At 65.1% G+C, this 54274-nt stretch carries 62 protein-coding genes, 1 tRNA gene and 3 pseudogenes (2 of these 66 running past the window's edge); 32 read left to right on the plus strand and 34 right to left on the minus strand.

Annotated features, from left to right (window positions below; all coding sequences use genetic code 11):
* On the plus strand, nt 1-1005 hold the final stretch of the coding sequence (gene helR / locus AB0M82_RS12850; RefSeq protein WP_364720737.1) for an RNA polymerase recycling motor ATPase HelR. Its footprint begins 1200 nt before the window's first position; only the last 1005 of its 2205 coding nucleotides appear in the window; its start codon lies off the left edge, out of view; it ends in the stop codon at nt 1003-1005.
* 46 nt (nt 1006-1051) lie between these two features.
* On the opposite strand, the gene AB0M82_RS12855 is transcribed toward helR, so the two are convergent.
* Both AB0M82_RS12855 and AB0M82_RS12860 read right to left on the minus strand, forming a co-directional pair.
* Nucleotides 1052-1528: an Lrp/AsnC family transcriptional regulator gene (locus AB0M82_RS12855; protein WP_364720739.1), complete on the minus strand. Its 477-nt coding sequence runs from the start codon at nt 1526-1528 to the stop codon at nt 1052-1054.
* 146 nt (nt 1529-1674) lie between these two features.
* Entirely contained in the window at nt 1675-3105 is a 1431-nt protein-coding gene (locus AB0M82_RS12860; protein WP_364720742.1) for an FAD-dependent monooxygenase, read from the minus strand.
* 64 nt (nt 3106-3169) lie between these two features.
* Between AB0M82_RS12860 and AB0M82_RS12865 the strand changes: the two genes are divergently transcribed.
* A complete protein-coding gene (locus AB0M82_RS12865; protein ID WP_364720744.1) occupies nt 3170-3790 on the plus strand; it encodes a TetR/AcrR family transcriptional regulator C-terminal domain-containing protein in 621 nt (206 codons plus the stop codon).
* Nucleotides 3791-3940: 150 nt separating this feature from the next.
* On the opposite strand, the gene AB0M82_RS12870 is transcribed toward AB0M82_RS12865, so the two are convergent.
* The 5 genes from AB0M82_RS12870 to AB0M82_RS12890 all read right to left on the minus strand — a co-directional run bounded on the left by AB0M82_RS12870 (nt 3941) and on the right by AB0M82_RS12890 (nt 7413).
* A complete protein-coding gene (locus tag AB0M82_RS12870) occupies nt 3941-4099 on the minus strand; it encodes a DUF6307 family protein (RefSeq protein WP_364720746.1) in 159 nt (52 codons plus the stop codon).
* Nucleotides 4096-4302, minus strand: a complete 207-nt coding sequence (locus AB0M82_RS12875; RefSeq protein WP_364720747.1) for an RGCVC family protein — start codon at nt 4300-4302, stop codon at nt 4096-4098. The genes AB0M82_RS12870 and AB0M82_RS12875 overlap by 4 nt, the downstream gene beginning before the upstream one ends.
* The gene (locus AB0M82_RS12880; protein ID WP_364720750.1) at nt 4299-5336 is read right to left on the minus strand and encodes an acyl-CoA desaturase; all 1038 of its coding nucleotides are present in this window, start codon (nt 5334-5336) and stop codon (nt 4299-4301) included. Before AB0M82_RS12880 ends, AB0M82_RS12875 begins: the two co-directional genes overlap by 4 nt.
* Nucleotides 5337-5806: 470 nt before the next feature.
* Nucleotides 5807-6712, minus strand: coding sequence for a dihydrodipicolinate synthase family protein (locus AB0M82_RS12885; RefSeq protein WP_364720753.1), 906 nt, complete (start codon nt 6710-6712; stop codon nt 5807-5809).
* Nucleotides 6709-7413 (minus strand): GntR family transcriptional regulator, encoded by a 705-nt coding sequence (locus AB0M82_RS12890; protein ID WP_364721002.1) that lies wholly within the window; start codon nt 7411-7413, stop codon nt 6709-6711. Before AB0M82_RS12890 ends, AB0M82_RS12885 begins: the two co-directional genes overlap by 4 nt.
* A 174-nt stretch (nt 7414-7587) precedes the next feature.
* On the opposite strand from AB0M82_RS12890, the pseudogene AB0M82_RS12895 reads away from it, so the two are divergent.
* Nucleotides 7588-7833, plus strand: a pseudogene (locus AB0M82_RS12895) (spermidine/putrescine ABC transporter ATP-binding protein); the annotation flags it as partial.
* Here AB0M82_RS12895 and AB0M82_RS12900 read toward each other — a convergent pair.
* Nucleotides 7826-8014 carry a hypothetical protein gene (locus AB0M82_RS12900; protein ID WP_364720756.1) on the minus strand — a complete coding sequence of 63 codons (189 nt, stop codon included), beginning with the start codon at nt 8012-8014 and terminating at the stop codon, nt 7826-7828. The pseudogene AB0M82_RS12895 and the gene AB0M82_RS12900 overlap by 8 nt on opposite strands.
* Here AB0M82_RS12900 and AB0M82_RS12905 point away from each other — a divergent pair.
* From AB0M82_RS12905 to AB0M82_RS12920, 4 genes and pseudogenes are all read left to right on the plus strand, one after another.
* Nucleotides 7953-8087 (plus strand): annotated as a pseudogene (locus tag AB0M82_RS12905) (TOBE domain-containing protein); the annotation flags it as partial. The gene AB0M82_RS12900 and the pseudogene AB0M82_RS12905 overlap by 62 nt on opposite strands.
* Before the next feature lie 172 nt (nt 8088-8259).
* Nucleotides 8260-8406 (plus strand): annotated as a pseudogene (locus AB0M82_RS12910) (ABC transporter permease); the annotation flags it as partial.
* Between the two features lie 141 nt (nt 8407-8547).
* A complete protein-coding gene (locus AB0M82_RS12915; RefSeq protein ID WP_364720759.1) occupies nt 8548-9387 on the plus strand; it encodes a Scr1 family TA system antitoxin-like transcriptional regulator in 840 nt (279 codons plus the stop codon).
* Between the two features lie 94 nt (nt 9388-9481).
* Nucleotides 9482-10324 (plus strand): MerR family transcriptional regulator, encoded by an 843-nt coding sequence (locus AB0M82_RS12920; protein WP_364720762.1) that lies wholly within the window; start codon nt 9482-9484, stop codon nt 10322-10324.
* Here the strand turns inward: AB0M82_RS12920 and thrS are convergent.
* Nucleotides 10254-11507 (minus strand): threonine--tRNA ligase, encoded by a 1254-nt coding sequence (gene thrS / locus AB0M82_RS12925; protein ID WP_364721005.1) that lies wholly within the window; start codon nt 11505-11507, stop codon nt 10254-10256. The genes AB0M82_RS12920 and thrS overlap by 71 nt on opposite strands.
* 271 nt (nt 11508-11778) lie before the next feature.
* Here thrS and AB0M82_RS12930 point away from each other — a divergent pair, with 271 nt between their 5' ends.
* Genes AB0M82_RS12930 through AB0M82_RS12950 form a run of 5 tightly spaced genes read left to right on the plus strand, consistent with a single transcriptional unit; the run spans nt 11779 to nt 14234 of the window.
* Complete coding sequence (locus tag AB0M82_RS12930) at nt 11779-12222, plus strand: YbaB/EbfC family nucleoid-associated protein (protein ID WP_364720765.1); 444 nt, start codon at nt 11779-11781, stop codon at nt 12220-12222.
* Nucleotides 12219-12530: a hypothetical protein gene (locus tag AB0M82_RS12935; RefSeq protein ID WP_364720768.1), complete on the plus strand. Its 312-nt coding sequence runs from the start codon at nt 12219-12221 to the stop codon at nt 12528-12530. Before AB0M82_RS12930 ends, AB0M82_RS12935 begins: the two co-directional genes overlap by 4 nt.
* Complete coding sequence (locus AB0M82_RS12940; protein WP_364720771.1) at nt 12527-12883, plus strand: hypothetical protein; 357 nt, start codon at nt 12527-12529, stop codon at nt 12881-12883. The genes AB0M82_RS12935 and AB0M82_RS12940 overlap by 4 nt, the downstream gene beginning before the upstream one ends.
* A gap of 2 nt (nt 12884-12885) precedes the next feature.
* Complete coding sequence (locus tag AB0M82_RS12945; protein ID WP_364720774.1) at nt 12886-13614, plus strand: hypothetical protein; 729 nt, start codon at nt 12886-12888, stop codon at nt 13612-13614.
* 5 nt (nt 13615-13619) lie between these two features.
* Nucleotides 13620-14234 carry a DUF3558 domain-containing protein gene (locus AB0M82_RS12950; RefSeq protein ID WP_364720776.1) on the plus strand — a complete coding sequence of 205 codons (615 nt, stop codon included), beginning with the start codon at nt 13620-13622 and terminating at the stop codon, nt 14232-14234.
* A gap of 123 nt (nt 14235-14357) precedes the next feature.
* Here the strand turns inward: AB0M82_RS12950 and AB0M82_RS12955 are convergent, their stop codons facing one another.
* Entirely contained in the window at nt 14358-14822 is a 465-nt protein-coding gene (locus AB0M82_RS12955; RefSeq protein ID WP_364720779.1) for a heme-degrading domain-containing protein, read from the minus strand.
* A gap of 25 nt (nt 14823-14847) precedes the next feature.
* Nucleotides 14848-15225, minus strand: a complete 378-nt coding sequence (locus AB0M82_RS12960) for a VOC family protein (RefSeq protein ID WP_364721007.1) — start codon at nt 15223-15225, stop codon at nt 14848-14850.
* Nucleotides 15226-15305: 80 nt separating this feature from the next.
* Between AB0M82_RS12960 and AB0M82_RS12965 the strand changes: the two genes are divergently transcribed.
* Nucleotides 15306-17252 (plus strand): phosphocholine-specific phospholipase C, encoded by a 1947-nt coding sequence (locus AB0M82_RS12965; protein ID WP_364720782.1) that lies wholly within the window; start codon nt 15306-15308, stop codon nt 17250-17252.
* Here AB0M82_RS12965 and AB0M82_RS12970 read toward each other — a convergent pair.
* Nucleotides 17249-18478 carry a M20 family metallopeptidase gene (locus AB0M82_RS12970; protein ID WP_364720785.1) on the minus strand — a complete coding sequence of 410 codons (1230 nt, stop codon included), beginning with the start codon at nt 18476-18478 and terminating at the stop codon, nt 17249-17251. The two genes, AB0M82_RS12965 and AB0M82_RS12970, sit on opposite strands and share 4 nt — an antisense overlap.
* Before the next feature lie 77 nt (nt 18479-18555).
* Here AB0M82_RS12970 and AB0M82_RS12975 point away from each other — a divergent pair, with 77 nt between their 5' ends.
* From AB0M82_RS12975 to AB0M82_RS12990, 4 genes are all read left to right on the plus strand, one after another.
* Nucleotides 18556-19038 (plus strand): tRNA adenosine deaminase-associated protein, encoded by a 483-nt coding sequence (locus AB0M82_RS12975; RefSeq protein WP_364720788.1) that lies wholly within the window; start codon nt 18556-18558, stop codon nt 19036-19038.
* Nucleotides 19039-19061: 23 nt separating this feature from the next.
* A complete protein-coding gene (locus AB0M82_RS12980) occupies nt 19062-19490 on the plus strand; it encodes a nucleoside deaminase (protein WP_364720791.1) in 429 nt (142 codons plus the stop codon).
* Between the two features lie 42 nt (nt 19491-19532).
* Entirely contained in the window at nt 19533-19748 is a 216-nt protein-coding gene (locus AB0M82_RS12985; protein ID WP_364720794.1) for a CsbD family protein, read from the plus strand.
* 33 nt (nt 19749-19781) lie between these two features.
* Nucleotides 19782-19872, plus strand: a tRNA-Ser gene (locus AB0M82_RS12990).
* Here the strand turns inward: AB0M82_RS12990 and AB0M82_RS12995 are convergent.
* Together AB0M82_RS12995 and AB0M82_RS13000 are read right to left on the minus strand one after the other, a co-directional pair.
* Nucleotides 19832-21781 (minus strand): recombinase family protein, encoded by a 1950-nt coding sequence (locus AB0M82_RS12995; protein ID WP_364720796.1) that lies wholly within the window; start codon nt 21779-21781, stop codon nt 19832-19834. The genes AB0M82_RS12990 and AB0M82_RS12995 overlap by 41 nt on opposite strands.
* The gene (locus tag AB0M82_RS13000) at nt 21778-22164 is read right to left on the minus strand and encodes a recombinase family protein (protein WP_364720799.1); all 387 of its coding nucleotides are present in this window, start codon (nt 22162-22164) and stop codon (nt 21778-21780) included. Before AB0M82_RS13000 ends, AB0M82_RS12995 begins: the two co-directional genes overlap by 4 nt.
* A gap of 323 nt (nt 22165-22487) precedes the next feature.
* Between AB0M82_RS13000 and AB0M82_RS13005 the strand changes: the two genes are divergently transcribed.
* Nucleotides 22488-23552: a hypothetical protein gene (locus tag AB0M82_RS13005; protein WP_364720801.1), complete on the plus strand. Its 1065-nt coding sequence runs from the start codon at nt 22488-22490 to the stop codon at nt 23550-23552.
* A 494-nt stretch (nt 23553-24046) separates the two neighbouring features.
* A complete protein-coding gene (locus tag AB0M82_RS13010) occupies nt 24047-25396 on the plus strand; it encodes a helix-turn-helix domain-containing protein (RefSeq protein WP_364720803.1) in 1350 nt (449 codons plus the stop codon).
* Between the two features lie 2 nt (nt 25397-25398).
* On the opposite strand, the gene AB0M82_RS13015 is transcribed toward AB0M82_RS13010, so the two are convergent.
* Nucleotides 25399-25908: an NUDIX hydrolase gene (locus tag AB0M82_RS13015; protein ID WP_364720806.1), complete on the minus strand. Its 510-nt coding sequence runs from the start codon at nt 25906-25908 to the stop codon at nt 25399-25401.
* 217 nt (nt 25909-26125) lie between these two features.
* On the opposite strand from AB0M82_RS13015, the gene AB0M82_RS13020 reads away from it, so the two are divergent.
* Entirely contained in the window at nt 26126-26362 is a 237-nt protein-coding gene (locus AB0M82_RS13020) for a hypothetical protein (RefSeq protein WP_364720808.1), read from the plus strand.
* 1223 nt (nt 26363-27585) lie between these two features.
* Nucleotides 27586-28473, plus strand: a complete 888-nt coding sequence (locus tag AB0M82_RS13025; RefSeq protein ID WP_364720810.1) for a hypothetical protein — start codon at nt 27586-27588, stop codon at nt 28471-28473.
* Between the two features lie 33 nt (nt 28474-28506).
* Here the strand turns inward: AB0M82_RS13025 and AB0M82_RS13030 are convergent, their stop codons facing one another.
* From AB0M82_RS13030 to AB0M82_RS13085, 12 genes are all read right to left on the minus strand, one after another.
* Nucleotides 28507-29955, minus strand: coding sequence for a site-specific integrase (locus AB0M82_RS13030; protein WP_364720812.1), 1449 nt, complete (start codon nt 29953-29955; stop codon nt 28507-28509).
* Complete coding sequence (locus tag AB0M82_RS13035; RefSeq protein WP_364720815.1) at nt 29955-30185, minus strand: helix-turn-helix domain-containing protein; 231 nt, start codon at nt 30183-30185, stop codon at nt 29955-29957. The genes AB0M82_RS13030 and AB0M82_RS13035 overlap by 1 nt, the downstream gene beginning before the upstream one ends.
* A gap of 165 nt (nt 30186-30350) precedes the next feature.
* Entirely contained in the window at nt 30351-30692 is a 342-nt protein-coding gene (locus tag AB0M82_RS13040) for a hypothetical protein (RefSeq protein WP_364720818.1), read from the minus strand.
* Between the two features lie 98 nt (nt 30693-30790).
* Nucleotides 30791-31588 carry an antirestriction protein ArdA gene (locus AB0M82_RS13045; RefSeq protein WP_364720820.1) on the minus strand — a complete coding sequence of 266 codons (798 nt, stop codon included), beginning with the start codon at nt 31586-31588 and terminating at the stop codon, nt 30791-30793.
* A gap of 39 nt (nt 31589-31627) precedes the next feature.
* Nucleotides 31628-32233, minus strand: coding sequence for an antirestriction protein ArdA (locus AB0M82_RS13050; RefSeq protein WP_364720823.1), 606 nt, complete (start codon nt 32231-32233; stop codon nt 31628-31630).
* Nucleotides 32205-33308 carry a site-specific DNA-methyltransferase gene (locus AB0M82_RS13055; RefSeq protein ID WP_364720825.1) on the minus strand — a complete coding sequence of 368 codons (1104 nt, stop codon included), beginning with the start codon at nt 33306-33308 and terminating at the stop codon, nt 32205-32207. The genes AB0M82_RS13050 and AB0M82_RS13055 overlap by 29 nt, the downstream gene beginning before the upstream one ends.
* The gene (locus AB0M82_RS13060; RefSeq protein WP_364720827.1) at nt 33305-34117 is read right to left on the minus strand and encodes a replication-relaxation family protein; all 813 of its coding nucleotides are present in this window, start codon (nt 34115-34117) and stop codon (nt 33305-33307) included. Before AB0M82_RS13060 ends, AB0M82_RS13055 begins: the two co-directional genes overlap by 4 nt.
* A gap of 127 nt (nt 34118-34244) precedes the next feature.
* Entirely contained in the window at nt 34245-36407 is a 2163-nt protein-coding gene (locus AB0M82_RS13065; RefSeq protein ID WP_364720829.1) for a type IV secretory system conjugative DNA transfer family protein, read from the minus strand.
* Between the two features lie 674 nt (nt 36408-37081).
* Nucleotides 37082-37282 carry a hypothetical protein gene (locus tag AB0M82_RS13070; protein WP_364720831.1) on the minus strand — a complete coding sequence of 67 codons (201 nt, stop codon included), beginning with the start codon at nt 37280-37282 and terminating at the stop codon, nt 37082-37084.
* Complete coding sequence (locus AB0M82_RS13075) at nt 37282-37521, minus strand: hypothetical protein (RefSeq protein WP_364720833.1); 240 nt, start codon at nt 37519-37521, stop codon at nt 37282-37284. The genes AB0M82_RS13070 and AB0M82_RS13075 overlap by 1 nt, the downstream gene beginning before the upstream one ends.
* A 240-nt stretch (nt 37522-37761) precedes the next feature.
* Entirely contained in the window at nt 37762-38070 is a 309-nt protein-coding gene (locus AB0M82_RS13080) for a hypothetical protein (protein WP_364720836.1), read from the minus strand.
* Between the two features lie 297 nt (nt 38071-38367).
* Complete coding sequence (locus tag AB0M82_RS13085) at nt 38368-39045, minus strand: hypothetical protein (RefSeq protein ID WP_364720838.1); 678 nt, start codon at nt 39043-39045, stop codon at nt 38368-38370.
* A gap of 862 nt (nt 39046-39907) precedes the next feature.
* Between AB0M82_RS13085 and AB0M82_RS13090 the strand changes: the two genes are divergently transcribed.
* The 6 genes from AB0M82_RS13090 to AB0M82_RS13115 all read left to right on the plus strand — a co-directional run bounded on the left by AB0M82_RS13090 (nt 39908) and on the right by AB0M82_RS13115 (nt 44778).
* Nucleotides 39908-40468 carry a hypothetical protein gene (locus AB0M82_RS13090; protein ID WP_364720841.1) on the plus strand — a complete coding sequence of 187 codons (561 nt, stop codon included), beginning with the start codon at nt 39908-39910 and terminating at the stop codon, nt 40466-40468.
* A 72-nt stretch (nt 40469-40540) separates the two neighbouring features.
* Nucleotides 40541-40852, plus strand: coding sequence for a hypothetical protein (locus AB0M82_RS13095; protein WP_364720844.1), 312 nt, complete (start codon nt 40541-40543; stop codon nt 40850-40852).
* Nucleotides 40845-42104 carry an EndoU domain-containing protein gene (locus AB0M82_RS13100; RefSeq protein WP_364720846.1) on the plus strand — a complete coding sequence of 420 codons (1260 nt, stop codon included), beginning with the start codon at nt 40845-40847 and terminating at the stop codon, nt 42102-42104. Before AB0M82_RS13095 ends, AB0M82_RS13100 begins: the two co-directional genes overlap by 8 nt.
* A gap of 10 nt (nt 42105-42114) precedes the next feature.
* Nucleotides 42115-42435 (plus strand): hypothetical protein, encoded by a 321-nt coding sequence (locus AB0M82_RS13105; RefSeq protein ID WP_364720848.1) that lies wholly within the window; start codon nt 42115-42117, stop codon nt 42433-42435.
* A gap of 480 nt (nt 42436-42915) precedes the next feature.
* Nucleotides 42916-43764 (plus strand): hypothetical protein, encoded by an 849-nt coding sequence (locus AB0M82_RS13110; RefSeq protein ID WP_364720851.1) that lies wholly within the window; start codon nt 42916-42918, stop codon nt 43762-43764.
* 633 nt (nt 43765-44397) lie between these two features.
* Complete coding sequence (locus AB0M82_RS13115; RefSeq protein ID WP_364720853.1) at nt 44398-44778, plus strand: hypothetical protein; 381 nt, start codon at nt 44398-44400, stop codon at nt 44776-44778.
* A gap of 149 nt (nt 44779-44927) precedes the next feature.
* On the opposite strand, the gene AB0M82_RS13120 is transcribed toward AB0M82_RS13115, so the two are convergent.
* The 6 genes from AB0M82_RS13120 to AB0M82_RS13145 form a co-directional block, all read right to left on the minus strand.
* Nucleotides 44928-45380: an NUDIX domain-containing protein gene (locus tag AB0M82_RS13120; protein ID WP_364720855.1), complete on the minus strand. Its 453-nt coding sequence runs from the start codon at nt 45378-45380 to the stop codon at nt 44928-44930.
* Nucleotides 45381-45384: 4 nt separating this feature from the next.
* Nucleotides 45385-46644: a DegT/DnrJ/EryC1/StrS family aminotransferase gene (locus tag AB0M82_RS13125; RefSeq protein WP_364720858.1), complete on the minus strand. Its 1260-nt coding sequence runs from the start codon at nt 46642-46644 to the stop codon at nt 45385-45387.
* Nucleotides 46641-47615: a Gfo/Idh/MocA family oxidoreductase gene (locus tag AB0M82_RS13130; protein ID WP_364720860.1), complete on the minus strand. Its 975-nt coding sequence runs from the start codon at nt 47613-47615 to the stop codon at nt 46641-46643. The genes AB0M82_RS13125 and AB0M82_RS13130 overlap by 4 nt, the downstream gene beginning before the upstream one ends.
* A gap of 159 nt (nt 47616-47774) precedes the next feature.
* The gene (locus AB0M82_RS13135; RefSeq protein WP_364720863.1) at nt 47775-48065 is read right to left on the minus strand and encodes a zinc finger protein; all 291 of its coding nucleotides are present in this window, start codon (nt 48063-48065) and stop codon (nt 47775-47777) included.
* Entirely contained in the window at nt 48062-48481 is a 420-nt protein-coding gene (locus AB0M82_RS13140; protein ID WP_364720866.1) for a recombinase family protein, read from the minus strand. The genes AB0M82_RS13135 and AB0M82_RS13140 overlap by 4 nt, the downstream gene beginning before the upstream one ends.
* Entirely contained in the window at nt 48481-48726 is a 246-nt protein-coding gene (locus AB0M82_RS13145) for a hypothetical protein (RefSeq protein WP_364720868.1), read from the minus strand. The genes AB0M82_RS13140 and AB0M82_RS13145 overlap by 1 nt, the downstream gene beginning before the upstream one ends.
* Nucleotides 48727-48991: 265 nt before the next feature.
* On the opposite strand from AB0M82_RS13145, the gene AB0M82_RS13150 reads away from it, so the two are divergent.
* Complete coding sequence (locus AB0M82_RS13150) at nt 48992-50272, plus strand: helix-turn-helix transcriptional regulator (protein WP_364720871.1); 1281 nt, start codon at nt 48992-48994, stop codon at nt 50270-50272.
* Nucleotides 50269-50775, plus strand: a complete 507-nt coding sequence (locus AB0M82_RS13155) for an NUDIX hydrolase (RefSeq protein ID WP_364720874.1) — start codon at nt 50269-50271, stop codon at nt 50773-50775. The genes AB0M82_RS13150 and AB0M82_RS13155 overlap by 4 nt, the downstream gene beginning before the upstream one ends.
* Before the next feature lie 15 nt (nt 50776-50790).
* Here the strand turns inward: AB0M82_RS13155 and AB0M82_RS13160 are convergent, their stop codons facing one another.
* Nucleotides 50791-51030 carry a helix-turn-helix transcriptional regulator gene (locus tag AB0M82_RS13160; RefSeq protein WP_364720877.1) on the minus strand — a complete coding sequence of 80 codons (240 nt, stop codon included), beginning with the start codon at nt 51028-51030 and terminating at the stop codon, nt 50791-50793.
* A gap of 254 nt (nt 51031-51284) precedes the next feature.
* On the opposite strand from AB0M82_RS13160, the gene AB0M82_RS13165 reads away from it, so the two are divergent.
* From AB0M82_RS13165 to AB0M82_RS13175, 3 genes are all read left to right on the plus strand, one after another.
* Nucleotides 51285-52385 carry a hypothetical protein gene (locus AB0M82_RS13165; protein ID WP_364720879.1) on the plus strand — a complete coding sequence of 367 codons (1101 nt, stop codon included), beginning with the start codon at nt 51285-51287 and terminating at the stop codon, nt 52383-52385.
* A gap of 595 nt (nt 52386-52980) precedes the next feature.
* Nucleotides 52981-53565 carry a hypothetical protein gene (locus tag AB0M82_RS13170; RefSeq protein ID WP_364720882.1) on the plus strand — a complete coding sequence of 195 codons (585 nt, stop codon included), beginning with the start codon at nt 52981-52983 and terminating at the stop codon, nt 53563-53565.
* 18 nt (nt 53566-53583) lie between these two features.
* On the plus strand, nt 53584-54274 hold the 5' portion of the coding sequence (locus AB0M82_RS13175) for a class I SAM-dependent methyltransferase (protein ID WP_364720885.1). The gene runs 188 nt beyond the window's last position; 691 of the gene's 879 nt are visible here — the first part of the coding sequence; its start codon is at nt 53584-53586; its stop codon lies beyond the right edge, outside the window.

Here is a 54274-nt window from a genome sequence, read left to right on the forward strand (position 1 = left end):
CTGGCACCGCTGTACGCGTCCCCGCGCCGGCTCGAGGCCGCCGGGGCCGATCCGGCGTTGTTCCGCGCGGACGGCGCGGCCTGGACCGTGTCGGACGTGCCGTTGCTCGACGAGCTCGTCGACCTGCTCGGCCGGGATGACGCCGTCGAAAGCGCCGCCGCGCGCCGGCGGGCGGAAGAGGAGGCCGAGTACGCCTCCGGCGTCCTGGAGCTCATGAAACTGGACCGCGAGGAGCTGGACGAGGACGTCCAGCTGGCCGCCGAGAACCTGCTCCACGGCGAGGACCTGGCCGGCCGGTTCGCCGAGCGCGACACCCGTGACCTCGCCGAGCGCGCGGCCGCCGACCGCGACTGGACGTACGGGCACGTCGTCGTCGACGAGGCGCAGGAACTGTCCGAAATGGACTGGCGGGTGCTGATGCGGCGGTGCCCGAGCCGCTCGTTCACGATCGTCGGCGATCTCGCCCAGCGCCGCTCGGCCGCGGGCGCGACGGCTTGGGCGCCGATGCTCGCGCCGTACGTCGGCGACCGCTGGCAGTACCGGGAGCTGACGGTGAACTACCGGACCCCGGCGGAGATCATGACCGTCGCCGGCGCCCTGCTGGCACGGTTCGCGCCCGGCGCGCGGCCGCCGGAATCCGTGCGCGCGTGCGGGGTCCGCCCGTGGTCCAGACGAATCGTCGAAGGCGAGCTGCGGGACGCCGTCGACGAGTTCGTCCGCGACGAAGCCGGTCGCGAAGGCACCAGCGTCGTGATCGGCCCGGCGGGGGTGCCGGGCACGATCCCGCCGTCGGCGACCAAGGGCCTGGAGTTCGACGCCGTCCTCGTCGTCGACCCGGCGCGGATCCTGGCCGAGGGCCCGCGTGGCGCGGCCGAGCTGTACGTCGCGCTCACCCGCGCCACGCAGCGCCTCGGGGTGGTGCACCGGGAGCCGCTGCCGGCGGCGCTGACCGGGCTCGCCGAAGCCGGCGTGCCCACACCGGCCGGGCACCGGCGGTTCCTGTAGCCGGGCGGGGATGGCGGGCGGGGTGCCGGCCCGTCATCCCCGCCCGCTACGCCGTGAGCCGGCCCCAGGAGTAGTTCTGCTTGGCCAGCTTCAGGTAGACGAACAGCTCGGTCCCGGACACGCCCGGGATCTTCCTGACCTCTTCGCCGAGCACTTCGAGCATGTGGTCGTCGTCTCGGCAGACGAGCTCGGCGAGCAGGTCGTAGCGCCCGGCGCACAACACGACGTAGTGCACGTTCGGCAGTTCGGAGAGTTTGTCCGCGACCTCGCGGGGATCCGCGCCGTCGACGCTGATCCCGACCATCGCCTGCCGCGTCAGATCGACGTTGGCCGGGTCGGTCACCGCCACGATCTGCATCAGGTCGTCGCGCAGCAACCGCTGCACGCGCTGTCGGACGGCTCCCTCCGAGAGGCCGACCGCTTTGGCAAGCGCGGTGAACGAGGCCCGGCCGTCCTCCTGGAGCAGGGCGATCAGCGATCTGTCCGTATTGTCCAGCGTGCGCGCACGTGTTTCGTCACCCATGCCGTCCCTCCCTGTGTTTCGGCATGTGATTTGTCAAGTGCGCAGCGTATCGAGACCAGCGGAGAAAGCGAGCCCCCTGGGCCAGCTTCGCGTGATCCGGCGCGAGGATCGCCGTCAGCCGAGGAATCGGTGGCGGGGGACCAAAATCACGAGGCTTTCCGAGGCGGCGGCGACGTCGTCGAGCCGCTCTGGAACCAGGCGCCGAGGGCGACGTCGAGCGGACCTTCACCAGCCCAGGCGATCACGCCGTCCGGACGGAGCAGCAGCGGGCCGGTGTTCGTCACCGGGACGACGTCGACACGCGGGTCCGCGAGGTGCCGGGTTTCCGGTGTGCGCAGGAGGAGCCCGCGGCCGGTGCGCGTGTGCTCGTGCAGCCGGGAGACGCGGCCGTCGCCAATCAGTTCGAGGTCGGGGCAGTGCTCGCCGACCGGTGCCGGTGCGGGGTAAGGGAAGTCGTAGCGCTCGCGGACCCCGGACAGCAGGTCGGCGAAGTACCGGTTCGCCTCGGGCAGGTCCAGCACTTCCCCGAGGATCTCCCGCAGGGCATCGACATGCGGTCCGGGCGCCAGCAACGCGGATTGAGCACGGGTATTGCGTAGCACCGCTTCGCCCGCCGGATGCCTTTCGCGCGTGTACGTGTCGAGGAACGCTTCGGGCTTGTCGCCACGGATCACGGCGCCGAGCTTCCAGCCGAGATTGGCCGCGTCCAGCAGCCCGAGGTTCAGACCCTGACCGCCGCTCGGCGAATGCACGTGCGCGGCGTCCCCGGCCAGGAACACGCGGCCGAGCCGGTAGGTGGCCGCCTGGCGGGCCTGGTCGCCGAACCGCCGCGCGTCATGGATCTCGCTGACGACGACCTCGGTCCCGGTCACGCGCTGGATGACCTCGGCGAGCTCCGCCGGCGTGACCGGCCCCTCCGGCCCCTCCGGTTCGGGGCCGGTGACGAGCTCCGAGACCCCGGTCATGCTGCCGCCGTGCATGAAGGTGCCGGTGGCGTAGCGCCCGCTCGGCGGGACGGCGCCCGCGAACCGCACCCGGCCGGCGGTCGTGCGCAGCAGCGCCGGAGTGCCGGGGAAGCCGAACCCGGCGAGCTTGCGGACCGCGCTGCGGCCGCCGTCGCAGCCGACGACGTACTTCGCGCGCCATTCGCGCTGCCCCGCCGTGACCGTGACACCGTCCACATCGGACTCGACAGCGACGACCTCGTGGCCGCGCAGCACCCGGACGCCCGCGGCGTGCTTCGCGAGGACCCGTTCCAGCTCGGGCTGCCAGATGTTCGTCCGGGGCCGTTCGGGGTCCGGGACGATCTTGAAGATGTTCGCGAAGTGCCCGCGAGTGCTGCCGTGGTCACGGGCGAGGTCTTTCGTGCCTTCGACGTCGGCTTCGGCGAGTTGGTCGCCGAGACCGCGTCGCCGGAGTGCTTCGGTCGCGAGCGCCCCCAAACCACGCGCTTTCGTCTCCTTCGACGGCGCCAGGAGCCGTTCCAGGACGAGTGGTTCGGCGCCGGCCAGCTCGAGTTCCGCCGCGAGGAACAGGCCCACCGGGCCCGCGCCCACGACGATCACATCGGCATCCATGAGAGCTCCTTAACTAGTTAAGGAGCTAGGATGTCCTTAACTAGTTAAAGCGTCAAGGAGCAGCATGCCACTGGAAGTCGCCGACGCCGTGCGCGTCGCGCTGAACCTGCTGGAAGACGAGGGCCTGGACAAGCTGACCGTGCGGCGCCTGGCCACCGAGCTCGGCGTCAAGGCACCCGCGTTGTACTGGCACTTCCGCGGCAAGCGCGCCCTGCTCGACCACCTGACGGACGCGATCGTGGCGCCGGTGGTCGCCGGGCTGCCCGACGGCGGGCCGTGGCTGAAGTGGCTCGACGACGCCGCGTTCGCGCTGCACACGGCGTTGCTCGCGCACCGCGACGGCGCCCGCGTCGCGCTGGGCGCGAACCTCGTCACGGCCCGCGCGCTCGGCGAGTTCGCGGAGCGCGCGGTCGGGGTGCTGCACGACGCGGGCTTCCCGCTCGGCGAGGCCACCCGCGCGGCCGGGGTGCTGGTGCACTTCGTGCTCGGCCGGGCCGTCGAGGACCAGACGCGGCCGTCGCCGGGCGAAGAGGCCGCGGCGATCGACGCGGAGTCGTTCCCCTTCCCGCTGATGGCCCGTGGCCTGCGCGAACGGGCCGGCTCGACCGTCGAGGACGACTTCCGGTACGCGCTCGGCGTGCTGCTCGCCGGACTCGAAGCCGTCAGCCCAAAAACACGCCGATGAGCGGCGGCCCGCCGGTCTGGTGGTGGTTCGACGCCGGCGAGTGGTGGTACGCGCCGGTGCAGCTCGAGGTGATCGGCGGCTTCGCAGCCAAGGCCTCGGTCACACCTCGGCCGGGCCGTGGCCACGGCCCGCCCGAAGGGCGCCTGAATCTCAGCGCATGCGTTCCGGGACGGTGTCGAGCTCGTGCACCATGTGCACGGCCAGCGCGAGCGCCTTGGCGTCGTTGAGCTTGGTGTGCTCCATGACGATGTGCTTCACGCGGTCGACGCGCATTCGGTAGCGGGTGGTGGGTTCGGTGGCACTGGTCATCGGTATGTCCTTTGCTTTTCGGGAGGCTTGATGTGGTCCTGCACGGTGCCGCACACGCAGCCGCGGTCGGCTGCCTGGCCGGCCGTCGTCGCGGCGCAGTAACGGCGCGCGATGGCGTCGTGCATGCCGAGCGGGTGGGCGCAGCTCGGGCACTCCGTGTCGGAGCGGGGAACGTCGGGTGCGTCGGGAACCGGGGCTGTCATGTCGTCACCTTCGACGCTCGCAGGGGTGCGCTGGCCGAGTGGAGGTGTTGCAGCACATAGCCGTACGAGCGGGCCCAGCCGCACTGGGCGTAGGAGATGTCGTGCCGGGCGCAGAAGTCCCGGACGATCACCTGCGCGTGCTTGAGGTTCGGCCGCGCCATGCTCGGGAACAGGTGGTGCTCGATCTGATAGTTCAGCCCGCCGAGGGCGAAGTCGACCACCGGGCCGCCGCGGACGTTGCGCGAGGTCAGCACCTGCTTGCGCAGGAAGTCCAGTTTGTGCCCGGCCGACAGCATCTCCATGCCCTTGTGGTTGGGCGCGAACGAGCAGCCCATGTAGAGGCCCCACAGGAACTGGTGCACCAGGACGAAGATGATCCCGGTCAGCGGCGAAAGCACGATGAACACCGCGGCGAGGTAGGCGACGAGGTGCGCGATCAGCAGCGCGGACTCCAGCTTGTGCTGGCGGACGTCCTTGCGCCACACGGCCTTCACGCTCGACACGTGCAGGTTGAGGCCTTCGAGCAGCAGCAGCGGGAAGAACAGGAACGCCTGGTACTTCGCCACCCAGCGCAGGAATCCGCGTTTGCGCGAGCTCTGCGCCTTGCTGAACGCGAGCGCGGAGATGTCGACGTCCGGGTCCTCGTCCTCGTTGTTGGGGTTGGCGTGGTGGCGCGCGTGCGTGCCGATCCACCAGCCGTAGCTCAGCCCCGTCAGCCCACCGTGGACGAGTCCGGTCGCGTCGTTGGCCTTGCGGCTTTGGAAGATCTGCTTGTGTCCGGCGTCGTGCCCGATGAACGACAGCTGCGCGAACACCATCGCGAAGAACGCGGCGAGGAACAGTTGCCACCAGGAGTCGCCGAGGAAGACGAAGGCGACCCAACCGCCGCCGAAGGCGACGAGGTTGAGCCCGATCCGGGCGGCGTAGTACCGCCGGCGCCGCTGCATCAGGCCGGCGGCCTTGACCAGCCGCGACAGCTCGGCGAAATCACTGCCGGGCATCGTGGGAGTGTCCGGAATTTGCGTGGAAGACATCAACGCACCGCTCTGGGTAAGTCGTAAAGGCTTGTCCAGCAACGGTTTCCAGCCCTGACGGGGTCTGGGTCCGGTTCGGGAAAGGGCACTGGAGCCTGGTCACGGTGGGTACCGCGTCCTTGCTCAAGCCTCCCACCCCGTCGCCGGATTGGCAATTCCCCGGAGAGGGGGCGAAAGGGTGTACAGTCGGCAACGCAGGGATGACCGGTCCGAAGCCGGTCCAGCCCCGCCACCGACGGGCCGGGTTAACCCCCGACCGGACAGGAGTCCAGTCCGAGCGCCCATTTCGAACCACAGCCAGGTCGGCCGAGTAGCCGGCGAGCAGCCGCCCGCAGTCACGCAGAGTGACAGCCCGGGGCGCCCATCAGGGCTGTGCCAAGTGGCCGTCCGATCAGGTTTCTGTTATCGGACGATCCGTTGGCGAGTTGCGGTCCGGTATCACCGTGCCGCAGCCCGCCGATGGATCGCCGTCAGGACAACCCCCACGACGAGAGCAGCCCGAAGAGGCGCTCCCGTTCGGCGGCCGTCAGCAGCCGGCTCGGCGGCCGGACGTCGGGGCGGCACAGGCCGAGCTGACCGAGCGCGTCCTTGACGACGCTGACGTTGTTGGCGTTCCCGTTCGCGGCCCGAAGTTCTTCGAATGGCCGGATCCGCTCCCAGACCGTCATCGCCGCCGGATAGTCCCCTGTGGACAGTGCGCGGAACATCTCCAGCGAGATCGCCGGGTCGACGTTCACCAGCCCGGACGTGAAGCCCGTGGCGCCGACGGCGAAGTAGCCGGGTGCCGAAAGCTCCGCCAGCCCGGCGATCCACACGAACCGATCGAAGCCGGCGTCCCGGGCGACCGAGCCGAACCGCACCGGGTCCGGTACCGCGTACTTCACGCCGATGACGTTCGGCGCCGCCGCACCCAGGGCGTGCAGCTGCTCACCGGCGATCGCCGGGTTGCGGACGTAGAGCACGACGCCGAGTTCCGGCACCGCGGCGGCGATCGCGGCGTGGTAGTCGACCCAGCCGTCACCGGAGATGTACGGGTGCACCGGCTGGTGGATCATGATCATGTCGGCGCCCGCGTCCCGCGCGTACTCGGCGGCCCGCGTCGCCGACGCGACGTCGTGGCCGATCCCGGCCAGCACGCTCGCCCGGCCGGCCACGGCCTCGACGGTGACCTTCAGGCACTGCCGGGCTTCCCGCGCGTCGAGCGCGTAGAACTCTCCGGTGTTGCCGTTCGGCGTCACGACCTCGATGCCACTCGTGACCAGCCGGTCCACGAGCTTCGCGTACGTCTGGCTGTCGACGGCGCCCTCGGCGTCGAACGGCGTGACCGGAATGGCCACCACTCCGGAAAGCCGCCGCTTCTCCTGCTCGAACGTCATCGGGCTCCCTCTGGATCGCCGGTCTCGGTGGTGCGTTCGCCCGGGAGCCCGAAGGCGACCCGGTCGATGAAATCGGTGATGTGCTTGCGCAGCAGGTGTTCGGTCTGCCGGGCGTTCCCGCTTTCGGCCGCGTTCAGGATCGCCCGGTGTTCGCCCGCTTCGCCCTGCCAGGTCGGGCTGATGCCCCAGCCGGTGACGGTGATCAGCGCCGCCTGGTCCCGCAGGCCGTCCAGGACCTCGACCAGCAACGGGTTGCCGCACCCGGCGTAGAGCGCGCGGTGGAACAGCCGGTTGGTCAGGCTGGCCCGGGCGCGGTCGGTGGCCGCCGTGCCGGTCTCGACGTCGGCCAGCACCTGCCGCGCCTCGCTGAAGTTCGCGCCCCGCTCGACCGCGCGCCGGACGGCCTCGGGTTCGAGCAGCGCGCGCAGGTCGTACACCGCGTACGCGTTCTCGGCGTCCATGACGCGGACTGCCGCCCCCTTGTACGTGCTCATCGTGACCAAACCGGAACCGGCGAGGATCCGCAGCGCCTCCCGCACCGGCGTCTTCGACACCCCGAGCATCGCCCCGACCTCGGCTTCGACGAGCGTCGCGCCCGGCGCGAACTCCCCGCTCAAGATCGCTTCCTTGATCGCGTGGCGGACGAAATCCGTGCGCGAGACGGGCGGCGGCGGCCTCCTGGCCGAAGACGTGCTCGCCACTGGCATGTCCGATCTGATATACGATGCGACATCAACATTATCACGAACCGAGGGAGCAGCCGCTGAACTGCCTGGCCGGCCTGCTGCCGCTGGCCGGCGGCAGCATCCGGCTCGACGACGCCCGCATCGACGCGGCCTCCAGATGCGCAAGGTCGGCCGCGCCTGGAGCCGCCGGTCGACCTGATGGACGAGCCGCTGTCCAATTTGGACGCCAAGCTCCGGCTCGAGATGCGGATGGAGATCCGCCGTCTCCACCAGACGCTCGGGCTGACCACGGTGTACGTCACCCACGATCAGGAGAAGGCCCTGTCGCCGGCCGACCGCCTGGTGGTGCTGCGCGAGGGCGAGGTCCAGCAGGTCGGCACGCCCGAGGAGGTCTACGCCCAGCCGGTGAACGGCTACGTCGCGTCCTTCATGGGCTCCGCAACCTCCTCGACCTGACGGTCACCGGCACCGCGGGCACCTCGGCCACCGTCGAGGGCGCCGGCGTCCGGCTGACCGGCGCGAACCGCGGCTCGCTCACCGAGGGCCCGGCGAGGGTGGCGATCCGCCCCGAGGACTTCGTCGTCGGCGACGGCACGGAGAACGCCCTCGACGTCACGGTCGAGATCGTCGAGTACCACGGCCGCGAGCTGTCGGTCTCGACCCGGCTGGCGAGCGGGCTGCCCGTCTACTTCCGGACGGACAAGCGCCTCACCCCCGGCGACACCGTGAAGATCGGCGTCCCGCCGAGCGGGTCCTGGTGTTCGCGCCATGACCGCCGTCGCGAGCGCCCGCCCGGCGTTGCGGCACCCCTTCCTCTACGGCCTCCAGTTGTCGTTCGCCCTGCGCCGAGGCGGCGTCTTCGCGGTGTTCGCGGCGGGCATCCGCGCGAACCAGTCGGTCGACGCCATGGCGACCATCTACACGGCTTCCATGCTCGTCCTCCTTATTGCCGCGATGCGGTTCGTGAACCCGACCCAGCTGGTCACGAGGATTCGCGAAGAAACCTGACGTGTTCCGGGTTGCCGACGGCTGAGTCCTTTGCGGTGAAAGGAAGGTGTCGTGGCTGCGCGGGATCGCGGTGAGCTTCTAGCTTGATTCCCATGGGCATCAAGCGGGCGGCGCAGCCGTACACGGTACCGGGCGCGCGAAATGGGTGCGGAGCTCATCGAGCACCGCGAAGCGGCGGGGATGAGCCTGCGGGCGGTGAGCCGGAAGCTGGGCTGGTCGGCGCCGCACGTGTCCCAGATGGAGACGGGCGGGCGGCCCCCGTCGCCGGCGGACGTCTCGGCCTACCTGGCGGCGTGCGGGCCCCATCGGCGGGCCGAGTACGACCGGCTGGTGGCGTTGGCCGCCGAGTCGGACACGAGGTACCTGGTCCGCCCGCACGGCCCGGAACTGCCGGACGAGCTGCGCTCGCTCATCGTCCAGGAGAGCATCGCCGCCGAGATCATCGAGTTCGAACCGCTGGTCGTGCCCGGGTTGCTGCAGTCCGAGGGCTATGTGCGGGCTTTGCTTCGCTGGGGCGGGATGCTGAAGCCCGAGAGCCTCGAGATGCGGGTTCAGGCCCGCTTGGCCCGGCAGGGATTGCTGCATCGCGCTTGGCCTCCGAAGTACGAGCGCTTTCCGCCGCTGGTCTACACGGAAGGGCTGACCGTCGGCACGTTCATGGACGGTCCTGCTGATGTGGCGAATCACCGCGAGTTCCTTTCCAAGCTCGATGCGGTGGCCCTGAATGAGGGAGAATCGCGCGCATGGGTTGCCGACTTGGGCAGCCGCCCACGATCGAGCGGAGGTCACACCCTGATGCCCATCCCCGAGCGAACCGGGCTGACCTGGCGGAAGAGCAGATACAGCAACGCCAGTGGCAACAACTGCGTCGAAGTTGCCCGGCTGGCCTCGTCCGTAGCGGTCCGCGACTCCAAGGCGCCCACTTCCGGTCATCTCTCCCTTACCCCCTCTGCTTGGCGTGCCTTCCTCGCCGGCACGTGATCGACATTACCGCGAATCATCGAACATGTGATCGACACGATCTGGTGAAACCAGGCTTGCTGCTCCCCCAAGGGGAGCTGTCAGGCTGTCCGGCATGCGGTATTCGATCGGCGAGCTGGCCCGCCGCACCGGGCTGACGATCAAGGCCGTCCGGTTCTACTCCGACCGCGGTCTCGTGCCGCCGTCGGGGCGCAACACCGCAGGTCACCGCCGGTACGACGACGCCGCGTTCGCCCGGCTGGACCTCATCCGCACCCTCCGCGACCTGGGCGTCGACCTCGCCACGATCCGGCGGATCGTCGACGGCGAAACCACCGTCGCCGACGTCGCGGCGAGGCACGCCCAGATGCTGGAACTGGAGATCCGCGTGCTGCGGTTGCGTCGCGCGGTGCTGACGGCGGTGGCCCGGCGCGGTTCGAACCCCGAGGAGACGAGTCTCATGCACAAGCTGGCCCGACTGTCCGAAGTGGAACGCCGTCGCCTGGTCGATGACTTCCTCGCCGACGCGTTGGGTGACCGCGCGGACCTCGCCGGGCTTGCCCGCACACTGACCCCGGAGCTGCCCGAGAACCCCAGCCCCGAACAGCTCGACGCCTGGATCGAACTGGCCGAGCTGACGCAGGACGCCGAATTCCGAGCTAGCCTGCGTCGCCTCGCGGAGCAGCTCGAAGGCGGCTTGCGCCGTGACTTGGCCGCCGAGGTGCGCGACGCCGTCACGCCGGCCCTCGAAGCCGGAATCGCGCCGGACTCCGCGCAGGCCGCGGCGATCGTCGACGGCCTCGGTCGTCACCCCGCCGAACTGCGGGAATGGCTCGGGACCGTCAACGACCCACGCCGTGAGCGCTACCTGGAACTGCTCGCCGTGATCAACGGCTGGGCGGCTCCGGAAAGCCTGACACCGGCGCTCGACTGGCTGACCGCGGCCACGGCACCCTGACCGCCGCCTGGATCCGCGCCAAGGCTTCGTCCGCGGGCTCGGCGTCGAGACGGCGTCCGTCGCGCAGCCGCAGGGAAAGCTGTTCTGCGGCAGCCTCCTGCGGGCCGATCACGGCTTGGTACGGCACCAGCCGTCCCTCGCGGATCCGCGCGCCGAGGCTGCCCTGCGAAGCGATCTCCGCCCGCAGGTCTCCGCACCGGTCCAGGATGCCCTGCGCGTAAGGCAATTCCGCCTCGGACACCGGCAGCAGCCGCAGCTGCACCGGCGCGAGCCAGCCCGGGAACGCGCCGCCGTGGACCTCGATCAGCTGGGCCATCGCGCGTTCGACACTGCCGATGATGCTGCGGTGCACCATGACCGGCCGATGTTTCGCCGCGTCCGGCCCGACGTATTCGAGGCCGAACTGTTCGGGCTGGTGGAAATCGACCTGGACGGTGGACAGGCTCGATTCGCGGCCCGCGCTGTCGGTGATCTGGACGTCGATCTTCGGTCCGTAGAAGGCCGCTTCGCCCTCGGCCGCGTCGTAGTCGAGTCCGCTGTCGTCGAGGACCGAACGCAGGATGCCGGCGGCGCGGTCCCAGTCCCCGGCCACGTACTTCCCACCGGCACCGGGCAGGGAAAGCCGGTAACGCGCCACGCTGATGCCGAGCGCGTCATAGGCCTGCCGGATCAGGGAAAGCGCGGCGGCCGCCTCGGCTTCGATCTGGCCGGGGGTGCAGAAGATGTGCGCGTCGTTGAGCTGGATCGCGCGCACCCGGCTCAGCCCGCCGAGCACGCCCGACAGCTCGGCCCGGTACATCCCGCCGAGCTCGGCGATCCGTAGCGGCAGTTCGCGATAGCTGTGGCCGCGCGAACGGTAGATCAGCGCGTGGTGCGGGCACAGGCTCGGCCGCAGCACGAGCTGTTCGCCGCCGACGTTCATGGGCGGGTACATGTCGTCGCGGTAGTGCGACCAGTGCCCGGAAATCTCGTACAGCTCGCGTTTGCCGAGCACCGGCGAATGGACGTGCCGGTACCCCGCCCGGCGTTCGAGGCCGCGGACGTACTCCTCCAGGCTGTGCCGGACGATCGCGCCGTCGGGCAGCCAATAGGGCAGGCCCGCGCCGATCAGCGGGTCGGTGTCGAACAGGCCGAGCTCGCGGCCGAGCTTGCGGTGATCGTGCATTGTGGACTCCTCGGGGATGGCGAGGCGATCGACCACAAGACGAAGCCCGGGGCGACCGCCCCGGGCTTTCGTGAGAATGGCTCAGCGCGCCGGGACACTTTCCGGCGTCGTCGTGTTCGCAGCGCGCTTCATGGAATCGACGGTAGCAGGAAGTGTGATCCCGGCCAGTTCTTTTCCGGGGGCGGTTGCTTTGTCGGTGGGCCGCAGTAAGGTGCAGCCCGGGCACGTTCCGTCATGGCGATGGGACCTGGAGTAGGGGAGTGGGGATGCTGGACGTCGTGATGCGGTCATGACCGCACCGCACCGGGATTTGAGGCTTCTGCAGCAGCAGGCGGGTGAACTGGACGCGCGGCTCGCGGCCGCCCGGCACACCGCGAAATCAGCGGACCAACTGGTCACCGCGGTCGTGACCGGCCAAGGCAAACTGCTTGACCTGCGGATCGACGATCGAGCGTTGGCCGGGCCGCACGCGCAGAAGCTGGGGCTCGGCATCGCCGAGGCGGTCCGGAACGCGCGGAACGCCGCACGCGCGTCGTCACTGCCCCAGTTGAACGCGTTGTTCGGCAAGCAACCGCCGCCTCCGTCTCCTCCGGCCGCCGAACCAGTGCCGCGGCACCAACCAGCCGCGCCGGGACCCACCCGCCGCCCGGTCGAGGCGGACGACGACGAGAGCTTCGAGGAGTTCGACTTCCTGACGGACGAAGAGCCGCAGTCCGGGGGTGATCGCTGGTGAACAGCGAAGAGAAGCTCTACAACCTCGCGAAGGAAATCGACGCGCGGGTCGCCGCCGTGGAGCAGGCGGCGAAGACCGGGGACAGCCTGCCGCTGGTCCAGAACGTCGGCGCGGGCCTGGGCACCGTGACGGTGGACGGTTCGGGCGGCCTGGTCTCCGTCGATCTCACGCGCGACGCGGTCGCTGGGCAGACGGGCGCCAGCCTGGCGGCTCATGTCCTGCGCGCGATCACCGACGCGGAATCGGCGGCGTCGGCTCGACGCAAGACCATGATCGACGCGGCCGCGCGGGAGGTGGGGAGTCGATGAGCAGCGGTGGGTTCGACCCGATTGGCGGTGACTCGGGCTTCGAGGTTTACCCGCAAAGCCTCCGAGCGGCGACGAACGAGGTCTTCGCGGCACGTGAGAAGGTCACCAAGTTCGCGGTGGGGGACCTCGCGCCGATGACCCTCCACGACGAGGACGTCGGCATGCTCGGTGTGAGGTCGGGCATCGTGCAGGTGTTCAACTCGGTGATCGAAAGCATGCGCCAAAAGAGCGAACGCGGCGCCGAACGGTTGGCCACGTTGGCCGAAGCGCTGGACAAGGCGGCCGACTACTACGAGACCCAGGACGAAGAGGACTACCGGCGGCTGCGTGCGAAGGAAGAAGGTCTCGGCTGATCATGGTCAATGCAACTGTCCCCGCGGCGCGACCGCGGCAGGCGCCGGCGCCCTATCCTGAAGATGCCGACGCCAAGGTCCGCGAAATCGCCGACATCTTCGGGCGGAACGACATTCTCCGGCTGCTCGACGACATGCGAAACAAGCTGCTGGGAAATGCGGTCGGTGTGCAGGAACTGGCGGAGCGGTTCGCGGCCGTCGGCACCCTCGTGGACGCGAAAGCCGACATCGGCGGCGCTGTTCAGGCCGTCAGTGGTACGTGGTCGGGACGTGGCGCCGGCCAATTCGGCGCTTATACGACCAGGGTGAGCGAAGCACTGGACAAGCAGAACTCCGCTGTCGGCGCGGTGTCCTCAATTCTCACGGACATGACGAACCTCGTGGTCGACACCTACGCGTCGGCGATCCAGTTCCTTGGCACGTGCGCCGCCGAGCTGGCCAAGATCGACGCCAAGGTCCTCATCGCCCTGCTGACCGCGGTGATCCCGATCGTGGACGTCTTCACCGCGAAGGATGTCATCGACACGGTGATCGAAGCCTTCGGAGCCCTGGTCAAGGATTTCGTGGACCTGCTGGCCGAGGCGGGCAAGAAGATGGGCGAGTTCCGGGCCAAGGCGGACGCCCTGGTCCGCAGCGACATCGATTTCCCGGAGATCCCGGAGCTCGCCTCGGGATCGGGAATCGACAACCAGAAGCAGTGGCGGGTCGACCCGTCCGCGTGGCCGGAGTGAACACGATGCGAGTGCGCGTTTTGCGGTTGGTTCTCGGAGCCGCGATCTTCGGTTCATTCGTCACGGCCTGTGGGCCTTCCGAGCCGAAGCGGGTCCTTTCCGGACCGCCGGCCCCGGCGGTCACCGGATCGGCGGTGCCGTTCACGCCGGTCCCACAGCCGGTCGATCTGGCGAAGTTCGATGACGATCCGTGCGGTCTGCTCACCGGGGAACAGGTGGCCGCGGTCGTCACCGATCCGCCGGACGACGTGAAGCCGCGCAGGCTGTCCAACACCGTGTCGGTGGGGTGTGCTTGGAACACGTGGCGGTCCCCGCTCGTCACCGTGGAGAAACCGATCCACGATCCGCTCACGCTCACCGAGCTCAAGAACACCGGGCGACGTAAATCCGGGGCCTTCGATCCGTGGACCGAGGTGTCGGTGGCGGGGTTGCCTGCTGTGGTCTTCCACGAGATGCGGGGGCCGGACAACTGCGATGTCGCCGTCGGCGTCACCGACGACGCCATGCTCATCTTCAGCTTCCACGGAAATGGCTCAACCTCGACGTACTGGGACAAGGATCGTTGCGGCGGGGTCCTCAAGACCGCCGAGTTCGTGATCGGCAACCTGCGCAACCGCTGAGCTGGTGGGGCACCGGGACACCCGGTGCCCCACCTCGCCGTCGCTCCTCGACGAGCCTGTCACCCAGCCGCCGACGTCGAAGCCACCGGACCCGTCGTCCGAGGCGGAGCCGAATCGACGAACTCAAGCCAGGAAGATCTCCAGCTGCTCGACGACGAAGGCGTGGTCCTCGGCCTGCGGCAATCCGGACACGCCGACCGTGCCGACCGGCCCCACCTCGCGCACCAGCACCGGGAACACGCCGCCGTGGGCCGCGTACTCATCCGGGTCCAGGCGGGAATGCTCCTCGAACGAACCGCCGTTCGCGCGGAACTGCGTGCCGACCAGGAAGGAGCTGTGCCCGTAGCGGTCGACGACGCGGCTCTTGCGGTCGATCCAGGCGTCGTTGTCGGCGGACGTGCCGGGCAGCGCCGCGTGGAAGAGCCGCTGGCCGTTGCGCCGGACGGAGATCGTCACCGGCAGCCTCCGCTCCTGGGCGGCGGCCAGCAGCTGCTGACCGAGAGCGAGCGCGGTCTCGTTGTCGAACTTCGTGAACTGGAGGCGGTCCTCCTGCTCGGCGAGCTGGGCGAGGCGATCGGCGTCGGTCATGCGGCCATTAAATCAACACTGTTGTTTAATTGCCAGTGAACTCGGTCAGTGACAGCACGTTGCCATCCGGATCGTGAAACCACGCGATCCGCCCGTCCGGCGTGGTCCAGATTTTGTCGGTGTCCTGTGGCAGCGTGTCGAACGTGAGGAACTCCACGCCACGGCCGCGCAGCTCGGCCACCGCCGCCCGGATGTCGGCCACTTCCCAGCCGAGCACCGTGAACGGCTGCGGCGTGAACCCGGCCACGGCGGTGACGCGCACCATCGTCCGGCCGCTCCGGAACACGCACGCGAAGGGGGTCTGCTCGATGAACTCGAGCCCGGCGACATCCGTGTAGAAGGCACGTGAGCGCTCCAGGTCGGTCGACGGTGCGAAGGCGACCAGTTCCGCTGAGCCGAGCATGGGCTTCACCTCATCTCGGTGGGAAAGGTACTCCTTGTCCCGGCCGTTGACGTGGGGAAAGCTCGCCCGAGGAGGTGGGCATGGGCCGGATCCGGCGGCGCACGGTGCTCGGCGGCGCGGCCGCGGTCACCGTCGGCGGCGCGCTGTCCGCCGCGTGCGCCCCGGCGCCGCGGAAGGGCACGATCGACGACGTCCGCCACGTCGTGGTGCTGATGCAGGAGAACCGGTCGTTCGACCACTACTACGGCACCATGGCGGGGGTACGCGGCTTCGGCGACCGCGCGGCGCTGCGTGACGTCTTCGGCCAGCGCGGCCGCGGCGGGCCGGTGCTGCCGTTCCGGATCGACACGTCCGTTGTGGACGGTCAGGACCTCGGCGAGCTGCCGCACGACTGGAACAGCACCCACCGCGCGTGGAACGGCGGCGCGTACGACAGCTGGGTCGCGGCGAAGAGCCCGATGACGATGGGGTACTTCGCCCGCGACGACGTCCCGTTCCAGCACGCGCTGGCGAGCGCCTTCACGCTGTGCGACCACTACTTCTGCTCGATGCAGGGCCCGACACAGCCGAACCGGCTGTTCCACTGGACCGGCACGATCGACCCCGACGGCGTCGCCGGCGGTCCGGTCACGCACAACTTCCCGGACTACGAGCCGTCGTTCCACTGGACGACCTACCCGGAACGGCTGGAGGCGGCGGGGATCTCGTGGCGGATCTACGCGAACGACGAGGAGCGCGGCGTCCCCGAGCACTTCGTCGGCGACTACGGCGACAACCCGCTGTGGCTGTTCCGGAACTACCACGACTCGCTGTACTCGATGAACCCGGCGAAGCGGCGGCTGGCCGAGCGCGCGAACCTGCGCACGAAGCTCCTGCCCGACTCGGGTAAGGGCAAGGACCTCGACCACGTGCTGGCCGAGTTCCTCGCCGACTGCGCGGCCGGGACGCTGCCTTCGGTGTCGTGGGTCGTGGCCCCGTACGGCTACTGCGAGCACCCGGCGGCCCGGCCGGTCGACGGCGCCGCGTACATCCAACGGATGCTGAAAGCGTTGTGGGACAAGCCGGAACTGTGGGAATCGACCGTCGTCTTCATCAACTACGACGAGAACGACGGCTTCTTCGACCACGTCGTCCCGCCGACGCCGCCGCCCGGCACGCCGGGTGAGTACCTGCCGGGAAACCGGCCGGAGAAGGGCGAGCCGTCCGGGCCGCCCCTCCCCATCGGGCTGGGGCCGCGCGTGCCGATGACCGTCGTCTCGCCGTGGAGCCGCGGCGGCTGGGTGAACTCGCAGGTCTTCGACCACACGTCGGTGCTGCGCTTCCTCGAGACGTGGACCGGGGTCCGGGAGCCGAACATCTCGGCGTGGCGCCGCGCGATCTGCGGCGACCTGACCAGCTGTTTCGACTTCCGGACGCACGACACCACGATCCCGCTGCTGCCGGACGCCGACGCGCTGCGCGCCGAAGCCGACCGGACCCAGGCACGCCTGCCGAAGCCCGGGCTGGGGCCGGGTGCGCTGGTGCAGGAGCCCGGCACGGCGAAGGCGCGCCCGCTGCCGTACCAGCCGGTCGCGTGGGTGACGGCGGAGCCGGATGTCCTGAACCTGCACCTGGCCAACCACGGGACGCAGGCGCTGCAGCTGGCCGCGTACGCCTACCACGCGGGTGGGACGTCGCAGCGCTTCGACGTCGGTCCCGGCGTCTCCACGACAGGCGAAATCGCCTTCAGCGGGTCGTACGACGTCGCCGTCCACGGCCCGAACGGCTTCGTCGTCGAGGCTTCGGGCGGCGCGGGCCTCGACGCCGCCGTCACCTTCGTGAACACGCCCGCACTGCGGATCACGGTGACCAACAGCGGACCGTCGCCGGTCGTTCTGCAGGGCGTCACCATCCCGCCCGGTGGCTCGCACGACTTCCCGGTGCCGGCGAAGAACGGCTGGTACGACGCCCTGTTCGAGGCGCCGGGGTGGCGCCGCCGCTTCGCCGGGCACCTGGAGGACGGCCGCCCGTCACGCACCGGGCCCTAGCGCAGGGCGTCCAGCGCGAACGCGGCGAGCATCGCGACACCACTCGGCATCGCGTCCTCGTCGAAGATCACGCGGTTGGAGTGGTTCGCGGCCGCCTCGGCGGGGTCGACGCCGGGCGGGCACGCGCCGAGGAACGCGTACGCGCCGGGAACGCGCTGCAGGACGTAGGAGAAATCCTCGGCGCCCATCAGCGGGTCGGCGAGCAGTTCGACGTTCTCCGGCCCCAGCACGGCCGCGCCCAGCCGCAGCACCTCGGCGGCGACGCGGTCGTCGTTGACGGTCACCGGGTAGCCGGGCTCGACGTCGGCGAGCACCCGGCAGCCGTGCGCCGCGCCGACCGCCTCGCACACCTTGGGCAGCTCGGTGCGGACCAGCGTGCGCGTCTGCTCGGACAGCGTGCGGATCGTGCCCGCGAGCTCCGCGGTCTCCGGGATGATGTTGGTCGTCGTGCCGGCCTGGATCTTCGTCACCGAGAGCACGGCGGGGTCGAACACGCTGACCCGGCGCGTGATCATCGTGTGCAGCGCCCCGACCATCGCCGCGGCCGCGGGCACCGGGTCGATCGTGTGCTGCGGCGCGGACCCGTGGCCGCCCTTGCCGGTGACACGCACGCTGAACGAGTCCGCCGACGCCATCAGCGGGCCGGGCCGCAGCTGCAGCAGCCCGCTGCGCGCGTTGGCCAGGATGTGCACGCCGAACGCGCGCTCGACGCGGGTCCCGGCGGCGTCGAGCACGCCCTCGTGGATCATGAACCGGGCGCCGTGGTGGCCCTCCTCGCCCGGCTGGAACATGAACACGACCGAGCCGGCCAGCTGGTCCTTGCGCTGCGCCAGCAGCCTGGCCGCGGAGGCGAGCATCGCCACGTGCGTGTCGTGCCCGCACGCGTGCATCGACTCCGGATCCTCGGACGCGAAGTCCAGGCCGGTCTCCTCGGTCAGCGGCAGCGCGTCCATGTCGCCGCGCAGCAGCACGGCCGGGCCGGGGCGCGAGCCGCGCAGGACGGCCGTCAGCGACGTCGTGGCCCGGCCTTCGGTGATCTCCAGCGGCAGGTCGGCGAGGGCCTCGCGGATCGCCGCCTGGGTGCGCGGCAGCTGGAGGCCCTGCTCCGGCCGGCGGTGCACGGCGCGCCGGAGCGCGACGGTGCGGTCCTGCAGCGCCCGCGCGTCGTCGAGGAGTCCGGTGAACGGCGTTCCCGGCAAGGTGGGCAGGTCAGTGGGTCCGGTCATGCTCCCGATAGTGGCGCATGCGGCGCTTCGGGTGCACCGTGCGTGCGCTCCATCGAGCAGCGGAATACGGTGTGCGCATGGCGGTGGATGAGCCGGTCACGGGCTTCGCGGTGGCCGTGGTCCGGGAAGAGGGCCGGTGGCGGTGCAGTGTGCTCGACCCGGGAGCGCTGACCGAGCTGGACGCGGCGATCACTGAACTGGGCAAACTACGTTCCACCGGTGCGGCCTTCGGGCTACTGGCGGTCGACGACGAGTTCTTCGTCATCGTCCGGCCGAGCCCGCGCGGGCCGTCGTTGCTCCTTTCGGACGCGGCGGCGGCACTGGACTACGACATCGCGGCGGACGTCCTCGACGTCCTGCGCGTGGATCCACCGGACGAAGAGGACGACTCCGTCTGGCCCGAGGGCGACCTGGAGATCCTGACGGATCTCGGACTGCCCGGGCCGGAGCTGGAGGTCATCGTCGGCGAGGTCGACCTCTACCCCGACGAGCAGCTGCAGATGATCGCGCAGCGCTGCGGGTTCGGCAGCGAGTTCGCCAAGCTCCTGGACGAGCTCTGAGACGCCCGTCCGACACCGAGGCCGTGGAGGCCGCGCTGGAAGCCGCGCGCGCCCCCGGCGCGGACGTGCCGATCGGGGCGGTCGTGTTCGGCCCCGACGGCGTCCCGCTGGCCGCGGCCCGCAACGCCCGCATCGAGCTGACGGACCCGACGGCCCACGCGGAGGTGCTCGCGCTGCGCGCGGCCGCCCAGGTGGTCGGCGACGGCTGGCGGCTCGAAGGCTGCACGCTCGCGGTGACGCTGGAGCCGTGCACGATGTGCGCGGGCGCGCTGGTGCTGGCCCGGATCGCCCGGCTGGTGTTCGGCGCGTGGGAGCCCAAGACGGGGGCGGTGGGCTCGCTCTGGGACGTCGTGCGTGACCGCCGTCTCAACCACCGGCCCGAGGTCCACGGCGGAGTCTTGGCGACGGAGTGTGCGTCGCTGCTCGAGACGTACTTCGCGACGCGTCGCTGACCCTCGCGGTGGGTACCCCTCCGGTGGGAAAGGAGGTACGTCATGACGATGAAGGACAAGGTCCAGAAGGCGGTCGGCGGCGCTCGCGAGAAGCTCGGCGAGGTGACCGGAAACCGCCGTCTCACGGCAGACGGCCGAGCCCAGCGCCGGACGGCTCAGGTCCGCGAAGTAGCCCACGACCTGCGCTCGAAGGCGCGTGGTCTGGTGCGCGACACCCAGGCCAAGCGGCGAAGCAGGCGTCCGGCCGACCCCTTGTGAGGGTGCGGCAGGCCCTCCGGTATTGTTCTCGGCGGTGGCGTGTCCGAGCGGCCGAAGGAGCACGACTCGAAATCGTGTGACGGCTAATCCCCGTCCGTGGGTTCAAATCCCACCGCCACCGCCATAGGGGCAACGTTCAAACCCCCGGTCGAGACCATGCGACCGGGGGTTTGGTCGTCTTCGGGGGCATCTGACCGGCCCGGAACGCCCGCCGACAGGAACACCGTCTCGCCACCGTCTTGATCATCGTTCAGGGGGTCTGCCGTGGTCGAGGTGATCATCTTGGGCTTATCCAAACTGATTGCCAGTGAGAGCACGCGCAGGCTTGCGAACGGCTCGGTGACCTCGGCTCGCACGATCGCGCCGCGCTCGTTGACGTAGAGCTTCTCGAAGAAACCCTGGTTGAGCTGTCGACGAACGGCAGGCTTCGCCGCTGCGTAGAGCTTGGTGGAATGGCTGGCGACGTACAAGGCGCGGTCGAGCTGCTCATCCAGCTCCTCTAGGCTGGTCTCGTTCTCCTTAAGCTGCGCCTCCGCGTTGCCGAGCTCGACCGTCAAGCGTTGCATCTCCTGCTTGAGCAGATCTTCCGGGATGGCGTCGTTGTACAGCGCCGTCAGCAGCTTTTGGCGCTGCGTTTCGGCCTCCTGAATTCGACGGCGCGCTCGGCGCTTCTCCGTATCAGCGACGGCCTGAAGGCGCGCGAACTCGGCACTGACGCCGGTTCGGATCCACTCCGTTTGCTCGGCTTTCAGCTGGAAGCGGAGGTAGACATCCTCGACACCTTCTTCAACGGCGCTGACCGGGACGGCCTTGCGCTTGCAGTCGTTGCGCTTGCGATGCCGCCCGAGGCACATGAAGTAGTCGTAGGTGCCACCACGGCCGCGGTTGCGGCTGAAGAGCAGCCGAGAACCGCAGTCGCTGCAGTAGATCGAGCCCTTCAGGTAGTGGGCGTGCACCGTGGACTTCTCCCCGGCGAAGTTGTGCGCCTTGAGCACGTCCTGGACGCGGAGCCACGTCTGCAGGTCGGTCAGGGGTTCGTGTGTGCCTTCGTAGTAGGCGCCCTGGAACGGCACGATGCCGGTGTAGTACGGGTTGGTCAGGATGGTGTAAAGGCCGTTGTTGCTAAGCGGCCGTCCGTTGCTGTTCGTCATGCCCTTCGCACCCAGCGCTTCCAGCAGCCTGATGACGGACCACTCGCCACCGGCGTACTCCTTGAAGGCCCAACTCACGAGCGGCCCGCGGACCGGGTCGACTTCGACCCAGCGAATGTCAGCAACCCCCTCGAAGCGCCGCTTGTTGAGGTATCCGACCGGCGCCCGGTACGGCGTCCCGCCGGACTTCGCCTTCTCGCTGAGGCCCTTGATGACCTCCTGGGCCAGGTTGTCCGAATAGAGCTGGGCGAGGCCGGCCTGGATGGTGTAGTTGAACCGGCCTTGCGGTGAGTCGTCGATGAGGTCGACCACCGAAATGAGCCGAGCGCCCGCCGCTGCGATCTGGTCGTTGATCTTGTGGTCGTCGCGGGTGTTGCGCGCCAGCCGGTCGATCTTGTGGATGATCACGAAGCTGGCGCCGAGCGTAGGGAGTTCCCGAAGCATTCGCTGCAACTCAGGCCGCCTCGTCGACTTGGCGGAGTGCCCGGCGTCGACGTACTCCCCGACTACTGTCAGGCCCAGCTCGGCGGCCTTCTTGCGGCACCAGGTGCGCTGGTAGGGGATGGAATACCCCTCGGCGGTGCCGCCAACCTTGGCCTGCTCCTCGGTGCTGACTCGCAGGTAAATGACGGCCAGATTCGATGGGGCCGCAAGCTCGGAGCCTTCGCGTTGCTCGCAGGCGAGCAGCTCACGCAGCTGCTCCGGAGTCAGCTCCTCGAATCGGTCTCGCTGCCGAGCGTGCTGTCGGCTGCTGTACCGGCGCTGGCGGGCTTGGCGCTCCTTCGTGGTGTACGGAACTTCGCGCAGGTCGTCAGCAAGTCCCTGCTCTACGGGGTCATAGTTTGGCTGGCCGTCGTGCCGGCTGCCCGGCTCGATGCTCATCGCCGACCGTCGTCGTCGATACGGCCCTGGATGAAACGGGCGGCCGCCTCAACGCCTGTGATCGTCATGATTTCGGCATCGCAGGCATGCAGTCGGGCCGAAACGTCGTTGATCTGCGCGAGGTCGTGACCGATCCGGGGGTAGTTCCATACGATCACGTACCGGGCGTCACGAAGCTGAGCGAGGTCGTCCAGGAGACTCTGTAGGTCAGTCTGCCGCTCAAGCCGCGCGGGAGTCCCGATGTCGCGGTAAACCCGAAGAACCGTGAGGTTAGACCGCTCAGCGATGCGCAGACACTCGGAGTGTTGGCGTGGATCAAGCTCATTGCCGCAACTGCGAAGATAGATGACAGCGCTGCCTTCACGTGGAATTGCAGTTCCCATGGTATGCCCGTCTTCGACGTAGAATCCTCGATTCCTTGTGGTCAATTTTCCCGTTTGGCCAGTGGTGTGCCAAGGCAGGACAGGCTGTCCTGCCACTGGTGCACAGGACATCGATCAGGAAGATAACGATCGACGGGGGCTGACCAGTTCCCATCCTGGAGTGCCATGGAGAGCTTGGTGCGGCGATTCTGCTCAAGTCAGCAACAACCGGATCTCCGTCAGAAAATCACCACGCCCCGATTTGTGACACGATCAGATTAACGAGTGGCCGCCCCTGAAAACCTGACGTACCGTCGATGGCCCTCGACCGATTGAGGAGTGCCATGAAGCTCAGACAGAGGCTTGGCCAGGTGGGCGCGGTCGTCATCATCACGGCAGCCGGTGTCGTTGGAGCAGCCAGTGCGGCCGATTCTGCCAACCTGCCGGTTTTCCCCGTGATGAATACCAGCGAACAGCCGCCTGACGGCGTGTGGTTCCGCTACGGCCCCGACCCGAGCCAGACCACCCGGACCACCGGTGTCGGCGTCTACCGGGGCGAGCACGTCCGCGTGAAGTGCTACACCATCGGGACGGCGCTCGGCCCGTACAGCAACAAGATCTGGTACTACGCCTACGACGTCGAGCGTCCCACCGCGGCCGGCCGCTCCAACGAGGGTTGGATCAACACGCATTACGTGGACGACGGCATGACGGCGAACCACGCCCACCCAAGCGTGCCGTCGTGCAGCGGTGGTGGCAGCACTCCAGCGCCGATTGTGAAGGCAGTGTACTTTTCGCCGTTCAACGTGAGGGACTCGACGCGGGAGACCTGGTCGTCCGACCCGGCGGTGCACAGCGTCCAGAAAGACGATTGGAAGTCGCCGAAGCAGTGTGTTGACGACTTGGCGCTTGGAAACGTCCCGTCAACGGCCACGGTGCTCACTGGATGGAGCCTTGGTCGCCTCGGCCCCGTTTACGCCATCGCTAGAGCGAGCGGTGCCCAGCGGCAGCAGATCGATGGAATAACCATGATCGATCCCGGCAACCTCACAACCCTGTCAGGATGCGACAACTCGAACATTCTCGTGAAGCCGCCGCTCACCTTCCGGCGGCCGAGCCTCATCCTGGCCGACTGGCTGAAGGCCAACCCGTCCGCCCGGCTGACCATCTTGTCGGGGAACATCACGGCAGAGAACTCGCACGCCGGTATCCAGAAGGTCTACTTCAACGACATGCGGGCTGCGGGCATCGATCGGTCGCGGGTGCTGGTCTGCAACTACTGGGGACCCGGCTCCGCCGAGCACGACCACTGGGAAATGTACCGTGCGGCTATGCCCTACTTGAACAGGATCCTCACGACGTGCCCCGCATTGACGGGGCTGAAGCAGGGCGTCAGCTGGCACCCGTGATCTAAGAGTGGGAACGAAGAACCCCGGCATCATTCGGTGCCGGGTTCTTCGTGCATTCCTACAGCCATAGAGGTTGCCCGTCACGGCGAACCGCCAGATCGATAGCCGTGCGGGGATGGCTAGCAGGCGTGCCACGTGAACGATACCCTTTGCTACGAGCGGAGTAGCCGAAGGCGATCCGGTGCGGTAGGCAGAGTCTGTGGAACTCTGACGAGGCGACCCGACTAGACGTTGTCGCCTGTCTTTTAATTGATCTTGAAATAATCGGCCGGTCTTGCCCGATGTTAGTATAAGCCTAGGTAGTGGACCTGAGGACCACCGGGCCTCCGTGCGTTACCTCAGGTGGTCGTCCGCGGGGAGAGCCGCGCATTGGGAAAGGTATGCCCGTGCCGTCGATAGGGCTAAGCGACTACGAGTCTCGACTGAAGATGGCCGCGCGAACGCTGCTGGCGTGTCAGGGGTACGATGGAGGATGGGGTCTGACCCTGACGTCGGTGTCCTCCATCGTGAATACTTCGGAAGTGCTGAAAATACTTCATGCAGCTGGCGAAAAGGGTGCTCCAGTCGTCGAAGCTACCAGGTATTTAGCGACGTCTATTCGAGTCCATGCCCTTCCTCGACATGAAGGGGGACGCGGAGAGCATACGCGATTCGTCTGTTTTGGTCTTCGTGGTTTGGTGGAATTCCCTCACTTTGTGCTTCGGCAGGATGTACTCGAAGCTATTCTGTGGTGTCTTGGTTGGCTGGAAGAACATCAGACTGAGGGCGGCTGGCCGGAGGTTGCCGGCATTAACGACGCTTCAATCCACCAAACAACCCTTGCGATTATTGCTTTGTCTCGCCTTCGCGACGTCCTACTTGAGTATGGTAGTGGGTACGAGTTAGTGGGAGATGCGGTCACGGTAGACACCGTGTTGAATCGCATTGGGCCTCTGATACTTCACGGTCTGCATGGATTTCTGTATCATCGCCGGACGAGCGGCGCTTGGGGCTGGCGGACGTACGTTGATACTGCGCCGAGTCCCAGCAAGACTGCGCTCTGCCTCTTGGCCACATCGGCTGCCATCGGTAGGGCTGAGGAAGATAATCAATGGTCTATTGACGCTAGTGCGCAATTCGATGTTGGTGGCGCGACGGACGATCTGGCTCAGATGTCGTTGCAAGATGTAGTTGCGCAGGCGACGCAGTGGCTATTGCGAAGTCATGAGCGTTGGGAATATCTGATCGAAGATGATAAGGACGTGCAAGGAACGGCATGGAACCATATGGCGTACGGCCTGTGTGTGCATGCGGCGCTTGAGGGCGGCGCAAATCCCTATGATGAACGGCTCGTTAAGGCCTGGAAATATATGGCATCACTGTGGGATGCTGAATCGAAAATGTGGGCAGAGCCAGGTGCGTCGGCGACGATCCCGACGGTCAGGGCCGCTTACTATACGGTCTGCGCCTATGAGCAAGCGAGGCTCCGACTTGGCGACATTGGCATGTCAGAGCAGCTTGCGTCAATCAGGGCGGCTGGCCGCGGTGGCGAATCGGATGATGTGGCAGTGAGCGCCGTCCGACTCGAAGCTAACGGAACGATCGTGATTGAGACGGAGAGTGGTAGCTATAAGTGCGCAGTAAGCGAAAATCTGCTCAAGCTGGTCCAGGTATTGATCTCTGAGCCGAGCAAACCGCGATCTCGGCAAGAGCTCGCGGTCGAAATGCGGATCTCTGAAAACTCCGTGTCGCAATATGTTAAACGCCTGAACGAGAAAATAGAGAAAGCTTCAGATGGTAGGATTGTCCGGCTTGTCAGATCTCAGAGCGCCGCTGGCGGGCGGGGCTATCAACTTCCGACCTAGGCCTATTGCTCGCCGGAATCTGGATGGTTTACGATCGCGTATCGCGCAAGGGATCGAACTTGATCGAACGTCTTAATGTGATCGAGTTCGTCTAGTGAGAACCATCTTGCGTCATGAACCTCCGTCAACTGTGGATGTATCGACGCACTACGGTCTGCTCGGCGCATAAAGAAGAACTGGACTAGTGCTGGCAGCTTGAATCCCTCGCGCTCGACATCCACGTAGAAGGGCGCAGGTTCCGGTGTGGCGTTGTCATCAGCAGGATGTATTTCAGGGCTCGCGGACAAAGTTGTCACCGAGAGGCCGGTTTCTTCACAGAATTCGCGAGCAGCGGTTTCTGCGAAGGTTTCGCCCGCCTCGACGTGTCCGCCAGGGGGGACCCATTTGTCAAACCCGTTGTGGTGCACAAGAAGTACCTTGGCGTCCTCTACTAGATACCCTGCGCAGATGAGGAAATAGCCGTAGTCCTTGCTGGCTCCGTACCGGTGTATTTGGATAGGCCCTGTCGTCACAATCTGATCATAACAAGTTTAATAATGTTCGTCTATTCCGCACCGTGACGTCTCTATGACATGTCACGGTGCGGAGACTGTCATGTCAGTGTCTGTGACACTCAGACTGTCACAGAACCATCCGCAAAAGGTCAACTTTGATCGTCACGAGCCCAACGGCTCGGCAGACGAGCTGAACCCATGCGTGTGGGCAGCTCCGTAGACGAGGAGCTACAGGATGGACGTAACGAGCTGGCTGGCTGTGGAGCACTGGGTGGTCGCCGTCAGCGACCAGTTGTGGGTGCGTCTGCTCGCGATCCTGGGTGCAGTGATCCTGCTGATCCAGATCTTCAAGCAGGCTGCGCGGTTCGTGCGCTGGGTGGGCCGGGTCGTGCGGCGGGTTCGTCGACTCGTCCGGGTTGGGGTGCGCGCCCTTTCGAGGTGGATCGAGCGTCATGAGCAGGACTGCGAGTAGCGAACGTGCGAAGGCTTCCCGCCTGCCGGCGCGAGCTGCGGGACGGTGAGTTCAGAGCTGACTTGCCGTCGTGGGCCTTGGGGGATGTCGCGGTTGGCTGGGCGGACGCGCAAGGCCAGGAATCTCGAGCACAGGGCCGCGGTGGGATTACCGGGGTTGTGCGGGAGCCGTGACGCCAGGTCACCATCTTCCCGGTCTTCCGTCCGGTGGTCATGACCAGGGTTGCAGGTTGGCGGGCTGGTCGCGGTAGCGCGGGACCGGGCTCCGGCCGACACCGGGGGTGTAGGGCAAGGTCTGCGGAACCGTGGCGGCGTTCCGGCGGAAACATTCAACGATGACAGGGCGGCGGTCAGCTCGCCGCCAGTGGCCAAGAGGGTGGCGGCTGGCGGGGTGTCGATCGTCATGGATGGACTGTGCTAGTCGGTGGTGTAACACGCGAAGCGTCAAGGGCGACCTAGTGCACCAGGAGACTCACCGCTCGATGGTGCGAGGTGAAGCATGGCCAATATGTATTCTGTACGTAACTGCCCAACAAGCCACGAGGTCAGGCGGTAGCGATGGGAGCATCGCGTCGGGCGCAGTACGATCAGAGTCAGATTGACTGGGAGCGGCTTCAGCAGTTTGCGGTTAGAGTTGCTCGCGAAACCAAGGCGCCTCGACATTCGGGAACTAACGTTCGGCAGGAGTCGCGCACTCGCGAGGTTCGGGGTGGCTTGTTCGGTCTTTCGAAGCGGATCGAGCGGTATACGGTCCCCGTCTCCTCAAGAGTGTGTCCAGACTACTGGGTTCTGGATCAACGCCTCTATAAGAAGGTGACCCGCGGTCGAATCGAGAACACAATCGTAACTAGGGTTTTGTATTGCCTAGGGGTAGACGGGGAGCTGTTCGTTCGCCACGAGAGTTACGAAGGTATCTTAGAGGATATCAATTATCAGGAGATTCCCGAGGAGCCGACTGTTTACCCAATGGCCGAAGGGAATGCTCAGCTGTTTGACTTTGAACCAGGTCACGCCAGTCATGCGGACGGACCCGTACTGATAAGCAACAGTAATATTCCTGACCGACGGCGCTTGAAATTTGACGCGAAAGGTGTCGGCCTTTCCGTGGCACTCAAAAAGCTGCTGGCCAGCTCCTAAAAGAGCGCCGGATTAGATTGACTCGGCGGAGCCTGGAGCGCTAACGCTGGATCGAATGATGGTTGATCACCTTTCTGAAGGACGCCAATGAATAGCTCGCCGGAAGACCAAGAAACTGACGATCGAAGTCGACAGCGCTGGTGGCGGCTGACCGGCTCCGAGAAGAAGCTTTTCCGCCGGTATGCGGCACCGCTTCTCGCAGTGGTCGGCGTGGCTTCGGGGATTGCGCAATACTTCGCGCAGCACGCCAATAGTGGTTGGCAACTATTGGCGATATCCTTAGCTATAGTGGGCGCTGGCGGGCTCGCAGTCCTCGTCGTTGTCGTAGTCCGCGAACGTGGAGGACGTCGGGTGGCGCTGCGGTGGTATACGATCGTTATCGCATCGGTCCTACTACTTGCCACTGGTGTGCTGGGTGGAGTGGTCGGTAGCAGCATCGCTGATTTGAAGAACCGCAACGCAGGTCAGTCGACCGCCTCGTCTTCTACCCCGCCGAGCGCGCCAGCTTCGCCGGCCAGCGTGTCTACGCCGTCGAGTGGTTCCGGCCCTTCTGTCGTCTTCCGAGTTTATTCCGATGTGTACTCGCCGCCTCCAGTGCCAGGAATCAGTATCGAAAAGGGGCAAACCGTACACGTTACGCAGAACAATCCAAGTGAGAAGTGGGCCTGCGCGCAGCAGGAGACACCTTTTACGGGGATTGAAGGCGCGGAACACGCAGGCGACTCTGAAACCTTCGAGGTTCCCGGTCAGAATATTTGCCTCCTTTTGGGCAAGGTGGGAAACGAGAAGAAGTGGCGACCAATCGGGCCGAAGTTTGAATTTGTGGCGGAAGAGTCTGGCGCCCTTAGGCTCATGGTGAATGAGATCCCTCCTGACAAGTGTCCTTATGCCGACAAGCTCCCTGCTACGTTCCCGAACCCGCACTGCTACGCGGACAACCAAGGGTCCATTGAAGTGACGGTTAGCGTCAGCTAGGCGACTGCTGCTGGATATAAATTTATCGTGGTGCTAATTGACATATGGGCCACCTGTGTCCATAATATCTGATGAAACTCCCGCTGATTCGATATTGACCTGACGGCTGTGGTAGACGGCAGCGCATCCAATTAACCACCGTCTTCTGTGGCTGTCGACGGCCGAACTTACCACTGCGAGACGGTTGGATAACCTGGACTCTGTGCAACTTCGGAACCAGGTGTCGTTGGTTCGAATCCAACCGGGTGTACCAAATATAACAGATAAGACAACTTCTATGTCGAGCTTGAAATTTAAGGTTTGACGGCAACGTGCGACAAGTTGACGGCAACGCTCCCGAGCGTTGCCGTCTTTGTTTTGCTCGCTTTCCTCGCCGAATAAGGCAGCTTCGACTTGTGAGAGCGACGCTCGTCGACTGACCGGCGTGTCGTGCTGGTAGATCTGCTGTGTGATCGAGATGTCCGAGTGTCCGAGGATGAGCTGGACGTCTCGAACCGGCACGCGTAGATCCTTCAGGAGGGTCGCCGTGGTGTGGCGGATCTGGTGGATGGTGATGAGTCGGATGCCATGATCGTGGCAGATCTGCTGGAACGACCGCACGAGGTTGCGCGGCTCGATCGGGGTGCCGTTACGGCTGGCTAGGACCGTGCCAGTGGAATCCAGATCAGCTGCTTGTCGATCTCGGAGTGATTCTAGGAGTCGGCGCACGGCGCCGAGCATCGGCAGGTCGCGGCGGCCGGCCGCCGTCTTGACCGGACCGATATGCAGCCCTGTCGTGACACGTTGGACCTGCTGCCGGATCCGGATCACCGAAGCGGCGAAGTCGACGTCGCACCACCGGAGCCCGAGCACTTCGCCGCGTCGCAGCCCGTACAAGACGAGGAGGACAAAAGCTGGGTACAGCGTGTCGGCTTGGGCGGCAGCGAGGAACGCCTTGGCCTCGGCCATCGTCCATGGTCGAACGTCTTTCTGCTCCCACTTCGGCAACTCGACGAGCTGAGCGACGTTCCGGTAGACGAGCTCTTCGCGGCGGGCGCGACTGAGAGCGGAGCGCAAGGTCTCTCGTAGGATCTGGACGCTGCGTACGGACTTGCCTGCGGCGAGCTGCTGATTGAGGAACGTCTGTACCGCTTGTACGGACAGCCGAGCGATCTGCCGCTGACCGAGCCCAGGCTTGAGGTAGAGACGTACGGCTGCTTCGTAGCGATCGTATGTCGCAGGTCGGCGGTTTGGCTTGATGATGTTTTCAAGCCAGTAGTCGAGGAAGTCTCCAAGCCGCCACGTTTTGTCGGGAACCGGGACGCCGCGTTGCTCCTGCGCCCTTGAGTTCACGAGCTTGGCGTGGACGTCGGCGCGAGTCTTCCCGTAAAGGCGGATTCGCTTCCGGATCCCGCTCGCCGTCGTGACGTACAGCGCAGCCTCGTACCGGCCGTCCTTGCGCCGGTAAATGGTCCCTTCCCCGTTGGCATTGCGGCCAGCCATCAGCCAACCGCCTCCGAGCGAAGTCGGTCGACGAGTTCGTCGATGGTTGCGCTAGGAATGAGATGGCGGCGGCCGATGTGGATGGTCTTGAGCTTGCCCCGCTGAACAAGCCGGTAGAACGTCCAGCGACTGACCCGAAGCCGACGGCAAGCTTCGTCGACGGTCAGCAGGATCGGCGGTCCGTTGGCTGGTTCATTGAATGATGGTCCTGGTGTGATTTCTTTTTTCATAAAGCCTCTCTTCTTGTTATACCTCATTTCCTGTCTTGTGCTAAGAGCAAGCTATTCGGTGGCCCGCGATAAGGGTTAGTTTTGAGCATCGTTACGTCTCCCGTTGTTGGTTGTAAGAGGTCACAGGTAACGCGGGGAAGTGCGCTACCTGTGACCCTGACGCCGCTACTCCGATTCGGGAGTGCGGCGGCTCCGAGTGGCGGCCTTGGCGGGCGGGTCTGCGGCCGGCGCCGCCTTGGCATCCGGCTGCGGCCCCTTCTCACCGAACAGTCCTTCGATCGCCGCCTTGCGCGCGGCGGCTTCCTTCTCGATCTCCGCCAGGGCCTCGGCGGCCCGCTTGGCGAAGTCGGGTTCGGACTGCTTGTTGGCCACGTACTGCTCGACGGCACGAAGCACGGCGACGTTCAGGCTGATGTCGTCGAGCTGCGCGACCAGCGAAAACTGGGCGTGCAGGCCCGGCGGCAGCTTGACGCCGAGTGTCTTGGTGCCGTTGGTCGGATCAGTCACCTGATCACCTCCTCGGTGTGGTGCGACCGCCCATGCCCGCGAATACGGGCAGTGGTGGGCAGCCGCAGGCCACCGAGGAGCGGCAGGAAGCGCGCGGCTCAGCGCATGAAGATGTGCGTCTTGCCGTCGGCGCCCTCGACGATGTCCCAGTGCTGGCGGGCCTCGCGGACGAACTTCTCATAATCGATGCGGACGAACCGCCGCAGTCCCTTGTCCACGACGCGGTCAAGGTGCAGATTCCACTGCATGTCGTCGCCGAAAGCGCGCGCCCACGCTTCTGGCGAGTCGAACGTGCCGACGTACAGGTCATCGAAGCGCTCGAGTGCGTCTTCGTCCCGAATGTCGATCAACGTGAGGTAGGCGCTGTAAGCCGGACCGTAGCGATAGACGTTGTGAGCGACCTTCGCGATGATGGCGAGCGGTGTGTCCTTCTGGATCTTGTCGGTATCGAAGCCGGTGTGGGCGTCGATGGCGAACCGGTCGGCGTTCGGAACCGGCGAGGCCATGAGCAGCGCCACGATCTGCTCTTGCAGCTCGGGCAGTGGGTCGGTGGCATCGAGCCAGCGGCCATGGACCCGGCCGGCCTCGTGCGCGGCCACGTCGGCGACGTAGATGCGGGGCGGCTGGTCGGGTAGCAGCTCGGGCCCTTCGACCGGCTGTTCGCCAGAGCTGAGATCAGGATGCGCCTGTTCGTACTCGATGACGGCTTCGGCGTCGTCCGGCGACAGGCCAGCCTCGACGAGTTCCTCGAGCTGCGCGCGGTTCCGTCGCCGCTGCTCGCTGGCTGCGGCGCGGGCCTGCTCGATGTTGTCCTGAAGGGCAAGGTCGTCGGTCCCGTAGCTGTTGACGGCGGGGCGTTCACCTCCTTCCTGTGGTGTCTGGGGTTGTCGTTCCATGGTTCCTCCTTTCAAGTTATGTACGTGGGTGTGGTGCGCCTACGGCCGGAAGACGTGGATGCCCTCGCTGCCATGGGCGACGTAGACATCACGGCTGGCATCCTTGGCCCATGCGCCGTAGTCGAGACGGACGTAGGGGGTCATCTCAGGATCGAGGCGCTGCCTGATTTGCTCTGGCCACTGCAGCTCGTTCAACGCAGCGCGTCCCCAAGCGTCGAGATTCGCGTAGGTGCCGAGGTAGTGGTCGCTGAACTGGTTGAGCTGCTGCGCCTCGGTGCCACGCCAGTCGACATAGGCCGCGAAGGCTTCGCCGTGGTGCACGACCCCGCGGGCGAGGCACGAGATGAGCGCGGTGTCTTGCTGTCCGGACAGCGCCATGCCAGCGAAGTCCTGCGTGTCGTGGATCGCCCACGCATCAGCGCCAACGGTCGGGGAACTGTCCAGCATGGCCGCGATGTCAGCGTCCAGATCATCGGGATCCTGGTCTGCGTCGATCCATAGTCCGTGCCGAATGCCGCGCTCCAGACTGGCGAGGTCGGCAGCGTAGAGGTGGGGCACGTAGCGACGAAGTCGTTCGGTTGCATCGTCCCCGGACGGAGAAGGCTTACGCTCGTCGCTACCGCCCGGCTGTTGTTCCATCGCCATAGTGGTTCCTCCTTTCGTTGCTGGGCTGTTTGGTCTGCTCTTGCTCCGGCCCTGCCCGTGCCCGCCACTCAGCGAGTCGCTTCTCAGCCATGCGGGCGTAGTCGGGGTTGAGCTCGATGCCGATCCAGTCCCGCTCGTACGTCTCGGCGGCGATGGCGGTCGTGCCGGAGCCGAGGAAAGGGTCGAGCACGATGCCCCGACGAGGGGGCGCGTGGCAGTCACAGACAGCTCTGAGGGGGCCGGTCGCAAGCCGCCGACCGTCGATCACCCGGGCGGCTCGGCGCCACGGTTGTCCACAGGCTGTGCACACTTTGGCTGGACATGTGGACAAGATCGGGCGACGGAGGAGCTCCAACGGGAACGTCGCGAAGTGCGCCCCGCGGAAGCTGGCCGAGGCGATGCGCCAGACATCGCCGGGGTTCTTGCCGAGCGGGTGGCTGTTGATCCCGGCCGCACGCAGTTCAGCCAGGCCGCGGTTCAGGTCGATGCGGGGCGTCGTCCCTGCTCCCAGGCTGGGCACGGCGTATCGCGGCAGCGACGAGGCGTCGCGCCCACGCGTCGCAGTTGTGGGGTCGGCTGGTTCGCGAATGGCGTCCAGGTCGAAGAAGTACGTCGGCCTGCGTGTGAAGAGGTAGACGAACTCGTGGGTGTTGGTCAGCCGGTCGCCGACGCTTTGCGGCATTGGGTTGGTCTTGGCCCAGACGATCTGGTTCCGCAGCAGCCAGCCAGAGCGTGTCAGCCGCAGCGCAACGCGTGGCGGCCCGAGCAGCAAGCTCTTCTTACTGGCCCCTTCCCGAGGTGCGCGGCTGTAGCCGTCACCGAGATTGAGCCACAAGCTGCCGGTCGACGTCAGCACCCGGGCCAACTCGTCGCACACGGCCGCGACGGCATTCGCCCAGTCGTCGACGGTGCCTTCGGCGCCGAGCTGGGCTACCTCGCCGTAGTCGCGCATGGCGAAGTACGGCGGGCTCGTGACGATGCAGTCCACCGACTCGTCCGGTAGCTCGGCCAGCCGCGCCAGGGCGTCACCGACGAGGACGCGCCCCAGCGGGAGTGCGCTGCCCGCCGCCCTCATACGACACCTCCCGTCGGCGGGAGCTGCATCAGCTGGTCGGCCGCGCTGCTGGTGAGGGCAATGATGAACAGTGCTTGTGCGTCGCCCGGGAGACGCCGGACCACTTCCTTGATCGTGTCCAGGCGGCGTCGATCTGGCACCAGCCACCAGACCTGCGGAAAGACGTCGTGGTCGCGCTGTTCCTGGCCGCTGCGGTAGTAGTCGACGTAGACCCGGCACTGGCGCGCGATCGTCGAGCGGCTTTCGGTGGCCATGTCCATCTCGACGAAGTGGCTCAGCTCGTAGTCGCCGACAGTGACGCGGACGAAGACGTCTGGCTTCAAGATGCGGCGGTCGCCGCCGAGGCCGGCGAAGCGTCGCCAGCTGGCGGGTTCGGCCCGCAACTCGTCGACATGTCCCCGGCCGACGCGAGCACGCTCGTACAGCTCGATCGCCAACTCGCCGATCGCAAGGGTGTGATCTTGGAAGGCTGGCTTGGTCTCGATGACCCGGCGATGCTTGGTGGTCGTACCGGTGAGGACATCGAGCACGGCTTGGCCCCAGCCGCTGAGGCCGTAGACGAACCCATCGGAGCCGGCGTGCACCCCGCCGACCTGCCGAGCTAGTCGGACGACGAGCCGACGTCCGGCCAAGCGGTTCAAAGCGGCGCGGGCCTTACGCGCCTGGGTCGTGAACTGACCACCACCGAAGTGCAGCCGGCGAAGCTGTTCTCCGGACATGAGCCTGAATTCACGGAGACTGAGAAGGATCGCTGCGTCGCGTTCGCCGAGCCGGGCAGCCAGCCGCCCCGCGTGGCCTGGCCGGTTCATTGGAAACCTCCGTGAACGGCCAAGTGTCGATGTCGCCAACTCGACCTTTCCCCTGGTAAGCGGCGTGTTGATCTGAGGCGATCGGTAGGGCGAGCGGTAGGGCCGGTGCGAGTAGAAAAGCCGTCGTTCATGGGCGCTTCCTCCGCGCCCCGATCGGGCCGTCTGCCGAGTCGCTTCGACCGTCCCAGCGGGCGAAGACAGCCGCGTCGAGCTCGTCAGCTGCTACGCCGTAGCGCCGAGCGCTGGCCAGGGCCACTTCGGCTGGGTTGGCCTGAGGAGGTGGCAACGGCGGCGTGGCGACTTCGAACGCGGCGCTCGGGGCGCCGTCGACCAGTACACGGGCGGCAGCATGGAAGGCGGCCAGCTGCTCAAGGTCGGCAGCGACTACCGAGTCGCTGAGGACTTGGACCAGGGCGGCAGCGTCGCCTTGGGCCGGTCGGAACACCACGCGCGAGCGGGCATTCGCCAGGACTGCGGCCTTGAGGTCGGTGCTCAGCTGGGCGAGGTGCTGGTGCGCCACGGTAAACGACGTCTTGGCGCCGCGAGCCCGCGTCAAGACGTCGGCGAAGTCAACTCCAGCCGTGAACTGCTGCCACTCGTCGACGATCACAGCGACCTCGCGGCGCCCGTCCGCCGGCTTGGTGGTTTGGCGTTGGATCGCCTCCCAGAGCTGCGAGAACACCAGGCTGCCGATGAGCTCGCTCGTCTGCTTGCCGATGCTGCCTGCGTTCAGATTGATCAGCACGACCTTTGGCGAGCTGAACAGATCGTCGAGTTGAAAGCGCGGCTTAGGTTGGGCCAACAGCTGCCGCACGCTCGGGCGAGAGACCACCGCTCTCAACTTGTTGAGGACTGGCGCGACGACCTGGGCGCGTTCCGCCTCGCTGATGCCGTCGAACCACGCTGCCCAAGGCGCGAGCGTGAGCGGGTCAGTGACCTTGGCAAGTACCCGTAGGCGGAAGCGAGGATTGGTGAGGAAGGCCGGTACGTCCGGCAATGTGCCATCCTCCAGGCGACAGATGGCGATGAGGCCGTGGAGCAAGACGTCGGCCGACCGCGGCCCGATGGCCGTGCCGAAGAGCTCGCGGAACAACTGCAGCAGCGACTCGGCGCGGCGCTCGGCATCCTGCCGGGAGCCTTGCAGCGGGTTGATACCGACGACGGGGCCGTTCGTACCCGGGTCGATCACCACGACGTCGTCGCGCCTCGAAGCGGGGATGCGGGCCAGGACATCGGCGACGAGATCGCCTTTCGGCTCGATGACCAGGACTGATCGGCCGACGTCTGCTTCGGCGAGCGCCCAGTTAGCGAGCAATGTCGACTTGCCGACACCGGATGGGCCGACCACGTGCAGGTGTGCCGCATAGCCTGACCAGGGCAACCGGACAGTGACGTCGTAGGTAGATGAGTGCTGGCTGGCGCCGAGAAGCCGGCCAGCCCGTGTCGTCTTCAAGGCAAGCAGCGACGCGGGCGGTGGCGCGAAGTTGCCAGGCAGCGCGGGGTCGTCCAGGCCGTCGATGCACCAACCGATGAGCGCGGCCAGTTCGGACGCGTTGAGGATGCCGGACCAGGTCCGCCGTCTGCCCATGATTTGGAAGAGCTGCGTCGCTGTCGAGGACGACTGCTGCGACGCGGTCAGGCGAGCGTGGGCGCCGCTGGCGAGTGATAAGGCCGACGCGACCGGGCGGAGCAAGCCGCCAGCCCATCGGGGTTCCCGAGCAACGGCGCCGATTCGTCCGCGGACGCCAAGCAGCGGTTCGCTTTGCTTCTGGCGGAAGGCCGATCGCGCGGTGCTATCAGGTGTGCGTGGTGTCGTGATCCCCAGGGCATCCAGCGGCGTATACGGCACGGGGACCTGGTTGAAGTAGTGACTCGGGCCGACGACGAACTGGATGCAGACGGCTTCGCCGCGCTGGAGTTCGCGACGGGCGGCCAGGAACGCTGCCGTCACGGCCGTCGCCGTGTCGAGGCGGATGGGATAGGCAAGGCTGGAAAACCGCACTTCGCGGGCAGTCGTCGGACGGGGACGATCCGGCTGCTTCGTCGCTGTGAGGACCAGGCCTGGCAGTTGGGCTTCGAGCAGCCCGGGGAGCCCTCGGTCCATCGGCGGTTCAGCGCCGACCAGCCAGTGGACACCGTCTGGGCGCAGCCACAGCTCGAAGACGACCATCGGCTGCAGCCGGCGCAGCCCCTGGTGCGGTCGATCGGCAAGCGCCCGCACCACAGCCGTGGCGTCGGCGTGCGACGTCGTCGGTGGCAAGGCCGCTTCAAACCAGCGGAACTCAGGCATCGGCCTGCTCCCGCGGTGCTGGTGAGGCGTCCGCTGATTGGTGTTGTGGCGAGTCAAGGCGCAGCTGCCGAGCCAGCTCGATGCAGGCCCTGGCCAGTTTGCGAATAGCCGGATGCTGGCGCACGGCTGCTGTAATTTTCACAGGTCGATCCGATGGCTCGGACATAGTGGTATCTCCTCCTTTCGAGACAGCTCGAAGGCAGGAGGATGCGAATCATTAACACATCCTTAAATACTGCACGCCTTGACTTGTATCTGCATGCGGTGTGTAATGACTAATTAGGCATCCTCGCTGAATTTCGAGGGTGTCGTTTCACATAGCGGGCCGCGTGTGGTGCTCGAACGCTTCGTATCTCGTAGTCCTGATCCGACTTGGGATGCTGTTCGTGGCGCCAGCGCGGCTCGCTTCTTACTATGACGACTGACGCTCTACATTGTCTAGCTATTTCCGAATTTATACAACACCGATCGGGAGGCCATGACCTCTGTTAATGGAGCATCGGAATGTCGGCTGCTCCACTGTCGATGCAGTGCCACTTCAAGCCGCCGGTAGCCTTCTTCGCGGCAGTACCGTTCGTAGTCCTCATCGACAAGCACCAGTTGCTTCCGGCGTCGTCTGGGCATGGGTATCCCGTCAGATAAATAGCACAAGAAATTGAAATAATTCTTAGAAACTACTTATGGTGCTTGCCGCGCATTATCATGTAGATGCCGATAAGCACGACAAGCGGCACCACGAGGGGGATAAGCACTTTCACAACGCCCGCCGCCACGTACACGGCACCAGAGAGTACGAACATCCCGACCGCCAAGCCGATCAGACGACCGGCCAGCGGCGGCCGGGATGCATCGCCGTCACGTTGAAGCCAGCGCACTAGGACGCCTCCTCCAACTCATTCCCGTGGAACCGGTAGTCGTGCATGATCTGCTGACGGCTCTTGCCGGACTGCCAGACGACAAGCCGGATCCCATGCTCCGCCGCCGCGGCCTTGTCCCTAGTTCGGGCGATGTCCGAGTACAGCTTGCGCGAGCGCAGCGCCATGCCGAAGACGAGGCCGGCGGTGAATGCCGCGGACAGGCCGACCAAGGCTACGGCCGCGAAGAACGCCAGCATCACGACCACCGGCCTGGGCGACGTTCGTTCTGTTCACTGGCGTCGCGCAGGGCCTGTCGAGCCCGATAGAAGACGTCGTGAACTCGGCGAGCGCCCTCGAGTGCTCGCCACTCAGCGTCGAGCTGCTGACGTTCGCTAGCGAACTGATCGGCTTCATCGACCCTGCCAGCGCGGTAACACAGCCAGGCAATAACTGCGAGCGCGACTGTGACGAGCAGGAGGATCACGAGGACTCCCATGTCAGCGTCCTGTCTCGGCGACGATGTGTGCCATCACGCCCGCCGCAGTGTCGACGATGGCCCGGTAGCGGGCCTCGCCGAGGGGGCTGCGTTGGAGTGCCAGTTCCTCCATGTTCGTCAGGTCCTCGACGGCCCGGAGGGCAGACGCGGCGACATAGCCGACAGCTTGAGTTCGGGTCGATTGGACGAGTGCTGCCGCCTGCGTCTGGTCGATCTCGTTGTGAGTTGCTCGCACGAGGCGGGCGGAGACGCGGTGTTGTTCCGCTGACCAGGTAGGAGCGGCCGTACGTCGGCTGATGGGACTGTTCACTGTTCACCTCCAATAAGGAGGAAGGCGCATCGGCGAGGTGGTCATCATCAACAGCAGGTAGCCTGGTCACGTCGCCACCGCCCAGTTGAGTTGGGCGGTGGCGACGCAACGTGAAGTTGCTAGGAGCTACCCGATATCAGGCGAGCCCCAGCAGCTGGAGCACCAGCTTGACGATGTACGACTCCATCGCCGACCTCCTCCCTGTTCCGTACTTCGTGGACAGGAAGGACTCAATCAGGCGGATGGCGCACTTATGGCGCACTCAAGACGTGCGCCATCGACGTGTAACGGGCTAGCTCACCAAGCCCACTTGAAGCCCAGCACGGTCTGCTCGGCAAAAGATACGAAGCGGTGCGCAGAGCCGTCGTCGTTGACGGTCAGTTGCTCGGTCAGCACCGGCTCGCCGTCGTAGTGGTCCGGCCACGCGCAAAAGCTCACCACGTTCGGTCGGCGCTCAGGCGCGAAATGTATTGCAAAGTCCAAGTTCTCAACACGTGCGCGCACTGCTCGGCGAACTTCAGACGGGTAATGGGCGCCGTGAGCGAAGTGCGTCTCATATTCAATCGGTATTCGCTGCCCGATCTGAAGAGTGCGGCCGAGCATGATCTCGTCGCTGACGAGGCCGCCTCCGTACTCATAATGTTGTCCAACTGCGCCACCGTAGGCGACCGAGATTCTGTCGGCGTATGGCTCATGGTTGAAGAGGTAGCTATCGACCCCATCTTCGATCGCTTCAATCACTTGCAGTGTGTGACGACGCTCGTACGATCCGTCACCGGCGAAATGATACTTCTCGAAGAGGGTGCGGGTGCGGTGCCACTGCCGCTTGCCGAGAGGTCGAGGTAGCGTCACAGTGTCCCGGATACCGTCCTGCGGGCCGACCGCATCTCCAGCGAAGGCTGCCCACAGCCTCTGAGCGTCCTCGTCGGTCATCTCAAAGGCTCCAATGACCCAGGTCAGGGTCTCGCCGGTCATGTATGAGCCTATCAAGGCTCGCCTCATCCTATCGCGGAGCTTGCGTGGAAGATCAGGTTCCGCTTCGTCGGAGTACTCCCCGACGTCCCAGAGGTACTCGGCAACGACCTGCGCAGCTGCCGCTGGGGAGATTTGATCACCACGAAACCGCTTGCCCGCGCGTCGCCACCGACGTACGTACGCCGGGTTACTGGCGAGTTGAGAAGTGAGCAACTCGGAGGTTGCCTTTACAGCTCGGCGTCGTCTGGCGTCCACAGGCAGCTCGTTTCTGCAGGCAGCAGCGATGTTGATCTGAGCAACTAGTTGTCATGTTTTTGTCAGCTAGGCGGGGGCTGATCAATCACGTAGGTTTGCGCTGTCCTGCATCTGTGGCGCGCGTGGCGGCGCGTCATATGAACGACGGTTTCTGACTGGAGTGAGAGTTTCCTTGACGAACAGGCAGATGTGAAGGGCGGTCGGCAAGTTGGCAGTCGAGGAGACTGTGGAAGAGCTGAAACAGCTCAGGCGGGGCCATGGTGTTAGGTCGCATGACGTACTCGAGCGCGTCGGCCCGAGTCTGCGTCGTGCGTGCGGGATTTCCGTCGCTGATGGGCCAGGCGAGACGCGTGAAAAGCTGATCTTGCGCCTAACCCATGAATGCGGCCAGCTGCCGGCGCCGCTACGGCAGGCGGCTCTCATAGCACTAGCGCTCGACGAAGGATTCGATCGGGAAGAGTTTCGGTTTCTTCACCGGCGAATCCGGCACCTCTCAATGATCCTTGATAGGGATCCGCGGACCGCGGCGCGACGGGTCGATAGGTCCTTCGAGTTGCTGGCACGCCTACTCACTGAGACGCCTGACGACTTGCCACCGCGTCCGCCCATGTCTGATAGCTGGTACACCGAGAAGTTGCAGTCGACACTCCGCCTCGACCTTGACGTCCCGACGCTCACAGAGGAGCGGACGATTGTCGCTGTAGCCCACGAGCTAGATGAGATCGTCATAGCGTTCAGCGGCTCGCGCACGACCGACGCCGATCCTTCGCGCAGCATCGCGGCTCAGATGGTCTACGGCGGCGAGATCGTCGATGAGCGGCGGATCAGTCGCTCTCACGCCGAGTTCATCGTGCGATTGCCTGAGCCGCTTGCGATGGGGGAACGCCATACCTACCAGGTTGCTGTCGAGAATTCCGGGCCACAGGAGACGATGAAGCCGTTCTACGTCCTTACTCCACGCGGCGTCTGTGCAAGTTTCGGAGCACGCGTGAAGTTCCCGGTCGGGGCTTACCCTAAGCAGGTCTGGCGGATCGACGGACTTGTGGCTGCGGCAGTCAATGATCTGGAGCCGCAATCAGAGTCGATCGCGATCAATAACGTCGGAGAAGCGTACGCAGAATTCCACTCTCTTGAGCTTGGACGAAGCTATGGGATCGGGTGGTCGTAGCGTTATAGGCCGTGCATCTGCAAGGTAATGTCGACGGAGTAGAGGCCGCTCATATGGTAGGTGTCGCTAACTGTGGCTGATGGATATGAAGTCAATCTCGATGCTCTCTACGAAGCGTGCATGGGCATCCGGAGGTTGGTCGATGAGATCGAGGAGAAGCCGGTTCGCGAACTTGCGAACGAGGTTGGAAGCTTCGGCGATGATCGGGTCGCCGGTGCCGTCGAGGAGTTCGCTCGCCGGTGGCACCACGGTGTGAAGCACCTGACGACAGACTTGAAGGAGATCGACGGCCGGCTGCAGCAGACGATCCGCGCGTACGCGGGTAACGAGCAGCGAGTCATAGACATGCTGAGCGAAATCAACCAGGAGAAGCTCGATGACTGAGCTCGGCTTCACTGACGACCCGAAGATGCTCGTGTCAGGCACGCCACGCGACATCCACGGCCTGATCGTCACGATGCAGACGTACAGCCACGCATTCGAGGCGGTCGGTGACGGGCTGCGTAAGATCGATGATGGCAACTGGAAGGGTAAGGCGGCTGACAAGTTCCGCGAACGGTTTGAGCAGCAGCCGGTGAACTGGATCCAGGCGGCCGACGCCTTCCGAGACGGCGCCAATGCGCTCGTGCCTTACGTATCGACGTTGGAGTGGGCACAGACACAGGCCGTCGAGGCCGTGGTGCTGTGGAAGTCAGGACAAGCAAAGACCAATGCTGCGGGTCCAAGCTTGTTCGCTGGGTCCTCGGCCGGCATGGCGCTGCTCATGAGTCCGGATCGGCCGCCGACTGTCCTGCCGAACGATCCTGGTGGTGCCGAGAAGCGGCAGGCTGTAGAGCTGCTCCATGAAGCCCGGCGGCAGCTCTCCGAGGTCGCATCCGACACGGCGCGCAAGTTCCACGATGCCTGTGCTCACGCGCCGACGGATCCGTCGTTCCTGGACAACGTCGGAAGCTTCTTCCAAGGTTTTGGCGAAGGCCTGGTAGACCTGCTTGGCATCGTAAATCCGGCTAATTGGAAGGGTATGGCCGAGGGAAGCGCTGAGCTTGTCAGGCTCGCTGCTGCCGACCCGGACGCTGCTTTCAAGCAGTTCATCGACTACGACGGCGAGCGCGATAACCCTGCGAAGTGGGCTGGCGGGCTGATTCCTAGCTTTTTGGGCAGCAAAGGCCTTGGTAAACTCGGACGTTTAGAGAAAGTAGCAAAGCTCACCGAGCACCTTGACGAGCACCTCTTCCGCGGACATGTCCGCATTGACAGGATATCCGGCTATCACTTCAGGCCTGGCGGCGAAGACCTTGGCGACTTCCGATTGAAAGAGGTGACGTTGCCGCCCGATAAGAATGGAGTCTACCAAGCTGTAGTCGAGGGAACGCTGGAGGATGGATCAATTGCCAAGAAGACAAGTACGTTCTTCCCAGATAACTGGTCGAAGGCAGAGGTTAAGGATGCGGTCCTGCAAGCTTTTGAACATCGCGAGCCGGTGCTGAATAAGCTTGGTGAGGTCCTGCCGAATAAATGGCAGGGTGTGTATAATGGAGTTACTGTTGAAGGTCTGTTCAAGCAAGGGAGCGGTGCAACGTTCTCGTCGGCAACCCTTGACGACGTCGGTACAGCGTACCCGAAGTATGGTAAATGAAGGAGGTAAAATGAAGCTAATTGATAAGGTTCAGTTCGTGCAGGTCGACGAGGGGGTTGGAATCGGTGCTCCTGAGGAGTACCTGCCAATGACTCAGCTTATGGAGGACCTTACATACCCGAAGACTTGGACTGAAATTATAGAGCACCTTCGTGCCGGGCAAGACTTTGGGACAGGTGGCGATGGTTATTGGATTTCCATTAAGGGCGATAAAGTCCGGTTCGAAAACCAGGTCGACGAGTCAGATATGGTCGAGGTCGGTCGAACGGAGTTCTTACCGGTAGCGGAAGCCTATTTACGTGAGTTGACAGCTGTTGGCAGAAAAAAGTAAATGCGTCGCTCGTTGCCTTAACTGATGCGCGTACTTGTATAATGTCGCGCGCAGGTGGTGTGCTCTTCGCTGAAGGTGATCAAGTCGCGAATCGGATCATCAAGTTCTGTTTCAACTTTGCCGAGATGACCTTTTGCTGGCGTGACTCGCAAATACGATGTTAGTCAACACTGGCTTTGTGACTCTCATGGGTGATTGCTGTACCTCGATGGGAGACCGACCTCCTCGGTCATATTTGGTATCGGTCTGGTTACGAGCACGTTGTGCCGTAACGTCATGCCGCGGTGAAGCGACACTGCTGTCAACATAGGTGTGTCGGTCATGCAAGATGGAGGCGTAGTGCTCCCTGGATGGCTCACAACGGCGCTCTTGATAGTCGCTATTGCCGTAACGGTAGTGCGGCTTTACTCGTTGATTCGAAGTGTCGTTTGGATCGCGCAGAGTGGCACCGAGTTCGTCGCAAGGAGTAGTCATCTGTCAGTGGACGAGCGCGCCAACCTGGCTTCGTTCATGGACTTTTACGACGAGACCGGAGCGAATTTCTTCCCATTCGGAGTAAAGTCGTATCGGCTTCATCGCGCCTACCTGCAGGCAAAACTTCGACGTCGACGATTACTGGCATACTTCCTGTTCTTCGTGCGCCGACTTTGGGTTCTATATGCGTTTGCCCCCTTGGCTGCTCTCGGTCTCGGACTGCTGGCCAGTTCTACGGTCGTTCCGATGGAGAGTTGGCAGAAGTGGCTAGCTTTCGTTCTTGGTGCGCTGCTGTCAGTTTGTATGATCTCTGTCGCAGCCGAAGGTGCTTACTCGGCGACGGTATTTAAAACGTGGGCCGGACCGCATCACCAGTTCAGGAAGGCCCTAATGGCTGACCTGAAGGTTATGGTAGGGGCGGGTCTGACGACGTGGTGCGTCGCATCTGGCTATTACTACTTCGTAGTCGGCCAGTTCGGTGGTATGAAGAAGATCCCGGGCAATGCAGACTGGTTTGACCGTCTCATTCTGTCCTTAAGGAATTCCTGGACGACGCTGATCGCGCAGAGCGACGCGGACCCGGAGACGTCTGCCGCGAACGCAGCAACGCTCATCGTTCAGATCACCGGCGCTGGCTACGTGGTCATCCTTATCGGGCTATTCGGCGGGATGCTCATGTCAGCCGGCCAGCAAGACTTCGAGGCCGAGACTGCGGCCGCTCGCACGAGCGGCGAACGCCAGGGGGCTGACGGGGCAAAGAGGCGTCTGTCTCGGCTCGAAGAACGTCGCGTTCGTGGTGGGATCGGTCTCGCTGCTGTTGCTTATATCGTCTGGAAGATCTGGCACGTAGTTTAGGCGGGGTGCCGATTGGGGCCTCTGCCATCTCGGCGGCCTGAGGCGGTCAGGCGCTTCTGTGAGTCTACTGAACGTCATCCTCGTGACGTCGAGCGCGAACTCCGGTAGCTCGCATCCTGGGTGCGCTCCAAGGCAAAAGCCCCGTCATGTGGCAGACCGTGCACTCGCACGCCTCACTCTCCACTGCACCTGCACGGGCGTCTGCACCCCCTGATTGCCGCCGGAGGTGCTCACTTCTCGATCTCTCTAGCGCATTCACTCGAAAGAGTCGCGAGCGCCATGTATCTGTCCCAGGATTCCCAAATATGCGTAGTGATGTCACTCGAATGAGTGACATCGAATGACGCTAAACGGTGTCTGACCAGCACTTAGTCACGCACAATCACTTTGCCGACCGCTCGTCGTGCCGTAAATACCGGTCGTCGACTGGGGGGCCGGAATGGCGTTGTTACCGGGCCGTAGGTACGTGGTTTTCCGCCAAGATGACCTCAGCACCGCCTGGGGTAACCCAGACATGCAGACGCGGCCCCCAGCTGGAACTGGGAGCCGCGTCGGTGTTCGCACCGCCCGTCCAACACGCAAATATTGAGAGAGGCAACGAACATGTCGACGTTACCGCCGCTAGGTGGCGACATGCCAGAGCGACGATCCCCCGATCGGATCACACTTGACAACGATCCGAACTACGTCGGCCTTGAGGAACTTTTCGAGGCGGCCGCCGAGTCGGCCATCGTGACCAACTCGCCTGGCACGGTGCTCGAGCCGCCTTGCCGGAGGTTGCAGCGTGACCACGTCTCGCCGCATCCAGTGTGGGAGCTGCTGCGGCAGATCCTGTTCGGCGATCCGGCGCACATCTGGCGTTCGGCGCTGCTCCTGGTCGTGCTCGGCGCCGTGGTCTGCGGCATCTTGCTCGCAGGATCGGTTGTGCTGACGGCGGCCGGCGCCGCACTGGTGGGCTTGGTCGGACTGCTGCGGCTGAGCCGCTGGCAGGCCAACCGGGTGCGTCTCGGCTGATAGCCGCGGCGTAAGAAGGACCTGGCCCGGCTTGAGGGTTCCCCTGTACCTGCTATCCAACCGCTGGTGTACCCATCTGGGCACCGCCGTCAGCGTCGCGGCAGTGCCCAGATGGGTACGTCTGTTACTTCGCTGCGTGAAACCGCCAGCTAGTTGCCCTGGCGGGTTTCGGCGTAGGCCTTGAGGACCGTCTTGACGGCATCCGTCACTGGCAGCTCGCCATCGAGCTTGGCCCACTGGTAGACGTCGTGCTCCTGGAGTACGACCGGTTTCGTTGCGGCAACGTCGACGGCGAAGTTGAACTGCCTGCTCGCCTTGCCGCTGCCGGAGGTGTAGTCGAAGCTGCCGAGGTAGTACCCAATGACCGAGACGTCGAGCCCGGTTTCTTCCTTGACCTCGCGGACGAGCGCCGCGTCGAGCGCTTCGCCCGGTTCGACCTTGCCACTGGGCAGTTCCCAGAGCCCGCCCATGAAGTCATCGGCGGGTCGGCGGAGCAGCAGAACTTCATCCTGCGACTGCACTACCGCGCCGACGACGAATTGTTGGATGCCCGCCGCCGTGGCTTCCGAGGCGAGCTGCGTCAGGAATGTGGAGTCGACCAATGCCCTATCCCTTAAGTTCGTGGTGGAGGCCGACAACCTTACGGAAGCCGGCGGCGTACTGACGGGCGAGTGCGATGTCCTGCTGCCTGTGCCAGACCGGCATCTTGAGCGTCCGGGCGTGCAGCCGCTCGGCGACCGGGAACTGGCCCGGTTCGTAGCGGATCTGGTTGGCGTTCGGATGCCACGGAAACAGCGGCCGCGGATCCTGGAAGAGCGGTAGCAGGTTGATCGGGCAGGTGGAGCCGGGCCGGTCGACTTCGACCAGCCCTTCGGCGTGGAGCGCCTCGTAGAAGCGCTCGACAGGCAGGCCGTCGAGCCCGTCGGGGTCGTAGATGACCGGGTAGCCGTACCAGGCGGAACGGACATCATCGGCGAGCTTCGGTACGGAAATGCCCTCCGCATCACTGAGCTCGTCGCCGAGCACTTGGGCGAGCTCGGCGCGTCCCACGAGGTAGTCGTCGAGATCGAGGAGCTGCACCAGCGCGATCGCCGCGGCCAGCGGATGGATTCGGAACTTGAGCCCCAGGCCAGTGACGGCGAAGCGGTGCAGCGGATGGTCCGGCGGGATTTCGGTCTTGCAGCGCTTGTTGTAGTGGCCGAAGAGCAGGAGCCGGTAGTAGGTTTCGTCGTCGTCGGTCAGGACGAAGCCGCCTTCGCCTGCCGAGAGCGGCTTCGGACCGTTCATGGAGAAGGCCGCGATGTTCCCGACGCTGCCGACCTTCTGGCCGGCGACCGCGGCGCCGTGCGCGTGGGAGCCGTCCTCGAGCAGCAGCAGATTGTGCTCGTCGGCCAGGGCACGCAGTCCCGTCAGGTCGGCCGGGATGCCCCAGAGGTGCGTCGCCATGAGCGCCGTCGTCTTCGGCGTAATTCTGGCGGCGACGTCGCTCACCGACAAGTTGCCCGTCTCGTCGCAATCAGCCAGTACGGGGATGGCGTCCAGGTGAAGCAATGGCGTCACCGTGGCGAGGAACGTGTAGGCGGGCACGATGACCTCGTCGCCGGGCCCGATGCCAGCCGCCGCGTACGCCGAGTGCAGCGCGGCCGTCCCCGAGCTGGTCAGCACGGCGTGCCGGACGCCGAAATAGTCCTGGAGCGCCGTCTCCAGCTCGGCTATGACGCCGGAGCGGTCGTAGATCGAGATGCTCCGCTGCAGCTGCGCCAGGACGCGCAGGTCGGTCCGGTCGTCGAGCGGCGGCCAGTTGAAGTGCGGACCCGGCGCTGAGATCGTCGGCGGGCCGCCGAGCAGGGCCAGCTTGCTCGTCACATGAGCTCCTTCGGGTTGACGTGACGCCCCGCCCGAGCGGACTCGTAGCAGGCGGCAATGAACGCGAGGTGCGCGATGTTGTCCCGCGGGCTGCTCAAGTTCAGCCGATCACCCCGGATGACGTGGCAGAAGTGGTTGATCTGCGAGGTCGCGGCCGAGGGCCAGGCCTGTTCCCGGGCCAGCGACTCGATCATCTCGCCGTCGTTGGTCATCCGCTGGATCCGCCCGCGCTCCAGCCGCACGATGCCGCGGCTGCCGACCAGCCGGATCTTCTCGCTCTTGGGCCCGATGAATCGCGACAGCAGCAGCGACCCGTACAGGCCGCTGTCATAGCTGAAGTGGATGAGCGCCGTGTCCTCGGCGTCGTAGCTGCGGTCCGGCCGGGCGCTCGCCGACGTGTCCGCGAGGATCCGGTCGGGGAGGCCGAAGTACCAGAGCAGCAGATCGACGAGGTGGTAGCCCATGTCGATGATGCAGCCGCCGCCCGCCACCGCGTTCTTCCCGCGCCAGCCGTCGGACGGATCGTCGACGTGCAGCGTGTAGGCCGCGTCGACCACGATCGGCGTGCCGATCTGGTCGGCCAGCTGCGTGAAGCTGGTGTAGATCGGGTTGAAGCGCCGCTGCAGCGTGACCATGAGCTCGACGCTCGACCGCTCGCAGAGCGCCGCCAGCTCCTTGGCTTCGGCGAGCGAGGTGGCGAACGGCTTCTCCTTGAGGATGTGCACGCCGCGGGAGGCCGCCACCTCGATGACCGCGCGGCCGGCGCTGTGCGGCACGCAGACCACCACGAAGTCCAGCTGCTCACCGGTCAGCATGGCCTCGACGTCGATGTACCCGTTGACCGCCAGCTCGGATTCTTGCTCGCGCACGACGCCGGCGTTCTCGTCGCAGACGGCGACCAGCTCGGCGTCGTCGGCGGCAAGCAGCCCGGGTAGGTGGTCCTCGAGCGCTTGCTTGCCGAGTCCGACCACGCCAGCTCGGAGCCGGGTCCCGGGTCGAATCGGCGGCGGGACGGGCCCGGCCAGCGGCTGGACCGGAGGCAATACCTCCTGCATACAGAACTCTCCTTCCTTGAAGGGTGAACTCCGAGAGGCGGTGCGCTCTCAAACGCACGCCACCTGTTGGGCGGGTCAGGACTCGCTCGTGTACCGCCGCTTGCGCGGAGTGCGCCTGCCGGACGAGAAGCCGGGATGGGTCGGCGGAATCGGGAAGCCGAGACCGCGCCGGTAGTGCACGTCGCAGGTCCAGCAGGTCGCGACCGCCTTCTCGGCTTCGGTCGTGTACTCGACGACCTCGACCAAGCCGCAGAGCATGGTGACTTGGTCGCCGGGGTTGGGAACGCGAGCCAGCCGAGCGCGGTGGCGTTGTCCGCGGGCAACCAGGTGAAGCTTGTCGAGGTCGAGGTAGATGCGGACCGTCATGACGGGGGTTCGAGCTCGTCGGCGAGGATGCGAAGACTGGAACCGGTCTGCCGGATTGCTGCTCGGAGCCGCTTGACGCCGTCGGGCTTGCGGGAGAGGTGACGCTTCTCCACCACGATTGCCATGGCGGCGTCCGGCAGGCGGAGAGCGTCGAGAAGGCCAGTGAAGCCGGGGCGCGTCAGCTGGCTTGAGCCAACGCCGACGTCGCGAAACACCGCGCCGAGTTCCCACCCCGCCGCTGTCGCCCACCAGTCGAGTACCTGGGCGCACGCGTTGGCGTACGCGGGCTCCGGTTCCGGCGAGCGGACGTAGCCGTAGACCAGCAGCGGCTTCCCGGCCGGCGACGCGACGAGCCCGCGCTCCCTGAGGTGATGCACGAACCGCTGCAGCTGCGGGAAAACAGCGTCCGCCACCATCAGAAGCCTTCGCGCAGCCGGTAGGCCTGACGAACGATCTCGCAGGGCCACACCGCCTCGCAGCAGGCGCAGTCGCCGCTCGCCGGGTCCGGCTCGTGCAACACGAACGTCAGGGTGATCAGGCTGTAGAGCTGCGCGGGTTCGGGGATCCGCTCGTTGACCGTCGCCGACAGCCGGTTCAGCCGTCGCTGCCAGGCGCAGGACACTCGTGGGCCATTGCGCAGGTCGATCGTTCGTACGGCCATGATGACCGCTCCGTCCGTCTCGTCGTCGATCTTGGACGGCATCCGACGCCGAGGGCTTCGCCCAGCCGTCGGGGGAAGAACGGCCGGTGGCGCCCGCGGGGTATGGCGCCCACCTCGGCGCCGGATGCCGCTTTTGACCTTGGTTGGCCGCCGAGCCGGATCCCAGGGAAGAGATCGGGAAAATTGGCGAAGAAGAACCCCAACCACAGGGGCTGACCTGCGGTAATGTGGCCGGGCGGCACGGACCGTATACGGAGGGGCGCGTATGGTCGCCAAGCGCGACGAACTGGCACGGGCACGGCGGGCAGCTGGCTACACGCAGGAACGGCTCGCTGAGGCTCTTGCGGTCGACGTCAAGACGGTCGGCAACTGGGAATCCGGGAAGACCGAACCATTGCCGTACAAGCGACCCAAGTTGGCCGCTGTGCTGAACGTCAGCGCAGACCGCCTCGAGGAACTGCTGCGCGAGGGCCAGACGCACGCAGGGGCCGATCCTCGCAGCGAGCAGCCCGGCGAAGTCGTGGTCGCTCGCGTCGAAGAGCAGCGACGTCCGCCACAGGCGGTGCCCGACGTACAACTCCTTCGCCCCGCCCAACCGACTCGGCCAGATCGGCAAGCTGACCTCGCCGCCATCCAGGCCATGGCCACGGCATTCCAGGTTGCAGACCGGAAGGTCGGCGGCGGCCAGATCTACTCGACCGTGGTCCACTACCTGCAGACCGAGATCAGTCCGCGCCTCTTCGACCCAGGCAGCGACATCCTGGGCGAGCGTTTGTTCGAGGCAGCCGCCTCGCTGACTGAGATCGCCGGATGGATGGCTCACGACAGCGGCCGCGACCAGCACGCGCAGCGCCACTTCAGCCAGTCGTACCGGCTCGCCAAAGCCGCAGATCACCCAGCGCTTCTCGCCAACATCTGCGCCAGCATGAGCCACCTCGCCGGCCAGCTCCACCAGGCGGCGGACGCCGTCCGGATCGCTCAGGTCGGCTTGACGCATGCTGAACGCGGTCCCGCGCGGCAGCGGCTGTCGGCGCGGCTACACGCCATGAGCGCACGCGGTTTCGCCATGCAAGGCGACGCTGAAGCCAGCCGCAGAGCCCTCATCGACGCCGAACGCGTGCTGGAGCGTCTCCACGAGGACACACAAGCGGAGTGGATCAGTCAGTTCGACGAAGCCTCTCTCGCTGGCGAGGCAGCTCTCTGCTACGACGCGCTCGGCGACCGACGTCAGGCCGAACGCCAAGCTCGCCGCGTACTTGAGCTACGCGTCGGCGACCGGGTGCGAAGCCGGGCGTTCGGGCAGCTGACGCTCGCTGAAGTACTCGCTGGTGGCGGTGAGATCGACGAGGCTGCCTCGCTGGGGCGCGAGATCTGTGCGGCGGCTGGGTCGTTGACGTCGAACCGTGTGCGTAGTCGGCTCGCCGACCTCCAAGTGCTGCTGCGGCCGCACCGCTCAGTTCCCGCGGTCCAGCTGTTCCTGGCAGACTGCTCTCATGTCTTGCAACCCGCGGCTGCGCCGGAATCTGACACGTCGTGGCCGGTGTGACTGAGAACGATGCGGCCCGCTTCGCGTACCTGGCCGAGGGCAACGCCAAGCAGGCGCGCAAGCGGGTCGCCGCCGACGTTCTGATCACCGACCGGGCCGGCCGCGTCCTACTCGTGGATCCCACCTACAAAGAGGGGTGGGACCTCCCCGGCGGGATGGTCGAGGCGAACGAGCCGCCGCGGGACGCCGCCGAGCGGGAGCTACGCGAGGAACTCGGGCTGACGTTGACGGTCGGTAGGTTGCTGCTGGTCGAGTGGGTACCGCCGCACGGACCGTGGGACGACCAGCTGGTGTTCCTCTTCGACGGCGGCGAGCTCGACGACGCGGCGGTGGCGAACCTGCGTCTGACCGACGAGGAACTCGCTGGCCTGCAGTTCGTGACACTGACCGAGGCGGAGCCACTGCTCAAGCCGCGGCTCTGGTCGCAGCTCGACAAGTCCCTCGCTGCGCGGAGGTCGGGCGGCTTCGCCTACGCGGAACTTGATCCAGACACCGAACGCTGAGGTCAGGCCGAAGGGTCAGTTCTCGGGCCAGAGGCGTTGGAGGATCGCGACGACGGTGGTCCCGAGTGCTTTTGCCACCTGGTTCAGCTCGACGACATCGAGCCGCCGCTCGCCGGCCTCGTACTTGCTCACAAAGGACTGCGGCTCGTCGAGCCGCTCGGCGACCTGTACCTGCGTCAACCCGGCTTCGTGGCGCAGCTCCCGGAGGAGCGCGCAGAGGCGCTGGTACTCCGCGGAGTAGATCGACTTGTCCACGAGGGGTAGCGGACCGTAATCCTTGCCAATATCCCAAAATCGGATATTGTCGGCCGCGATCCGGCCGAAAAGGCCGCGGCCGGCGATCCGAAGGAGGTGAACCAATGCGCCAGTATCCGATGGGTGGCGGTGGTGGTGGCGACACCTGAGCCAGGTAGGCACACCTGAACGCGAGAACCCTGGGCGCCGTACTCGCCCAGGGTTCTCGTTTTGCTATTCAACACGAATACAAAGCTTGCTATAATTAGTGGCAGATGAATCACCTGCTCGACCAGCTCTACAAGACCAAGCTCCGGCTCGCCGGGCTTGTGACAGCACTCCTCGGTATTGCCCTGATTGTCGTGTCGCACCGGGTCGACGCGATTCCCGTCCTGAGCTGGCTCGTCGGCTGGCCTACTGGCGAAGTCGGCAGTGCGCTGCTCAGCGCCGGTGTCATTGCGGTCATCTTCGAGTACTACGCGCGCAAGGAGACCGCAGCCCGGACGAACGAGCAGCTTCGGTATGCGATCCGGCAGGAGGCGCCTGCGATCCGCAGCGCTGTGCTGGACAGCTTCGCGTTCGAGCCAGAGACGATGCGGAGCATCGCGTCGGACGAGACGCTCGACAAGATCGCCACGAATGCGATCGGGCTGCGCCTCGGCGACGCCGAGCTTGCTCGCGATGCCTACGCTGACCTGCGCGAACAAGTCATCCGCTCGCCGGAGCGGTGGCGTGACGTCGATATATCAGTCTCACTTAGCCCGTGGACCGCAGGCCCCGCGACCGGCGGCGGTTCGATGTTCGTGGCCACGATTCGGTGGGAGTATCGCGTCCGGCCCGCCAGCCCGACGATGCGTTTCGCCTGTGTATCCGACCGGGCGGAGTACCAGGACTTGCTGCGCGACCCGACGGTGGCTGGCCAGTGGTACTTCGGCAAGACGTCGCCGGTCGATCCTGCGAGTACTGAGGCGTTCGAGCTCGTCCAGTTCAGCATCGACGGGGCGGAGCGCTCCATCCGGCGGACAGCCCGGAACGGTGCCCAGGTCTATACCGTTGCGCTGGGCAAGGCTGCGATCAGCGGCGATGAGGCCACGATCTCGTACACGTACCGTGTGCTGGTCCAGCGCCACGGGCATCTGTTGTTTCTCGACCTGCCACGGCCGACGAAGGGCGTGCACGTCCAGATGGAATATGGCCAGGTCGACATCCGCCAAGTCAATGTCGTCGACTACTTCGCGAGCCCCGATGCCTCGCGGGTCGAGCGGTCGCCGAAAGCGGCCCCGGCCAGGACGATCGACGTGAGATTTGACGGTCAGGTCTTCCCCCGCGCTGGAGCCGCGTTTGTATGGGTACTTGATGACGAGATGGAGAGCTAAGAAACTGCTTCTGCTTGCAACTAAATACTAGTTTGTTACTCTTGAAACAAGCGATTGAGCGGCATGCTCTCGCCATCTTCCATTCTATCGACATCGGTCGGCAAGTTGGGAGATCTCTGTGTTGGAACATTCGACAGGAGGTGATCAATGATGCGCAACAGCGGCGGTGGTGGCGGTGGCGGAACCGGCGGCTGACTCAACAAACCCCTGGGCACTTCGCGTGCCCAGGGGGCTTTCATGTTTGCCGCCGATGGCGTCGAACGGTCACTCGCCACGGCGCCGACTAGGGCGATCAATGAGGGGTTCGACGGTCGGGTGTTCCCTCGGGCTGGCGCGGCGTTCGTGTGAGCATCGAGACTCTGTTAGCCGCCCCTCAGGTCCTGGTCGTGAAACATTGACAGACTGTGTCCAAATGTCGTAAAGAGTTGTCGACTTGTCGAACGTTTCCTCGGTTGGTAGCTTCTGGCCGGACTGGGGCTATCGTTGGCTTGATCCTCCGGTGTGGAGTGTAACGCTGTTCACTTGATCACCGACAATAGAGTGACTGATCAAATATCGCAGATAAGTCATATAGGTGACAGGAGGGGGAGTCTGCTTGCTTGAGTTTCTGAAAAATAACATATTCGCGATCATCTTCGGTATAACCAGTCTTGTCACGTCGATAATTGCTATTCATTATGCGCGCAAGATGTATGCGCTCGAACGCCGAGGCTTCGTTGGTGGTACCAGTCGGACAATCGTGGTCTTCTGGTCCAGGGAAGAGATGATCGATTCCCTGTTGGAGCAGTACAGGCATGCCAACAAAGGGGACGATATTTGGGCCCATACCGTCGGGTTGCAAAACTTTCCGGGAAGCGTGCACGATCGCGTAATGGAAGCGGCCGCTCGAGGCGTCCAGTTTAGGTACCTAGTTACCCTTGGTCACCCTGCTCTGAGTGAGTTTGTTGCATTATTCTCCACTATCAGAAGTGCGCAAATCGCTGGCTTGCCCGACAATAAGATTCGTGTGCAAGGCCTAAGCGATCGCGAGGTAGTGATCGCCTTCCCGACGCTCACGACGTACACGGCGATAAAGTTTACAGATCCGGAGTTTGTAAAGATTGTTCGAGCATGGTTCGATAGCCGATGGAAGACTGCTATGCGGACCAATCCGATACTTAAGGGATCCACAAACCACTAGTGATCTTGGAAGGCATAGATGCCGACTCGTGAAGAGCTTATCGATTATTATTCGCGCAAGGAGTCGGAATATCTAGGAAAGTACCTATTGAATGATCGAGCGCATGCCCATGTCGGCATCTACGATCCGGAACGGCAACCCGAGTTGTTTCGTTCAGGATGGGTTGATAGTGACCTCGGTGTTGATCGACTAAAGATGTTAATGCACCTTGGGCAAGAACGAAGCGTGTCGGAGCTCTTCCAGCTTGCATCGGAATGGTTGACTGAGCCGGAACCCAAAACGTTAGACTGTGGAGCCGGTCTGGGTGGGACGTCTATCTTGCTTGCGGAGCGGTATGGACTGCGGGTTGATGCCTTAACGATCGTTCCTTCGCAGGGGCGTCATATTCAGCGCGAGGCCGACCGCCTGAACTTGGCCGGCTTGGTGACGGCCCGCGTAGGCGATGTTTTCTCTCCTGATGACTGGCGACCTTCGAAGCCATATGGGCTAATCATGAGCTTTGACGCGTTTAGTCAGATGGGTCGAAAGGAAACAGTCTTCGACATTCTGGCCAGAACGCAGCGGGCGGGAGGAGTCTTGGCGTTTAGTGATCACTATGTCGCGAGTCGCACTAGTGAGATTGCGGCGTACTACAATAAGTATTGGGTAAGCGAAATTTCCTCCCTTCAGGAAACTGTCTCAGCGTTGACGGCGGCGGGCTATCGAATCC

The sequence above is a fragment of the Amycolatopsis sp. NPDC051128 genome, assembly GCF_040682715.1.
Lineage (GTDB): Bacteria > Actinomycetota > Actinomycetes > Mycobacteriales > Pseudonocardiaceae > Amycolatopsis.

Coding starts and splice junctions, on each gene's coding strand:
- AB0M82_RS12950 (WP_364720776.1), top strand. CDS start 13,620: ATGCGAGTGCGCGTTTTGCGGTTGGTTCTCGGAGCCGCGATCTTCGGT.
- AB0M82_RS12965 (WP_364720782.1), top strand. CDS start 15,306: ATGGGCCGGATCCGGCGGCGCACGGTGCTCGGCGGCGCGGCCGCGGTC.
- AB0M82_RS13035 (WP_364720815.1), bottom strand. CDS start 30,185: ATGAAAAAAGAAATCACACCAGGACCATCATTCAATGAACCAGCCAAC.
- AB0M82_RS13105 (WP_364720848.1), top strand. CDS start 42,115: ATGAAGCTAATTGATAAGGTTCAGTTCGTGCAGGTCGACGAGGGGGTT.
- AB0M82_RS12870 (WP_364720746.1), bottom strand. CDS start 4,099: ATGACCAGTGCCACCGAACCCACCACCCGCTACCGAATGCGCGTCGAC.
- AB0M82_RS12880 (WP_364720750.1), bottom strand. CDS start 5,336: ATGTCTTCCACGCAAATTCCGGACACTCCCACGATGCCCGGCAGTGAT.
- AB0M82_RS12865 (WP_364720744.1), top strand. CDS start 3,170: ATGCCACTGGAAGTCGCCGACGCCGTGCGCGTCGCGCTGAACCTGCTG.
- AB0M82_RS13100 (WP_364720846.1), top strand. CDS start 40,845: ATGACTGAGCTCGGCTTCACTGACGACCCGAAGATGCTCGTGTCAGGC.
- AB0M82_RS12960 (WP_364721007.1), bottom strand. CDS start 15,225: ATGCTCGGCTCAGCGGAACTGGTCGCCTTCGCACCGTCGACCGACCTG.
- AB0M82_RS12930 (WP_364720765.1), top strand. CDS start 11,779: ATGACCGCACCGCACCGGGATTTGAGGCTTCTGCAGCAGCAGGCGGGT.
- AB0M82_RS13115 (WP_364720853.1), top strand. CDS start 44,398: ATGCCAGAGCGACGATCCCCCGATCGGATCACACTTGACAACGATCCG.
- AB0M82_RS13030 (WP_364720812.1), bottom strand. CDS start 29,955: ATGGCTGGCCGCAATGCCAACGGGGAAGGGACCATTTACCGGCGCAAG.
- AB0M82_RS13085 (WP_364720838.1), bottom strand. CDS start 39,045: ATGACCGGCGAGACCCTGACCTGGGTCATTGGAGCCTTTGAGATGACC.
- AB0M82_RS12875 (WP_364720747.1), bottom strand. CDS start 4,302: ATGACAGCCCCGGTTCCCGACGCACCCGACGTTCCCCGCTCCGACACG.
- AB0M82_RS13020 (WP_364720808.1), top strand. CDS start 26,126: ATGGACGTAACGAGCTGGCTGGCTGTGGAGCACTGGGTGGTCGCCGTC.
- AB0M82_RS13150 (WP_364720871.1), top strand. CDS start 48,992: ATGGTCGCCAAGCGCGACGAACTGGCACGGGCACGGCGGGCAGCTGGC.
- AB0M82_RS13025 (WP_364720810.1), top strand. CDS start 27,586: ATGAATAGCTCGCCGGAAGACCAAGAAACTGACGATCGAAGTCGACAG.
- AB0M82_RS13045 (WP_364720820.1), bottom strand. CDS start 31,588: ATGGAACGACAACCCCAGACACCACAGGAAGGAGGTGAACGCCCCGCC.
- AB0M82_RS13000 (WP_364720799.1), bottom strand. CDS start 22,164: ATGGGAACTGCAATTCCACGTGAAGGCAGCGCTGTCATCTATCTTCGC.
- AB0M82_RS12915 (WP_364720759.1), top strand. CDS start 8,548: ATGGGTGCGGAGCTCATCGAGCACCGCGAAGCGGCGGGGATGAGCCTG.
- AB0M82_RS12945 (WP_364720774.1), top strand. CDS start 12,886: ATGGTCAATGCAACTGTCCCCGCGGCGCGACCGCGGCAGGCGCCGGCG.
- AB0M82_RS12985 (WP_364720794.1), top strand. CDS start 19,533: ATGACGATGAAGGACAAGGTCCAGAAGGCGGTCGGCGGCGCTCGCGAG.
- AB0M82_RS12955 (WP_364720779.1), bottom strand. CDS start 14,822: ATGACCGACGCCGATCGCCTCGCCCAGCTCGCCGAGCAGGAGGACCGC.
- AB0M82_RS12975 (WP_364720788.1), top strand. CDS start 18,556: ATGGCGGTGGATGAGCCGGTCACGGGCTTCGCGGTGGCCGTGGTCCGG.
- AB0M82_RS12995 (WP_364720796.1), bottom strand. CDS start 21,781: ATGAGCATCGAGCCGGGCAGCCGGCACGACGGCCAGCCAAACTATGAC.
- AB0M82_RS12970 (WP_364720785.1), bottom strand. CDS start 18,478: ATGACCGGACCCACTGACCTGCCCACCTTGCCGGGAACGCCGTTCACC.
- AB0M82_RS13005 (WP_364720801.1), top strand. CDS start 22,488: ATGAAGCTCAGACAGAGGCTTGGCCAGGTGGGCGCGGTCGTCATCATC.
- AB0M82_RS12855 (WP_364720739.1), bottom strand. CDS start 1,528: ATGGGTGACGAAACACGTGCGCGCACGCTGGACAATACGGACAGATCG.
- AB0M82_RS13075 (WP_364720833.1), bottom strand. CDS start 37,521: ATGCTGGCGTTCTTCGCGGCCGTAGCCTTGGTCGGCCTGTCCGCGGCA.
- AB0M82_RS12920 (WP_364720762.1), top strand. CDS start 9,482: ATGCGGTATTCGATCGGCGAGCTGGCCCGCCGCACCGGGCTGACGATC.
- AB0M82_RS13090 (WP_364720841.1), top strand. CDS start 39,908: ATGTCTGATAGCTGGTACACCGAGAAGTTGCAGTCGACACTCCGCCTC.
- AB0M82_RS13140 (WP_364720866.1), bottom strand. CDS start 48,481: ATGGTGGCGGACGCTGTTTTCCCGCAGCTGCAGCGGTTCGTGCATCAC.
- AB0M82_RS12885 (WP_364720753.1), bottom strand. CDS start 6,712: ATGACGTTCGAGCAGGAGAAGCGGCGGCTTTCCGGAGTGGTGGCCATT.
- AB0M82_RS13135 (WP_364720863.1), bottom strand. CDS start 48,065: ATGACGGTCCGCATCTACCTCGACCTCGACAAGCTTCACCTGGTTGCC.
- AB0M82_RS12860 (WP_364720742.1), bottom strand. CDS start 3,105: ATGGATGCCGATGTGATCGTCGTGGGCGCGGGCCCGGTGGGCCTGTTC.
- AB0M82_RS13050 (WP_364720823.1), bottom strand. CDS start 32,233: ATGGCGATGGAACAACAGCCGGGCGGTAGCGACGAGCGTAAGCCTTCT.
- AB0M82_RS13065 (WP_364720829.1), bottom strand. CDS start 36,407: ATGCCTGAGTTCCGCTGGTTTGAAGCGGCCTTGCCACCGACGACGTCG.
- AB0M82_RS13165 (WP_364720879.1), top strand. CDS start 51,285: ATGAATCACCTGCTCGACCAGCTCTACAAGACCAAGCTCCGGCTCGCC.
- AB0M82_RS13060 (WP_364720827.1), bottom strand. CDS start 34,117: ATGAACCGGCCAGGCCACGCGGGGCGGCTGGCTGCCCGGCTCGGCGAA.
- AB0M82_RS13145 (WP_364720868.1), bottom strand. CDS start 48,726: ATGGCCGTACGAACGATCGACCTGCGCAATGGCCCACGAGTGTCCTGC.
- AB0M82_RS12940 (WP_364720771.1), top strand. CDS start 12,527: ATGAGCAGCGGTGGGTTCGACCCGATTGGCGGTGACTCGGGCTTCGAG.
- AB0M82_RS13055 (WP_364720825.1), bottom strand. CDS start 33,308: ATGAGGGCGGCGGGCAGCGCACTCCCGCTGGGGCGCGTCCTCGTCGGT.